Here is a 55,778-nt window from a genome sequence, read left to right on the forward strand (position 1 = left end):
CCACCGACCCGCCCGCCGCCTCCAGGCTGGCCCACAGCGACAGGCACAGCAGCGCTGTCCCCCCAAGCTGCAGCCATCGGCGCCAGGCGCCCGGCGTGCTGCCGCGGCCGAAGACGTCTTCGCTGTGACGGTCCATCGCGAGGCTCAGCGCGCAGAAGCCGGCCAGCGAAGCGGCGAACACCAAACCGAGCAGCGGCATCACGACCCCTGGCCCGAGGCAGCAAGTTCCGTTGGCGGCGGCGGCTTGACGGCTTTCTTGGGCGCCGCCAAGGCCTTGCGGCGCTTGCGCTCCACCAGCCAGGTCGCACCCGCGAGTCCGAGGCCGAGCGCAATCGCCACGAGGTCGAAGCCCGCCACCGAACTCGGCCCGGTGCGCAGGCTCACGGTGAGCGGCGCGGGGCCGGTGAAGGCATTGAGCACCGGCAGCAATGCGAACAGCAGCGCGCCGAGCGCAAGCTGCGCCTGCCACATGCGCAGGGTCGGTCGCAGCAGGCCCAGCACGGCGGTGGCGCCCCAGACGATGAAGAACCAGCGGATCTCGGCCTCGTTGCGGCCGGCCACGTCGACCGGCAGCAGGCGGTTGGCCCAGAAGAAGGCAGCCATCGCCACGGGCAGGCCGGCGATCGCGCCGAGGTTCAGCCCGTCGACGAGCCGCAGGCCGACGCCGATGCGCCCGCCCTGCTTGAGGGTCTTGGCGTATTTCTGGCGCTCCTTCACGGCCCACAGCAAGAGGCCCGTCGCCACCATCAGGCAGCCCGCCAGGCCAGAGACGAAGAACAGCGCGCGCAGCAGCGGATCGGCAAAGCGGCCGATGTGCAGGCCGTAGAGCACGCCGCGCGTCTCGGCCGCGGCCTTGGGCACGTCGCCGAAGCTGCCGATGAGCGCGCCGGTCGTGCCGTTGAACTGCATGCTGGGCTGGTCGTACGACAGGTGACGGCCTTCGGCCCGCGTGAGCGAGACCACGGCGTTGGCGTCGTTGGGCTGGTGCACCACGATGCGGCCCACGGGCGCGCCGTCCCAGTGGGCCGTGGCCTGCGCCACCATGGGCGCGAGGGGCGCCAGCGCGGCCTTCGTGCCCGAGGCCTTGATCTGCGTGCGCACGCCGCCCGGGAAGGCCTCGGCGAAGAAGGTGTCGTTGCCGCCGTGCGCCTTGTAAGCCACCTGCGGGCCCCACGGCATGTACATGAACATCAGCGTGACCAGCCCGGTGTAGGTGATCATGGCGTGGTACGGCAGCGCGAGCACGGCGGTGACGTTGTGCGCGTCGAGCCACGAGCGCTGGCCCTTCTTCGGGCGGAAGGTGAAGAAGTCCTTGAAGATGCGCTTGTGCGTGACGATGCCGCTGACGATGGCCACCAGCATGAACATCGCGCAGAAGCCGACGATCCAGCGCGCCCAGAGCGCGGGCATGTAGTGCAGGTCGAAATGCAGGCGGTAGAAGAACTCGCCGCCGCGCGTCTCGCGCGGCGCGGTGATCGCCTGGCCCGTGGCCGGGTCGAGCATGGCGCGGTCGAAGCTGCGGCGCCGGTCCACGGGCGGCGAACCGGGCGGCGGCGGCGGCTTGGCCCACAGCAGGCTCACGCCGGGCTCGCGCTCGGTGGGCAGGGTGATGAACCAGCGCGTGGCATCGGGCGCGTGGCGCTGCATGAAACCCAGCGCGTTGTCGGCGGCCACCGGCTGCGGCACCGTGCCAGGCGTCACGGCATGCAGCTCCGGCTTCATCCAGAAGGTGATCTCGTCCTTGAAGTACGAGGCCGTGCCGGCCGCGAACACCATGAAGAGCACCCAGCCGACCAGCAGGCCCGACCAGGTGTGCAGCCAGGCCATCGACTGACGGAATCCTTCCTTCATGCGGCACCTCCGCCGCCCTGGGTCCACAGCAGCAACAGCAGGCCCTGCAGCGCCGCCGCGATGGCGAGGCCGGTCCAGGCGCGCCACGCCGAGCGCGCGGCGAAGACCCACATCACGGCCACGGCGTAGACGAGGAAGGAGGCCAGCGTGCCGGTCAGCGCGGCTTCGCTGCGCGCCATGCCGAAGAGGACGGGCAGGCCCAGCGCGAGCACGGCGGCCGACAGCGCGGCGACGCCGTAGCCGCCCGCGATGGCGGCGACGGCCCGCGACGCGACGCCCATCCGGTAGCGGAGGCCGGCGCTCACGACGGGCGCCGGACGACGTGCGAGGTCGTTCGGAAATTCATGGGACAGAGGGAGAGAGGAAACCTGGAGAATGAGAATCATACTCATCTTCTCGGTTTTTCTCGCCCCCGCCCATCCCGCGAGCGGGGCATTGAAAGGCGGGCGGCGCCTTACTTCGCCTGCAGCAACGCGCCGGCTTCGAGCAGCACCAGCTCGTTGTCGTCGGCCTTGTTCGGCTCGCGGCTGGTGGAGAAGGGCAGGTTGTTGTCGTTGCCGACCACGATGTGCGTGGCGTCGACCACGTCGACGTTCTCGATGGTGAAGAACGGGAACTTGAGCACGCCGTCGTTCAGCGGCTTGCGCGCGAGCTTGTTCGGGTCGGCGATGTTCAGCAGGTCGATGTAGCCGATCTTGCGCACCGCGCCGCCCACGTTCGCATCGCTCAGCTCGACCTTGTAGACGCGCTTGAACTTCGCGATGTCGTGGAAGCAGTCGGTGCGCTTCTGGCCTTCGGGGCAGGCCTTGTCGCTCGTGCCTTCGCCGTTGTCGCGCTCGATGATGAGGCCGGTGGTGCCGTCGATCATGTTGAAGTCGCCGATGGCGTGGCCGTTGGCTTCGAGCACGTATTTCCAATGGCGGCCCGTCCACTTCTCGGTCGCGACGTCGAACTCCAGCACGCGCAGCGCTTCCTTGCCGTCGACCTTCTCGTAGTCCTTGGCCTCGGCGTTCCACACCGGGCCTTCGAGCAGCGCATAGAGCTTGCTGCCGTCCTTCGACGAGGCCATGCCTTCGAAGCCCTTCGAGCGCTTGACCTGGAAATCGACCGCACCACCCGGTGCGCCCGGCGTGGTCACGGCCGGATGGTCGGGCGAGCGCACGGCCTTGCCGTCGACCTGCGTATCGAACACCGCGAGCACCTTGCCCTTCAGGTCGGCCTTGATCAGGAAGGGGCCGAACTCCTCGCCGATCCACAGCGCGCCGCCGGCGAACTGGAAGCTCTCGGGATCGAAGTCCGAGCCCGTCAGGTAGCGATGCTTCGTGCCTTCGTGAACGATGCGGAACGGCACCTTCTTGTCGGGGTCGTGCAGGAAGATGGTGTTGATGCGATTGAACTTGCCGCTCTTGAAGTCCACCTTGTAGTGGTTCAGGTAGAGCATGAAGTCGGGCGAGTTGGCCTTCGCGCCGGCGCCGTTGTCGGTGAGGATCCAGAACGAGCCGTCGTCCATCTTCTTGATGCCCGAGTGGCCCTGCAGCGGCTGGCCCTTGAAGGGCACCGACACGCCGGTGCCACGGCCGGCCGAGAGGCCTTCGACAGTGCCCAGCGCCTCGACGCGCTTGCCCGAGGTGAACTTGCCGCTCGCTTGCAGGTCGGCGGGCGCGTCTTTCGGCGCGGCGACGAAGCTCTGCGCGGGCAGCACGGCGTGGCCGGCGAGCGTGGCGGGAAAGGCGGTCTGGGCCACTGCGCCACTGCAGGCGAAGGCGGTGGCCAGGGCGACCAGAGAGAGGGAAGCGAAGCGCGTCATGAACGAAAAAGCTTTCAGTCGAAAACGCGTGACCTTGCCGGGCAGGCGTGACGCCGCCGTGACATCCGCTCAGCTCAAGGTGCGATGTCCACCGTCACTTCGCGCGACTCGGCGCGGCCCTGGTCATCGACCGCGCGCAGCACGTAGCGCCGGCCTGAATCGGCCATGTCCGGCATCCAGGTGATGCCTTCGCCGGGCGCCGCCTTGCCGACCAGTGCGTCATCGGCGAACCAGTAGATCGTCTGCGTGCCCGCCGCCGCTTCGGCGCGCAGCACGAGCGGCTCGGGCCTCTTCACGCGCAGCGTGTGCCGCACGCCGCGCAAGGGCGATGTGATGAGCGGCGCCGTCTCCGAAGCCTCGCCCTTTTCGCACCCATCGGTCGGCAGGCTCGCGCGCGGCAGGCCCGCCTGGCGGAACAGCCGCCGCATGTCGCTGCCCCATTGCTCGACCACCTGCTGGCGCGCGTTGGGCTGCGGCCCGCACACCACCTTGCCGGTCGTTTCGTCGACCCACACGGCACGGTGCAGGTTGCTCACCTGGATCGGCGACTTGCCGGCGATGAACCATGTCGTGGTGCGCACCGGGCACAGCGCATCGGGCAGCCCGCCCGTCGCGGTGCAGACCTCGACCTGGCGCAGGTCCGGCGGCTGGCGCGTCGCGATCTCGCCAGGGTCGAGCCGCTCCGCGCGCAGCGCATCGACCATGCGAAGGAACAGCGGCGCGGCCGCATCGACGCCCACCAGTGCGGGGTTGCTCGTGCCATCGAAGTTGCCGACCCACACCACGAGCACATGGCGGCCGAACACACCCGCGGTCCACGCATCGCGAAAGCCCCACGACGTGCCCGTCTTCCACGCGATGGCGGGGCGCGCGGGCAGCGTGGTGTCGGGGCGCGGCGTGTGGCGCAGCATGTCCAGCGTGATGAACGAGGCCTCTTCGCTCAGGAGGCGCAGCGGCTGCACCGGCCGCTCGTCGGGCGCGGGCTGCGTGTAGCGCAGCGGCTGCGAGATGCCTCCGTTGGCCAGCGTGGCGTAGAGGCCCGCAAGCTCCTCGGGCGTGACCTCTCCGCCGCCCAGCACCAGCGCGAGGCCGTAGTGCGATTCGCTCTGCAGCTTCTGCACGCCCGCGAGCCGCATGAAGTCGTAGAGCCCCGGCTTCGACAGCTTCGCAGCGACGGCCACCGCAGGGATGTTGCGGCTGCGGATCAACGCTTCCTGCGCGGGCAGCGGGCCGGCGAAGCGGTGGTCGAAGTTCTCGGGCGTGTAGGGGCCAAAGGAGGTCGGTGCGTCCTTCAGCATCGTCTTCGGATGCAGCAGACCCTGGTCGAGCGCGAGTGCGTAGATGAAGGGCTTGAGCGTGGACCCCGGCGAGCGCTTGGCCTGCGTGCCGTTGACCTGCCCCGCGATGGCGTCGTTGTGCCAGTCGGCCGAACCGATCAGCGCGCGCACCTGCATGGTCGAAGCGTCGAGCAGCAGCGCGCTCGCGTTGGTCATGCCGACGTCGGCGTGCGTGCGCAGGTACTGGCCCATCACGCGTTCGAGCGTGGCCTGCATGCGCAGGTCGATGGTGGTGCGCACTTCCTGCACACCACGCTCCTGAGCGAGCAGCATGTCGGTGGCGTGCGGCGCGAGAAAGGGGAGGCTGCCGCGCGACTGTGCCGAGAGCGCGAGTTGCGCATCGGGCGCGTGCTGCTTCGCGGTCGGATCGCGCTCGGCCCACAGCGCCCACAAGCGTTCGCGTGCCGACTGCAGCTCGGCATTGCGACCGCGCTCGGCGATGCGCTTGACCGGGTTCTGCGGAATCACCGCGAGCGTCAGCGCCTCGGGCAGGCTGAGCTTGGCGGCGTCCTTGCGAAAGTAGATGAGGCTCGCGGCCTGCACGCCTTCGATGTTGCCGCCGTAGGGCGCGGTGTTGAGGTACGCCTCGAGGATCTCGCGCTTGCTGAAGCGCGCCTCCAGCCAGAGCGCCGCGCCGATCTGCGCGATCTTGCCCATGGCCGTGCGGCTGTCGATGCCGTAGACGCGCCGCGCCAGCTGCATCGTGAGCGTCGAGCCGCCCTGCCTGCGCTCGCCGCTCGCGATGCGCCAGGCGCTGCGCGCGAGCGCGGCGGGGTTGACGCCGGGGTGCGCGTAGAAGCGGCGGTCTTCGTACAGCAGGACCGCATCGACCAGCGTCGGCGAAATGCGGTCGAGCGGCACCCAGAGGCGGTATTGCTCGTCGCTTGCGAGGGTCAGGCGCAAGAGTTCGCCGCCTTGCGCGTACACGGCACGCGAGCTGCCGACGGTTTCGCTCAGTGGGGCGTGCGGCCACAGGCGCAACAGCGTGAGCAGAAAGGCAACCGCCAGCGCCCACAGCGCTGGCTTGCGCAGCCTTCCCAACTTCACGCTGAAGCGCATGACGGCCTCCGCTGCCTGGCGTCAGTTCGCGACGACCTGGAAGCGCGCACCCGCCGAGCGCGAATACACGCGCCGGTCGTACATCGCCTCGCCGTACGCCGCCGGCACCACGAAGTCGCCGACGTTGGTCGCCCGCGCCTTGTAGGTCACCTCGAGCAGGTTCTTGTCGACGGCGCCGTAGAACACCACGCGGTCTTCGCGGATGTCGGCGTACTGCACCTTCCACGAACCGCCGCCACCGAGGCGCTTCTTCCAGATCGGCGCATCGGCATTGGCTTCCTGGTCGTCGCCCACGGCCTGCAGCACCGGCTCCAGGCCGCCTGGCAGCAGGTCGACCAGCGCCACGTCGTTGAGCTGTGCGCGCTCCAGGCTGCGCACGCGCACCCGCACGGTGACCTCTTCGCCAAGCTTGGCCTTGGTGATCGGGTTGCCCTTGGCATCGAGCACTTCATGGAAGATCTCCAGGCCCTGGTTCACCGGCGTGGTGGGCACGTTGCGCTCGAAGCCCTGTTCGGCCCAGCTGTAGTACAGGTTGAAGTCGCTGTCGTTCGACAGCTTGAGCTTGGCCGTGCCGGCGGGCACCGCAGCGCGCGTGATCGGGTTCACCGAACCCAGCGCGAGTGCCGCGGCCTGCCCTTGCGCGTTCACGCTCTGCGCCGTGAGCTTGCCCTCGGCGTTCTGCGCCACCGCTTCGAAGTACGCATCGACCGCGAGCAGCATCGAGGCAGACGACAGGCTGTTGTACCAGCCGTCGCGCACCATCGCGCCCATGCCTTCCCACACTTCGGGCTTCAGCGTCTTCAGGCGCGAAGGGAAGTGGCGGCCCACCAGGTGCAGCGTCATGCTGTCGTGCACCAGCGGGTCGTAGTACGCGCCCCACACGTTGCGGCGCTGCTTCTTCTCGGTGCGCGCGAGCAGGTCGGACCACACCGGGTTGAGCAGCTCGTTGGCCACTTGCTCCTGCTTCACGAGCTGGTAGCTCGCGGCGAGGTACACGGCGCCGAGGTCATCGCTCCAGCCTTGCGTCTGCTTGTTGCGCCATGCTTCGCGCAGGTTGGCCAAAGCGGCCGGCGCGATGATGCCCTGGCGCGTGAGCAGGTAGGCGGCCTGCGTGCGCTGGCGCCAGCCGTCGAGCGAGGTGTCGCCGCTGCCGAGCCAGCCCTGCAGGTAGGTGTTCGCTTTCTGCAGCAGGTCTTGCGGCACGGGCAGCTTGTGGTCCTTGGCTTCGATGAGCAGGTGCACCGCGTAGAGCGTGGCGAAGGCATCGGTGCCCGCGCCGGGCCACAGCGAGAAACCGCCGTCGGCCGTCTGACGTGCGCGCAGCTGCACGAGGTAGCGCTCGAAGGTCTTGCGCGCCTCGGGCATCGGGCCCTGCTCGGGCGTGCGGCCGCGCGCCATTTCCTTCACCAGCTCGGGTCGGCCCGACAGCAGCACGGCCGGGAAGGTCTGGCTCGTGATCTGCTCGGTGCAGCCGTGCGGGTACACCTCCAGGTACTGCATCAGGCCGGTCGCGAAGGCCCACGGCGCGGCGGACACCGCCACGTCGCTCTTGCGGAAGTTCGGGTACAGGTCGGCCTTGCTGCTCAACTCGCCCGCACGCTGGAAGCTGCCCGCCTGCACCAGCGTGACGAACGGCGACGCAGGCCGCACGCTCACCTCGGTCGACAGGCGCGCGCTGAAGGTCTTGTGCGTCGAGGTGAACACCAGCGCCGACGAACCCAGCACCGCCTGCTCGCCCGGCTTGGCGCGCACGTTGAACCTGGTGCTCGCTTCGCCGCGCTCGTTGACCTTGAGCGTCTGCGTCGCATCGCCCACCACTTCGAGCCCGCCCGAGGCGGTGAGCGTGAGCGCGATGGGCACGTCCTTGCCCGAGCCCACGATGTTGTTCGCAAGGCCCACGCCCACTTCGACGGTGTCGCCGGGCGCCATTGCGAGCGGTGCGTTCGGCAATATCACCATGTCGCCGCGCACCACGGTGCGGGTGCTCTTGGCGGCGGTGGTCTCGTCGTTCACCGCGACGGCCATCACACGCAGGCTGCCGTTGAAGCTCTCGGGCACGGTGTAGCTGAACTCGCGGCTGCCGTTCACATCGACGAGACCCGACCAGTACGCCACCGGCTTGTCGCGCTTGCGCTTGAACGGGTTCAGGTGCTTGCCGAGCTCGCCTTCGCCGTCGCCGCCGGGCGCGGCACCCTGCATGAGCTTCTTGAACTCCGGCAGGATCAGGTCGAGCGTCTGCAGGGTGCCCACTTCGAGCGCCCGCTTCTGGAAGAAGTGCTTGAGCGGATCGGGCGTCTTGTAGCGCGCCACCTGCAGGATGCCTTCGTCCACCGCGAACAGCACGGCGCGCGTGGGCTTGTCGCTGGTGAGCTTCATCTTCACCGTCTGCCCCGGCTTCACGAGTTCGCTGCTGGTGAGCTGCAGGTTCGCGGTGCGCTTGGCCAGGCTGGTGGCGAAGGGCACGACGCCGTACGACAGCGGGCTCATGTAGACCTCGTCCGAGGCCGGGTCGCGCACGAAGTGCACGTTGATGTAGCCGGTGCCCTCGAAGTCCTTGGGCAGCACGATCTTCTGCACCGAGGCGGTCTTGTCGGTCTTGAACCATGCGTGAGCGTAGACCTTGTCGCGCTCGATGGTGATGAGGCCTGCACCCACGTACGGCGCGCGGATGCTCACCTCGATCTCCTGGCCCGGCTCGTAGTCCTTGCGGTCGAGCGTGAGCTGCAGTTCGGCGTTGCGGTCCAGCGAGCGCGAGACGTTCGCGTTGCCCGCCACGCTGTACTCGACGCGGTTCAACTCCAGCCCGCCGGCATTGCGCACCACGTAGGCGAAGTTGCCGGGCGTGGAGGTGTTCAGCGCGATGGTGTTGCCGGCCGCGACGATGGCCAGCGGCTTCTCGTCGATCACGATCTCCTTCTTGCGCGACTCGTAGCGGTACAGGCCGTTGTCCTGCTTCACGAGCACCGACAGCACCTTGCGCTCCACGCGCTGGATCTTCAGGGCGTCCACGGCCGTCTTCTTGGCCTGCGGGTCGATCGCGATCACGGTCGCATTGCGCGTGGCGCCCTTGCTCACGTAGCTGGTGTCGCCATCGACCTTCACGCCCACGAGGTAGGGCATGTCGCTCACCAGCGTCTGCGCCTCGGCCGAGACGCTGCGCCCGCCTTCGGGCTCGAAGGCCTTGGCAAGCACGTGCACCTGGTACGTCGCCGCATCGAAGCGCGAGAGGCGCAGGTCGAACTCGGCCTTGCCTTCGGCGCTGGTCTGCACGCTGCCCAGGTCGTCGACCTGCTTCTCGGTGGCGCGCTGCGGATCGAAGAAGGCGTAGTCGGCGAACGCGCGGAACACCGGGAAAGCCGGGCTCAGCGTGAGCGTGCCTTCGACCTTGCGGTCGGGCGCGGGCGTGCCGAAGAGGTTCTGCACGTCGATGAGCGCCTTCAGGTCCTTGGGCCTGACCCAGCCCTCGGCGACCTCGCTGCTGAGCTTGGCGACGACCTTGGTGCGGTCGGGCAGGAACTCCTGCACCTTCACCGTGGTGCTGCCGATGAGCAGGCCCTGCACCTCGGGGTTGCCGGGCGAGGATTCACGCGGCAGGTAGAGGTTGACGGTGTAGTTGCCGGTGGGCGAGGTGTCCTGCGTGGCGTGGGCGATTTCCGCCGCGCCGCCGGGGCCGAGCTTGAGCTTCTCGCGGCGCACGCTGAGGCCGCGCGCGTCGATGACCTCGGCCTCCAGCGGCAGGTCGCGCAGCGACGTGGCCCAGTTGCCGGCCTTGACCATCATCGCGATGTGCATCGTGTCGCCCGGGCGGTAGATGCCGCGGTCGCTGAACACGTAGGCGGTCATCTGGTTCGGCACGCCGGCCGCGCGCAGGCCGCCGACGTCGAAGCGCGAGATGTCGAGCGTGCGGTCGCTGCGGTTGAAGGGCAGGAAGCTCAGGTCGCCGTCCTTGCGCACCACCAGCACCACGGGCGCTTTCTCGCGCTGGTAGCCGGCGAGGTTGGGCAGCTTGGCGGCGCCCGTGGCGTCGGTGGACTGCGACGCGACGATCATGCCGTTGCGGCCCCACACCTCGACCAGCGCACCGGCCACGGGCTGGCCGTTGGCAATGCTCTGCACGAACACGTCGCGCGTGCCGTCGAGCGACTTCTTGGCGACGATGCCCAGGTCGGTGACGAGCACGAGGCGCTGGTCCTTCTGGTCTTCGGGGTTGCCGCTTTCGGGGTCGCCTTCGCCTTCCGAGGGCTGTTCTTCCTGTTGCTCCTCTTCGGGCTGCGCCTGCGTGGCATCGCCTTCGGTCTTCTTCTTGGCCTTGGGGTCGTAGCCCTGCACCTTGAGCAGGAACACGCCGCGGCGGTCGGCCACGTCGCTGCGCAGGTACTGCGCGAAGTCGACGGTCTCGTAGTGCGCCTTGCCGGCGGGAATGCTGAGCGGGATCTCCTTCTGGAAGCGGTCGACGAGGTTGTCCGACTGCAGGCCGCCGTTGAACTGCGGATGCGCGAAGTCGCCGTTGGTCTGCGTGACCAGGTGCTGTAGCTGCTGCGGCAGCAGGCGTCCGATTTCCAGGCGGATGCCGGGCAGGTCACGCACCAGGATCGGCAGCTTGCGTTCACCGGAAAGTGCGAGCAGCGAACCCTGGCTCATGATGGTGAGCTCGGGCGCGAAGGTCTTGAGCAGGCGCACGTCCTGCCGCGCCGCGCCGAGCTGGTAGCCGCCCGGCGTCTTCAGGCCCTTGGCCACGCGCACCAGCAGGTAGCGGCCGCCTTCGGCTTGCGGGAGGCGGAAGCTGACCATCTCGGTCACTTCGCGTTCGCTGGCGATGGGCTGCAGATTGATCTTCTTCGCACGGCGCAGCACGGCGTCGGTGACCTTCGAGGGGTCGGCGGACCAGTCGAACTTCTCTTCCGGGTCGCCCTTGGCTTCTTCCGTGGCGGGCAGCAGCCAGGCCTGCACCACGCGCGCCATTTCGCGCTCGTGGACCGGCATCGAGGCGGTGACGTGCATCACATGCTCGGGCTCGCCGTTCTCGCCCGTGACGATGGTGGGGTCGATGCTCGAGATGTCGAGGCTGAAGAGGCCGGGGATGTCGACCGCGCGCGAGAGGTCGCTGCGCTGGCCGGGGCCGCCCTTCTGCGCAACCGCGCCGGAGGTGAGGCTGAGCACCACGGGGCGCGTCTTCTCGGGAATGGGCAGCGGCTCGGACTGGAGCGTGGCGGTGAGGCGCAGCTTGTCGTAGCTGACGGTGAACTTCTCGCTCACGCACTTGCCCACGCTGAAGATCGAGGTGCCGCAGGCCTGGTCATAGGTCAGCACCAGGCGTTTTTCGAATTCGGCCGTGTTGACCGGGTGCGAGAAGCGCACCTGGAAGAGCGCGCGCCGCACGTTGGCCTGCACCGGGTCTTGGTAGAACTCCGCGCCCGCGATGCGCGCGTTGAACTCGGGCGAGGTGAACTCGTACTTGCGCTGCTCGATCTCGATGTGCGGCGCGAGCGCGTCCTTCGCCAGCTGCACCTTGTAGGGCTGGCCGACCGGCCAGTCCTGCGCGGGCAGGAATTCGAGCTTCTTCTGGCTGCTCCACGACCAGCGCCCGGCGATGGCGGGCTCGATGCTGACGCCGGTCGCCTCCTGGCCGATGCGCGCGATCGGCGCGACCGAGGCGGAGAAGTTGATGACGACCGGGTTGGGCCCCTTGTCGTTTTCGATCTGCGTGCGCGGCGGCGGCACGATCTGCGCGGTGGAAACGACGGGCTCGACGCGATCGGGCGTGAGGCCGTGCCACCACTTCAGCACCTGCGGGCTCGCGAACCAGCCGGCCAGCACCAGCAGCGCCAGCACCACCACCCAGGCCAGCCGTTGCTGCAACCACTGCAGCCCGAAGAGAAGAAAGGCGCCCACGATGCGCAGCCACCCCGGAGGTCGCCAGGAACCGATGAGTCCGCGTGCCAGCGGACGCAGGAACCCGAGCACACGGCCCAGTCCGGTGAAGAGCACGTCGCTGAGCGACGCGAGTTTTCGATTGGCAACTTGAAGCATGGACGCTCCCCCGATGTTTTTGTTGGCGCCTGACAGTCTCTGCCCGGTCTGTGAAGCCATGGCGCTGTGTGTGAAGTCTGCGTGAAAACCGCACAGGGCCCGCGCACCGGCCCGTCTCGAACGTCAGAACGAAAGTGCGGGCTTGTTCACCATCAGCCAGAACACGATGGCCATGGCCACGAAGGCCGGGTAGCCGAGCAGCTCCCAGTAGCGCTGGTAGCGCAGATACAGCGACGGCAGCGCGGCGCCCTCGCGATGCGCCTGTGCCGCCAGGGCCGCCATGCGGATCTGCAGCCACACCACCGGCAGCCAGCACGCCCCCGCGAACGCGAACAGCCCCAGCGACAGCGCCAGCCACGGCGTCGACAGCGGCCAGCCCGCCAGGTGCGCCAGCGCGAAGCCGGTGACCGGCTGCAGGATGACCGTGGGCGTGGTGAACCACCAGTCGGCCCGCACCACCAGCCGGCTCACCACCGCCTGCGCCGGCACGCTGCCGCTGCGGTTGGCAAAGAACATGTAGAAGGCCGAGCCCAGCCCCGTGCCGACCATCAGCACGCTGGAGACGATGTGCAGCCACTTGAGGACGAGGTAGGTGTTCATGGCGTGGCGCGTCGGTACAAATGCCAGAGCAGCGCGGCGATGGGCAGGTTCTTGAGCAGCGGGCCGAGCGGGTGCAGCCACAGGTCCGGCTGCAGCACGGTCGCCACGAGCGTCATGGCGAGCATCAGGGCGAAGGCGGCGAGGTAGACGGTGCGGCCGGGTCGCAGCCACAGCGCCAGGCCGATCGCGAGGTCGGCCGCTGCGCCGCCGACGATCAGCGCCTGCACCAGCCACGGCGGCGAGGCGATGCCCGCGGCGGCCAGCACGCGGCGGCTCTGGCCGTCGAGTTCGAGGATGCTGGCGACGGCGGTGAAGAGCCAGACGGCGACGAGGCTCAGGCGCAGCAGGCGGTCGTCGTCGGCAGCAGCAGGGCGCGTCATGGCGTGAGCGCCCCTTCGTCGATCACATCCGTCACCATGCCCCAGCGCGCGAACTCGGGGTCGAACTCCGACAGCGCGAGCAGGCCGGCGCAAGCGTGCGCGCCCACCGGCAAGGCCTCGCCGCGCGCGAGCCGCCGGGCCAGCAGGATGGCGGCCATGCAGGGGATCTCGGGGCCGTGGTTGTCGTCGGCCGCGACGTGCCAGGCGCGGCGCGCGATGGCGCCGTGTGCATCGGTGCCTTCGACCCGCACCACCATGCCGCCCAGCGCGGTGCCGAACGCATCGAACACACCGCCCGTCGCGTGCAGCAGCGGCGCCAGCTTCTGCGGTGCGCGCAGCAGGCCTGTGCGACGCAGGAAAGCCAGGAAGGCGAAGGCGTGCTGGGTCAGGCCGACTTCGAGTGCGGCGCGGAACATGACCGACTGCACGCCGGCGTAGCGCGCGGGAAAGAGCTCGAGGTCGGGGATGTCGCACAAGGCGCCGCGGCGCGGCTTCATGCGCGCGAACTGCACCTTCGCGGGATGCGCCCAGCCCGGCTGCTCGGTCCAGCGGCCGCCCTGCCAGACGCGGATCGGCGCGCCGCAGTAGGCCAGCACGCCCGCGAGCGTGGCTTCGCCGCGCGGTGCACCCTGTGCCGGTGCAATGCAGATGTCGATGCTGCGGATGCCTTGCCAACCGGCGGCGAGGTGGTCGACCACCGCCGACGACAGCGCCGGCACGGTGCTGGCGCCGGCCACGGCGGTGCGACCCGCGCGGCGGAAGGCCGCGTCCATCGCGGCGGGAAAGTCGCAGACGAAGCGTCGGCCGTCGGCCAGGTCGATGTAGTGCGCGCCGGCGGCTGCCACGGCCTGCGGCACGCGGTAGTCCTGGCCCTGGAACGGGCCGGCGGTGTGGATGACGAGGTCGACGCCCAGAAAGCCCAGCCCCTGCGCGAGATCGGGCGACTGCGCATCGACACGCACACCGCGTGCACTGCCCCCCAGCGATTGCACAAAGGCCGTGGCCCGTTCGAGGTCGCGCCCGCCAACCCACAGTTCGATGCCCGCGTCCTGCGCGAGTGCGCGGCTGATGCGCGCGCCGAAGTTGCCGTAGCCGCCGAGCACCAGCGTCTTCATGCGAGGCGGGCTCCGGCGATGTGGCCGCGCGTGAAGGCTTCCTCGAAGATCGAATAGCCCGACCAGTCCGCGTGCGCGAACGACAGCCGGCCGGCGGCCACGCGGTCGCCGAGTGCGCCGATCTGCGCGAGCAGCCCGGGCCGCGGGATCGACATGGCGTGTCCATAGCGCGTGATCTCGACGCGCGTGGCGAGCGCGGGCAGGTCGGGGTGTGGCACCGACAGCTCGGCCAGCAACTCGTCGCGCCATGCGGTCCACGGGCGCTCGAGCAGCAGCTGGCGGCCGTCGCCGGTGTCGTAGCCGCTCGGGCCCAGCGGGCGGTACCAGCTGAGCACGGTGCCGCGCGGCGTGGGGTCGAGCGTCTGGTGACGTGCATCGACGTAGCCGAGGCCGCGCGTGCCGTAGATCACGTTGTCCCAGCTCGGCGCGGCGCCGACGCGGTCGGCCAGCGGACCGCGCAGGTGCACGTTGGCGACCAGCCAGGGGGCGTAGCGCACGTGCGCGGCGGCGCTGGTCAGCAGCGAGGGTGGGTTCTCGACCACGCGCGCGGCGATGAACACGGGCAGCGCGACGATGCAGCGCTCGGCCTGCCAGCGCACCATGGATTTCGAGGCCGCATCCCACGCATCGACCTCGACACCCGCGCGTCCGTCGGCGATGCGCGTGACGACCTGGCCGGTGTGCAGGCGCTGGCCCAGCGGCGCGGCCAGCTGCTTCGTGAGCCAGCCATTGCCTTCGGGCCAGGTGAGCACGCCGTCGCGATCGGGGTTGCTGTCATTGACGCTGCCGCTCGCGTCGCCGGGCGCATGAAAGCCGTGCCGGCTCGCGAAGTAGTGGATGCCGGCCCAGGCCGACACCTGCGCGATGCCGGCGCCGTAGTCGTCGCGGCAGCAGTAGTCGAGGTACCAGCGCAGGTGGGCGTCGTCGAAGCCTTCGCGGTCAAGCCAGCCTGCGAAGGGCAGGGCGTCGAGCGCGAGCAGCTCGGGCGTGACGGCGAAGCGCAGCGTGGGAATGGCGAAGTGGGCGGCGTGCTGCAACGCGTCGATGCGCTGCGCGAAGCGGCGGTACTGCGCCTGCGTGCCGGCGCCCACGTCGTGCACGGGCAGCAACCCGTCCTGCCATTCGTCGCGGAAGAAGAGGCGTTCCTGCGGGCTGTGGCAGAGGTGGCGCTCGTCGTAGGTCCAGCGGCCGGCCACGCGGCGGCGCAGGCCGAGTTCCTCGAGCAGGTCCTGCACCTCGTGCGCGTCGTCGCCGGGCGTGGGCAGGTAGTGCGCGCCGAGCGGGCAGGCGATGCCGCCGACCGAGCCGCCGCGCGCGTTGCCGCCGGCGGTGTCTTCGAGTTCGAGCAGCGCGAAGTCGTCGATGCCCGCGAGGCGCAGCGCGCGTGCGGCCGCCAGGCCGGCAACACCGCCGCCGGCGATGACGACGCGGGTGCGCTTGACGGTGGCCGGGGCCTGCGACTTGAGCGTGGCGTCGCGCATGGCGTGGCCGCGCGCGACATCGATGCCGGTGAAGCCACCTTCGATGGGCGGCGGCGGCGCCTCGCAGCCGGCCAGCGCCAGGGCGCCCACCGCACCTGCCACGCCGAGGAAGTCGCGCCGTTGCATGCCGCGGCTAGTGAGCCATGACCTTGCCCCACTCCTGTTCGTAGGTGGTGACGAGGGTCTGGTTCGACAGGCGGTTCACTTCGGTCGGCACGCGCGCCATGTCGAGCGGAAAGTCGAACATCAGGGGCAGCGTCGCCGGCGTGAGAAAGCGCATGCCGCCCGGCAGCGCGTCGGGCTGCCGGTAGGGTCGGTGGCTGGCGATGATGTAGCCCCATTCGCCGAAGCTGGGCACGTGCGCGTGGTACGGCGTGGCCTTCAGGCCGACCGACTCGATGGTGCTCGCCACGGTCCAGTAGCTCTTGCGCGCCACCAGCGGCGAGGTGGTCTGGATCACGGCGTAGCCGCTGGCCGACAGGCGCCGGTCGAGCAGCGCGTAGAAGCTGTTGGTGTAGAGCTTGCCGATGGCGAAGTTGGTCGGATCGGGAAAGTCGACCACGATCACATCGAAGGTGTCGCCCTCCTGCTGCAGCCACTGGAACGCGTCGGTGTTGACGACCTTCACCTTCGGCGACGAGAGCGCGTGGCCGTTGAGCGCGGCCAGTGTCTCGTGCGTGGTGAAGAGCTGCGTCATGTTCGGATCGAGCTCCACCAGCGTGACCGACTCGACCGAGGGGTACTTGAGGATCTCGCGCACCGCCATGCCGTCGCCGCCGCCGAGCACGGCGACTTTCTTGGGCGCGCCGTGCGCGGCCATGGCGGGGTGCACCAGCGCCTCGTGGTAGCGGTACTCGTCGCGCTCGGCGAACTGCAGGTTGCCGTTGAGGAACAGCCGGTGGCCGAGCGCGCCGCGCGTGACCACGATGCGCTGGTAGGGCGAGCTGGCGCTGAAGACGATGCGGTCCTGGTAGAACTTGTCTTCCGCCAGCGTGGTGATGTGGTCGGCGCCCCAGAAGGCGCCGATGAGCGCGGCCAGCGTCAGGAAGCAGGCCACCGCGTGTGCGCCGGCGCGGCGCAGTTCATGGCGGAACAGCCACAGCGCCCACACGGCCACCGCGGCGTTCATCACGCCGAACAGCAGGCCGGTGCGGATCATGCCCAGCTGCGGCACGAGGATCAGCGGGAACGCGACCGACACGGCGAGCGCGCCCAGGTAGTCGAAGGTCAGCACCTGCGACACGAGGTCCTTAAGCACGATGTTGCGCTTGAGGATGCGCATCACCAGCGGAATCTCGAGCCCCACCAGCGTGCCCACCACCACCACGAGGCCGTACAGCAGCAGCCGGAACGCGCCCGGCACGTAGGCGTTGGCCAGGAACAGGATCGCCGGCAGCGCGCCGCCGATCAGCGCCACGAGCAGTTCGATGCGAAGGAAGTGCGCCGGCAGCTGCCGGTCGAAGTAGCGCGAGAGCCACGAGCCGACGCCCATGGCGAACAGGTAGGTGCCGATGATGGTGCTGAACTGCAGCACCGAGTCGCCGAGCAGGTAGGAGCTCAGCGCGGCCGCGCTCAGTTCATAGACGAGGCCGCAGGCCGCGACGACGAACACGCTGGCGAGCAGCGCGATCTCCACGGGTTGCGGCCCCCGCGCATCCGGGGTGCGCGCGGGCAGGGCCGCGTCGCTCAATGGATTGCTGCGGCCACGATGACGCTGATGCCGAGGCACATGGCGGCCACGACGAGCGCCAGCGCCCTGTTCTGCTTCTCGACGATCTCGCCCCACAGGTCATAGGGGGTGATCTTGTCGATGATCAAAAAGCAGATCCAGAAGACCACCACGCCGATCAACGCATACACGAGCGATCCGAGGACCACGCCCGGTTTCAGCCATTCAATTCCCATGGGGACCTCCAGTCGTAGCAATAAAGAGAGAAACAAGAGAGCGCCTGCGCGCGATCTTCGTCATTTGTGGCCGCCGCCGCTCGAGTAGCCGCCGTACGAACCGCCCGAGCTGCGGTACCCGCTCGAGGAGCCGCCGCTGCAGTTGCTCATCATGATCAGCACGAAGAGGATGACCACGATGACGAGGATGATCGTGCCGCAGCCCATGCCCGACGCGGCGCTCACGGGCAGCGCGTCGCCGCGCGAGAACAGGTCCTTCTTGGCGTCGAGCTTGAAGGCCGTGGCCACGGCGCCGCTGTCGATCTTGCTGCCCGAGGACCAGGTCAGCTCGTTGGCCGAGCGCTCCATCGAGAGCAGTGCGCCACCGCTGGCGAAGTCGCGGTTGAAGGTCTTCTGCCCGCGCTCGACCTGCCAGTAGAACTCGCCGGCCACGTAGGTGGTCTCGGCGTTGTAGGCGTACTGTTGCTGGTAGCGCTTGTTGAGGTAGGTGGCGGTGGTGCCGTTCTCGGCCATCACGGGCGCGCCGGTGGTCGGCTTGACCATGCTCCAGCCGTCTTCGGCATCGACCAGGAAGCTGAAGCCGCGCTTCTTGTTGTAGAGCAGGTACTCGTCCCAGCCGAACTGCTCGTCGTCGCCAGGCTCCTGGCCCATGCGGTGCTGGAAACCCACCACCTGCCACTGCGCGCCCTGCAGCTGGCCCATGCTGCCCAGCGCGATGAGCGGGCGCACCGGCTCGTTCTGCTCGGCGTGCTTGAGCTCGCCGCCGATGCCTTGCGACAGGTCGATGATGCTGTTGCACGAGCCGCAGGTGATGCTCTTGCTGTCGGCCAGGTTGACCGTGACGGGCGAGCCGCAATTCGGGCAGTTGAAGCTGCGGCCCTTCTCGTCCTTCGCGGATTCGTCGCGCAGGCCGGTGAGCTGCAGGTCGTCCAGCTGCACCGAGCGCCCGAGGTACGCGGTAGGCGGGGCGGTGCCGTAGTCGATGCTGAGCACCAGCCCCTTGTCGTTGCGCAGTTCGACCATCGCGAACGGTTGGCCGAGCGCGGGCAGGTGCGGCAGTTCGCCCTGCGCGGAGGTCAGCGCCACCTGTTCGTTGGAGGCGACGGTGTAGCTCTGGCCGGCGAAGGCGGTGGTGGCGCCCACGCGCAGGTCGGCGGGCGGCGGTGCGGCGCGCTGCAGGTCGAAGGGCAGCGCGAAGACGTAGGCGCCGTTGTCCTCGCTGAGCACGCCGGTGCGGTCGCCGTCGAGCGCGGCGATCCACTCGGTCCAGCGCCCGCCGGGGTAGGTGTACTGCAGCCGGCCGATCAGCGTGAAGGGCTTGTCCTGGATGCGGCCGGCGGCGAACAGCTGCAGCGGGCTGAAGTCGTCGAACAGCTCGGCCATCTTGCCGGTGCGCGCGAGCGTGTCGCCCTGGCGCACGACGGTGCTCTGGCAGTACGGGCAGACCGCGTGCGTCGATTGCGCCGAGCGGAATTCGACCGGCGCGCCGCAGCCGGGGCAGGGCGCGCGGTAGTAGCGTTGGGAGCCGGTTTCCTCAGCCATGGCGCACCGGGTGCGATGGCGCGGCCGGCCACGAATGATTCAAGCCCAAAAGGCCTCTGACGCCCGCTGGGCGGGCGTCAGTCGCTATCGAAAACATTGCGACGAATCAGACGAGCTTTTTCAGCAGTTCGGCCTTCTTGGCGTCGAACTCTTCCTGCGTGAGGATGCCCTTGGTCTTGAGTTCGCCGAGCTTCTCGAGCGTGGTCATCACGTCGGCGGCGCTCACCACGGCCACGGCCGGCTGCTGCGTCGTGGCCGCAGCCTGGGCCGCCGCATTGGGGCTCAGGCCCTGCGCGAGGTTCTGCGCCAGCACCTGGCCGAGCGCCACGCCGGCACCCAGGCCCATCGCGTCGCCCGCGATGCCGCCGCCACCGGCTGCGCCTTCGGCGAACTTGGGAATGGCCTGCGCCGTCTGGTACTGCATGAACTTGCCCATGTCGTTGCCGACCATGCCCATGCCGATCTTCTGGTCGAGGATCTTCTGCAGCTCTTCGGGCAGCGAGACGTTCTGGACCGTGATGTTCTCGAGCTTGATGCCGATCTTCTCGAACTCGGGCACCAGCTGGGTCGCCAGCGCGGTCGCGAACTGGATCTGGTTGGCCGCCAGGTCGAGGAAGGGCAGGCCGCTGGAGGCGATGGCGTTGCTGATGTTCTGCAGCACCAGGCCGCGCAGCTGGCCGTCGAGGTCGGCCACGGAGTAGATGTCGCGCGTGCCGGAGATTTCGGTGTGGAACAGCTTCGGGTCGCCGATGCGGAAGCTGTAGTTGCCGAAGGCGCGCAGGCGCACGGCGCCGAAGTCCTTGTCGCGGATCGTGATCGGCTGGGGCGTGCCCCACTTCTGGTCGACCTGCTGGCGGGTGCTGAAGAAATAGACGTCGCTCTTGAAGGGAGATTCGAAGAGCTTGTCCCAGTTCTTCAGGTACGTGAGCACGGGCAGCGTCTGCGTCGTGAGCTTGTACATGCCGGGGCCGAACACGTCGGCCACCTGGCCTTCGTTGACGAACACCGCCATCTGCGACTCGCGCACGGTGAGCGAGGCGCCGTTCTGGATTTCCATCTCGGCCATCGGGAAACGCCAGGCCAGCGTGCCATCGCCGGACTCGGTCCACTGGATGATGTCGATGAACTGTTTCTTGATGAAATCCATCAGGGCCATGGTCGTTCCTCTCGAGATGTTGTCGGTTTGTGTCCCAGCCACACATATTGCCACAGGGCCTTGACGGTGCCCCGTGCTTTTGGTCATGCCTGCCACCGGCCATGCGGCGTAGGGCGGTATGGACCGAGGTCTACAATCGGCGCCCCCAGAAGAAGCGCCACCAGGAGCAACGGCACATGTCCGATTCGACCGCATCGTCCCCTTCGACCCCCACCCCGGAAGACAAGCGCGCCCTGTTGCGCCGTGCCGCTCTCGAGTACCACGAGTTTCCCGTCCCCGGCAAGATCGCCATCGCGGCGACCAAGCAGATGGTCAACCAGCGCGACCTGTCGCTGGCCTACTCGCCCGGCGTGGCCGCGCCCTGCGAGGAAATCGTCAAGGACCCGGCCAACGCCTTCAAGTACACCTCGCGCGGCAACCTCGTGGGTGTCATTTCCAACGGCACCGCCGTGCTGGGCCTGGGCGACATCGGCCCGCTGGCCTCCAAGCCGGTGATGGAAGGCAAGGGCGTTCTCTTCAAGAAATTCGCCGGCGTCGACGTGTTCGACATCGAGATCGACGAGAAGGACCCGGTCAAGCTGGTCGAGATCATCGCCTCGCTGGAGCCCACCTTCGGCGCCATCAACCTGGAAGACATCAAGGCCCCGGACTGCTTCTACGTCGAGCGCGAGCTGCGCAAGCGCATGAAGATCCCGGTGTTCCACGACGACCAGCACGGCACGGCCATCACCGTGGCGGCCGCCATGCTGAACGGCCTGAAGGTGGCCGGCAAGAACATCGCCGAAGTGAAGCTGGTCACCTCGGGCGCGGGCGCCGCGGCGCTGGCCTGCCTGAACCTGCTGCTCAAGGTGGGCCTGAAGCGCGAAAACGTGTTCGTCACCGACCTGGCCGGCGTGGTCTACGAAGGCCGCGAAGAGCTGATGGACGACGACAAACGCCAGTACATGCAAAAGACCGACATGCGCAAGCTGTCGGAAGTGATCGCCGGCGCCGACGTGTTCCTCGGCCTGTCGGCCGGCGGCGTGCTCAAGCCCGAAATGGTCGCCAAGATGGCGCCCAAGCCGGTGATCTTCGCGCTGGCCAACCCGAACCCCGAGATCGCCCCCGAAGACGCCCATGCGGTGCGCCCCGACGTGATCATGGCCACGGGCCGCACCGATTACCCGAACCAGGTCAACAACGTCCTGTGCTTCCCGTACATCTTCCGCGGCGCGCTCGACTCGGGCGCCACCACCATCACCGACGAGATGGAGATTGCCGCAGTGCACGCCATCGCCGAGCTGGCCCAGGCCGAGCAGAGCGAGCGCGTGGCCGCCGCCTACGCCGGTGAAAAGCTGAGCTTCGGCCCCGAATACCTGATTCCGAAGCCCTTCGACCCGCGCCTGATGATGAAGATCGCGCCGGCCGTGGCCAAGGCGGCCGAGGAAAGCGGCGTGGCGCTGCGCCCGATCAAGGACCTGGACGCCTACCGCGACAAGCTGCAGAGCTTCGTCTACGCCTCGGGCACCACCATGAAGCCGATCTTCGACGCCGCCAAGCGCGCGCCGAAGAAGCGCGTGGCCTACTGCGAAGGCGAGGAAGAGCGCGTGCTGCGCGCCGCGCAGATCGTGGTGGACGAAGGCCTGGCGCGCCCGACGCTCATCGGCCGTCCGGCCATCATCGCCCAGCGCATCGAGAAGTTCGGCCTGCGCCTGAAGGAAGAGCTCGACTACGACGTCGTCAACGTCGAGCAGGACCACCGCTACCGCGACTTCTGGCAGACCTACCACCGCATGACCGAGCGCAAGGGCCAGACGGTACAGACCGCCAAGATCGAGATGCGCCGCCGCCTCACGCTGATCGGCGCCATGCTGCTGCACAAGGGCGAGGTCGACGGCATGATCTGCGGCACCTGGGGCACCACGCTGATCCACCTGCACTACATCGACCAGGTGATCGGCAAGCGCCCCGGCGGCTGCGCCAGCACCCCGCAGGACGTGCCGGTGTACGCCTGCATGAACGGCCTGCTGCTGCCCGACCGCCAGGTGTTCCTGGTCGACACGCACGTCAACTACGACCCGACGCCCGAGGAACTGGCCGAGATCACGACCATGGCGGCCGAGGAAATGATGCGTTTCGGCCTCAAGCCGAAGGCCGCGCTGCTGTCGCACTCCAACTTCGGCACCAGCAACGAGCCCAGCGCCGTCAAGATGCGCAAGACGCTCGACCTGCTGCGCGTGCAGGCGCCCTGGCTCGAGGTGGACGGCGAAATGCACGGCGACGTGGCCCTGGACAGCAAGCAGCGCGCGGTCGTCATGCCGCACAGCGCGCTCGCGGGCGACGCCAACCTGCTGGTGTTCCCCAACATCGACGCTGCCAACATTTCTTACAACCTGCTCAAGACCGCAGCCGGCGGCAACATCGCCATCGGCCCGGTTCTGCTCGGCGCGGCCAAACCTGTGCACATTCTCACGGCGAGCGCGACTGTTCGCCGCATCGTGAACATGACGGCCTTGACAGTGGCCGACGCAAACGCCGAGAGATAGGCCATTTGGCGAGAGTGGACGCCAACTTAAGGCGTCGCTTTCTGCCCCCGCGACTGCTCAAACTTTGGGCAGTCGCTTGCTATTTTCGCCCGCGTGGTGCACACTCGCGGGCTTGAATTTGCGGGTTAACCCCGAGGTTGAGCGCAATTCAAACCCCCCGCTCTTTTCTTGTGGTGCCCCATGGCGGCTTACGCCTCGATCACGTCCTCTGTTACTAAGTTTGCGCTCACCAGCTTGATGCTGGTGGCTCTGACGACGGGGGCCGAGGCCCGCGGATGGTTCGGCGCCGACAAAACGTCCTCCGAGGCATCGATTGCCCTGACCGATCTGCCGGTCCAGGGCCAGCGAACCTACCAGGCCATCCTTGACGGTGGCCCCTTCCGGTACGACAAAGACGGCACGGTATTCGGCAATCGCGAACGCATCCTGCCAGCGGCACGCCGCGGGCATTACCGCGAGTACACGGTGCCAACGCCCGGCGCGCGCAACCGCGGTGCCCGGCGGATCGTTTGCGGTGGCGAGCAGCGCACGGCGCCCGAAGCCTGCTGGTACACGGCGGACCACTATGCGAGTTTCAGACGGATTGCGCCATGAGCGATGACAACGACCTGAGCGGCGCCCCGAAGCGCCCCGACGAGATGATGATGACTATGGAAAGACCAGCGGATATGACCTTATCCCTTCGAGCCGTACGCCCGAACATCGTGCAATCGATCCGCGCGTTCCGCGTGAACGACCTGCAGGATGCCGCCAACGCGGCCGGCCAGCACTTCCTGTACGCCAACCTGGGCAACGCCCAGACCAAGCAGGACGTGCTCGACCTGATTGCCCAGCAGTTCACCTTCCCGGCGCACTTCGGCAAGAACTTCGACGCGCTGTACGACTGCATGACCGACCCGTTGCATAAATCGGGCCCGCAGCCTGGTTTCGTCATCGTGCTCGAACAGATTCCGGCCAACGCCAAGTTCGACAAGGAAGCGCGCGAGCAACTGCTCGACATCTTCCGCGACGCTTCGGACTACTGGGGCGATCGCAAGGTCCCGTTCCGCTGCTTCTATTCTTTTCTGTAGCCCGTTCTGCATCTACCAGCCAAGCAGAACGGGCGAACGAGGCTCAGCCGACCGCTGAAACCCTCGATGGCATCGAAGTCAACACCACCGCCACGGCAGCCGCCGCGGCCACGCCCGCCGCCAGCACCGAGCCGGCCGGCGAGAAAATGCCGACCGACAAGCTCGTCGACGTGTCGCCCCTGGCGCTGCGCATGAGCAGCCCCTTCAATGCGGGGTACTGGCTGGCAGCTGCGTAACTGCAACCGCTCGCCGCCACAAAAAAAGCCCGTCGTCGACGGGCTTTTTTCATGGGGGAACGGCCTGGGCCAGTGCAACGTATTCGGCCACCGGCACCTCCTCGGCCCGGCGCTGGATGTCGAACTCGCCGGTGAAGCCGTGCTCCCCCAGCCACTTGCCCAGCGTGTGCCGCAGGATCTTTCGGCGCTGACTGAAGGCGACCTGCACGATCTCGCCGAGCCGCGCCGCATCGACCGCCGGCGGCTGCGCGAGCGGCACCATGCGTACCACGGCGCTGTCCACGCGCGGTGGCGGATCGAAGCTCTCGGGCGGCACGAACAGCACGTTCTCCATGTCGTAGCGCCACTGCAGCATCACGCTCAGGCGGCTGTAGTCCGAGGTGGCGGGCCGGGCCACCATGCGGTCGATCACTTCCTTTTGCAGCATGAAGTGCTGGTCGGCGATCAGGTGGGCATAGCCCAGCAGGTGGAACAGGATCGGCGTGGAGATGTTGTAGGGCAGGTTGCCCACCACGCGCAGCGGTTTCGGTTCGGCCTTGGCCGCGAGTTCGGCGAAGTCGACCTTGAGCACGTCCGACTCGATGACATCCAGCTGCGGATGTTCGCGCAGCCGCTTGGCCAGGTCGCGGTCGAGCTCGATGACCGTCAGGCGGCCGAGCCGCTCGACCAGCGGCTGCGTGAGCGCCGCCAGCCCCGGCCCGATCTCGACCATCGCGTCGCCGGGCTGCGGCGCGATCGCCTGCACGATCCCGTCGATGATCCCGCCGTCGGACAAAAAGTGCTGTCCGAACCGCTTTCTTGCAATGTGCTGTGCCATCGCGGCCTAAGACGCTGTCGCGGCCATCAGGACTGCGGCGTCTCGCGGTATTCGACGTAGGCGCGCGCGCGCACTTCCTGCACCCAGGTGGCGAAGGCTTCTTCGACGCGCTGTTCGCGCAGCGCGGCACGTGCGGCTTCGCGCTGCTCCGACTGGCTCAGCTTGGCTTCGCGGCGGCCGACCACCTGGATCAGGTGGACGCCGAAGCGCGACACCACGGGGTCGCTGATCTGGCCCGGCGTGAGCCGGTCCATGGCTTCCTCGAACTCGGGCACGAACTGGCCGGGGCGCGACCAGCCGAGGTCGCCGCCTTCCTTGGCGCTCGCGTCCTGCGAGTTGTCGCGCGCCAGGCCGGCGAAGTCGGCGGTGCCGGCCTGCACGCGGCGCTTGAATTCCTGCAGCTGCGCCACCGCCTGCGCGGTCGTGCGCTTGGGGTCGTTCAGCAGCAGGATGTGGCGCACCTGGGTCTGGGTGATGGACGCATCCGACGAGCCCACCCGCGCCTTGGTCAGCACCTTGAGCACGTGGAAGCCGGCGCCCGAACGCACGGGTCCGGTGATGCCGTTCACCGCGGTCGATTGCGTGGCCTCGACGAACACCGGCGGATAGCGGTCGGCGCTGCGCAGGCCGAGCGCGCCGCCATTGGCACGGTCGGGCGAGTCGGAGTTCTCGCGCACCAGCTTGGCGAAGTCTTCGCCGCTGCGCGCGCGCTGTGCAAGGTCGGTGGCCTTCTTCTGCGCGGTCGCGACCTGCGCCTCGGTGGCGTTCTCGGGCACGGCCACCAGCAGCTGGGCGATGTTGAGATTGAGCAGGGCGTTGTTCTTGACGGCGCTTTCGCGCTGTTCGCGCAGGTACTCGTCGGCCTCGATGTCGCTGATCTTGACCTTGGACTCGACCTCGCGGTCGCGCAGGCGCGTGAGCAGCAGCTGGTCGCGCAGGTCGTTGCGGAATTCGCGCGGCGAGATGCCCTCGGCCACCACGCGGCTGCGCAGCTCGGTGAGGCTGATCTCGTTCTGGCGGGCCACGGTCTGCTCGGCCTGGTCGATCGCCACGTCATCGACCTTGATGCCGTTTTCCTTCGCCAGCTGCAGCTGCGCACGCTCGGTGATCAGACGCTCCAGCACGAGGCGCGTGAGTTCGGCGCGCGGCACGCGCTCGGCGTCCGGGTTCTCGCGGATCAGGCGCGTAACACGCGACTGCACCTCGGTGTTGGTGATGGGCTCGGAATTGACCAGCGCCACGATGTACTCGGCCGCGCGCTGCACCGGCGCCGCCGCGGGAGCTGCAGGGCGCGCCGCCGGCGGCACGATCCGGGGACCGGCACGCATGATGTCCGTGATGCCGCTGCCGGAACGAAAGCCCTGTGCGCCGGCCGTTGCGGCGATGGCCGCAAGGCAACCCAGGGTGATGAGGGAACGGATGTGTTTCATGGCGTGAACGGTCGTCGTTTCAGTCGTAATTGGTGAAGCGGCTCGGCGCTTCGGTCGGTTGACGCAGCGGCTGGTAGCGCTGGATGTTCTGTCGCAGCGCCTGCATCGGACTCGATCCGATGCTGGAGAAACCGACGAATTCGAGCTGGAACATGATGCGGGTGTTGGCCGTCACCTGGCCGGTGGTGATGCGCTGCAGCACCACGCGGCTGATCCAGCAGCAGCCGTCGTACTCGACCCCGAGCACGCCGTCCGTGAGCTTCTTGTCCTGCAGGCTGTAGTTGAGGCGGCCCACGGCGTACCAGCGCCCGCCGCCTTCGCCCTTGCCCGGCCCGAGGTCCTTGCCCTTGTCGCCCCACAGGTCGTTGAGCGGCCATTGCCAGCCGAAGTCGATCGACTTGTTGCCGTCGGTGGCCGTGGGCGTGCTCGGCGCCTGGTAGCGGAAGGCGGCGCTGAGGTTGCGGTACGGGCCCGGGTTGTAGCGCGCGCTGATCGCGCTGCGCGTGGAACGGCGCGAATCGGGGTTGTACTGAAGCAGCGTGTCCAGGCTCCACTTGGGCGTCCAATTGATCTGGGCGCCCAGCAGCAGGTCGCTGGTGCGGTCGGTGACCGGCGCGACGCCCGGCAGCGTGACCTTCTGATCGGCAAAACGGAAGCGCTGCGCGATGCCGAAGCGCACGGCTTCCACGCCGGTGCCCGGGTCGATCAGGCGGGACGTGACGCCCAGCGTGAGCGCGTTGGTGTCCGAGATGCGGTCCGCGCCCGAGAACGTGTTCTCGGTGTAGATGGTCGCGAAGCTGAAGTCGTTGGCGGCCGAGTCGTAGTTCGGCAGCATGCTCTGGTTGCGGTACGGCGTGTACACGTAGTACGCGCGCGGCTCCAGCGTCTGGCGGAAGGCACGGCCGAAGTAGCTGGCATCGCGCTCGAAGACCAGGCCGCTGTCCAGGCTGAAGGTCGGCACGACGCGGTTCGACGAGGTCGGGAAGAAGTACAGCTGGCTCGGGTTGTACGGCATCCCGTTCACGTAGTCGATGCCGTTGACCGACACCTTCGGAATGGACGACTGCGGCAGGTAGTAGTTGTACGAGGTCGCGTGCAACTGCAGCTTGGGGATGACGAAGGAGCTCGGCGTGAGGAACGGCCGGCTGATCGCCGCCTGCGCGAACACGCGGTCACCGTCGGGCTGCGACTGCTGGAGCAGATCGAAGCCAGGCTGGCCGGCCAGGATTGTGTTGACGCGAAAGCGCGAGTAGTCGGTGTTCAGCGAAACGTCGAAGCCGTGCCAGTCGTACTTGGCGTAGTTGGCCGTGATCTGCGGCATGCGGTCGTACGACGGCACGACCGGCGACAGGTTGTACTGCAGCGTCTGGTAGCGCAGGGCACGTACGGCGCCGCTCCAGTCGCCCTTGGTCCAACTCACCGCACCCTCATTCGGCAGCTGGCGCTGCGCAAGCGTCGGCGTGCGCGTGAAGTCGCGCCAGTAGTCGTTGTCGCTGACACGGTTGATCGTGAGGCTGGCCGACAGCGAGTCCAGGCCCAGCGCCTTGGCGTCGAAGTCGTGGCGATGGTTGAGCCACAGGCCCCAACGCTTGCTGCTGTGGGGCGGCTTGCCGAAGTTCAGGTCCTTGAGCGCGATCTCGCCGTTGTTCAGCTTCTGCAGCTGCTCGGCGCGCGCCTCGTTGTAGCGCTGGCCCACGAGGCGGTCGCTGCCCATCAGGTCCAGGCGGATGCTGCCGCTGTAGTCCTTCTCAAGGTAGCGGAATTCGCTGGCCAGGTTGAGCCCGCGCTTGCTCATCAGCGTGGGCGTGAAGGTGGCGTCGCGGTTGGGTGCGATGTTCCAGTAATAGGGCTGCGCGACCTCGAAGCCGTTGGTGTTGTCCAGCCCGATGGTGGGCGGCAGCAGGCCGCTCTTGCGCTCGTTGGACAGCGGGAAGGTCACGCGCGGGATCGGCGGCGTCGTGATGCCCATGAAGCTCATGCGCGCATCGATGGCAACGCCCTCGTTTTCCTCGGTGTCGGTGGTCAGCGTGGCGGCGGTCAGCAGCCAGGCCGGCATCCAGCCGGGAAAGTCCTCGCGGCGGCAGGTGGTGTAGCTGGCGCGCCGCGCGATCGAGACGTTGGAGTCGACGAAGTCGATGCGCTCGGCCTCGCCGTGGCCGCCGGTCGCGAGGAAGCGGTAGCGCACGTTGTTGAAGAAGCCCTCGAAGGTCTCGAGCTTGAGTTCCAGCTCGGGGCCCTCGTACACGTTGCCGGCCTGGTTGACCCGCACGTTGCCGGTGGCCTTGGCGCGGTCGTCGGGCTGGTAGTACTCGAGGCGGTCGGCCGTGATGGCGACCGGGCCACGGCGCAGCGTGGCGTTGCCCTCGACCACGGTCTCGAGGTCGGGGCGGCCGGAAATGCGGTCGCCGGTGACAAGGCTGGGCAGCTGGCTGCGTTGCACGGGCGTCAGCGTCTCGGTGAGCAGCGGCGTGCGCTTCAGCGTGAGCGGTCCCTCAAGCACACCGGCTTGCTGGGCGAAGGCGCCATGCGCGTGCAGCAGCGCCAGCGACAGCACGGCCAGTGGCAGCGGCGGGCTCGAACGTCGCAAGGCAGCGCGTGGGGTCGTAGGCATCGATTCGGAACGAAAAATCGTCGGGACGGCGCGGCAAGCCGGCGGGTTGCGGGGTCCGGCAGCCACCCCGCCCGGTCGGATCGACCTCGAGCAGGGGTGCCGCGCCAGGCGGATTTGTAGAATTGATTATCCATGACAGCACCTTCGACCCCGGCGTCCACGACCCCACTCCCCGCCCAGGCCATTCTCTGGACAGATCCGCAGCGGGCCGAAGCGTTCCGGGGCTGGCTGGCCGGCATTGCCGACACCCGGCAACTGCGCCCGGACACCGTCCGACTGGCGTCGGCCGACGCGAGCTTTCGCCGCTACTTCCGCCTCGACACCACTGACGGCGGCACGCGCATCGTGATGGATGCGCCTCCCGACAAGGAAAACAGCGCCCCCTTCGTGCAGGTGGCGCAACTGATGACCGAGGCCGGCGTGACGGCGCCACAGGTGCTCGAATGGGACCGCGACCACGGCTTCCTGCTGCTCGACGACCTGGGCCGCCAGACCATGCTCGACGTGATCGACCCGGCCCGCCCGGACGCCAACCGGCCGCTCTACGACCTGGCCATCGACGCGCTGATCCGTTGGCAGCTGGCCTCGAAACCCGGCGTGCTGCCGCCTTACGACCGTGCGCTGCTCGAGCGCGAACTGGCGCTCTTTCCCGAGTGGTACATCGGCAAGCACCGCGGCGTGGCCGTCGAGGGCCAGCTGAAGGAGCGCCTGGACCGCGCCTTCGCGCTGATCGTCGAGAACAACCTCGCGTCGCCGAGCGTCTACGTGCACCGCGACTTCATGCCGCGCAACCTGATGGTGGGCGACGACGCCGGCCAGCCGCTGGGCGTGCTCGACTTCCAGGACGCGGTCTACGGCCCCATCACCTACGACATCGCCAGCCTGATGCGCGACGCCTTCCTCAGCTGGGACGAGGAGTTCGTGCTCGACATCACCATCCGCTACTGGACCGCCGCGCGCAAGGCCGGGCTGCCGGTCGACGAGGACTTCGGCGCCTTCTACCGCGCGGTCGAATGGATGGGCCTGCAGCGCCACCTCAAGGTGGCCGGCATCTTCGCGCGCCTCACGCTGCGCGACGGCAAGCCGCGCTACCTGGCCGACACACCTCGCTTCATCGCTTACATCCGTGCCACCGCCAGCCGCTACATCGAACTGAAGCCGCTGCTGCGCGTGATCGACGAGGTCGAGGGCACCACGGCCGTCACCGGCTTCGCCTACGGCCGAGTCTGAAGAGAAACTGAAAAAAGCCAAAAAAGAAAATCGCTGTAGCGCCCGTACCACGGGCGCCATCAGCTCCTGATCTCATCGCATGCCCCGTTTTCACTGCTCCGTGCCGCTGACCGCCGGCGCCAGCCTGGCGCTGCCGCCGGGCGCCGCGCGCCATGTGCAGGTGCTGCGCATGCAGCCCGGCGACACGCTCACCCTGTTTGACGGCGCGGGCGGCGAGTACGCCGCGACGGTCGAGCGCATGGGCCGCAGCGAGGTCGCCGTGGCGGTCGGTACCCACACGCCGGTGGAGCGCGAAGCGGCCCGCGCCGTGCATCTCGCGGTCGGCATGCCGGCCAACGAGCGCATGGACTGGCTGGTCGAGAAGGCCACCGAGCTCGGCGTGGCCAGCATCCAGCCGCTGGCCACGGCGCACGGCGTGCTGCGCCTGTCGGGCGAGCGCGCCGAGAAGAAACGGACGCACTGGGAAGCCATCGCCGTTGCGGCCTGCGAGCAGTGCGGTCGCAACCGCGTGCCGGTGATCCATCCGGTGCAGTCCTTCTCAGGCTGGCTCGGCGGCGCTGCTGCCGCGGATACGGCAGCGACGCGCTTGGTACTGAGTCTGGCCGACGGCACGCGCGCCGTCACCGCCGTGGCCGCAGAGACACCCACCGCACAACCGGCGCTCGTGCTCAGCGGCCCCGAAGGCGGCCTCAGCGCCACCGAGGAGCAGGACGCCATCGCGCGCGGCTTCGCACCGGCCACGCTCGGCGCGCGGGTGCTGCGCGCCGAAACCGCGGCGCTCGCGGCGCTGGTGTCGCTCGTCGGCGCCTGAGCGGTTCGGGGAGTGTTTTCCGCGAGGCGCACACCGGGCGCCTGCGGAACAATGGCCGCTTCGTTTTTCTTGTTCAATCCGCCTCCCGGAAGGACCGCTCCCCCCATGCCTCGTTCATCCCGCGCGTTTCGTCTCGCCCCCCTTGTCCTGGCCGCGCTGTGCGCCATGCCCGCCGTTCACGCCCAAAGTCAGGCCGTTGCGCCCACACCGGCGCAGGTCAGCCCCGCGGTCGACCAGGCCTACACCCAGCTCATGGCCTCGCCCGCGATCCGCAAGCTGCTGGAATCGGTCAAGGCCGACCACGAACGCACGGTCGAAGAACTGAAGACGCTGACCGAGATCGAGGCGCCGCCCTTCAAGGAACAGAAGCGCGCCGAAGCCTTCCTGGCGCGCCTGAAAGCCCTCGGCCTGCCCGACGCGAAGATCGACGCCGAGGGCAACGTGATCGGCCTGCGCAAGGGCACGGGCAACGGCCCCAAGCTGCTCATTTCGGCGCACCTGGACACCGTCTTTCCGGCCGGCACCGACGTCAAGGTGAAGGAGCGCGACGGCAAGCTCTTCGCGCCCGGCATCGGTGACGACACGCGCGGCCTGTCGGTGCTACTGTCATGGCTCAAGGTGCTCAACGACAACAAGATCCAGACCGTGGGCGACCTGGTGATCGTCGCCAACGTCGGCGAGGAAGAGCTGGGCAACCTGCGCGGCATGAAGGCCATCTTCCGCGACCACCTGGACATCGACGGCATGGTCGGCCTGGAGCCCTCGCCCGACGGCCACGTGCTGGTGCTCGGCACCGCGAGCCATCGCTACGAAGTCACCTTCAAGGGCCCGGGCGGCCACAGCTTCGGCGCCTTCGGGCAGGTGCCCAGCGCGATCCACGGCATGGGCCGCGCCATCGCCAAGATCGCCGAGGTACGCACGCCCAGCTTCCCCAAGACCACCTTCACCGTCGGCACCGTCGGCGGCGGCACCTCGGTGAACACCATCGCGCCGGATGCGCGCATGGCCATCGACATCCGCTCGGACGACATGGCCTCGCTGCTCGAGACCGAGAAGAAGATCCTCGCCACGCTCGACGAAGCCGTGGCGGAAGAGAACAAGCGCTGGAACGTGAGCAGCCTGAGCGTGAGCACCAAGCTGATCGGCGACCGCCCGGGCGGCCGCACGCCGCCCGACTCGGTGATCGTCGAGGCCGCCACGCGCGCCAACAGTGCTTTCGGCCACAAGACGCTGCTGCGCGGCGGCAGCACGGATGCGAACGTTCCCATTTCGCTGGGCATCCCGGCCATCATCATCGGCGGCGGCGGCAAGTCGGGCGGATTCCACTCGCTGGGCGAGTCGATTGACGTGACAGATGCATGGAAAGGCGCGCAGAATTCGCTCGTCACCGTGCTCGGCCTGGTCGGTGTGCAGGGCGTCAGCCCCGCGCTCCTGCCGAAACGCGCAGCACGCAGCAAGTAATTTGTCACGTTGCCAGTTCGAAAGTGGCCCCGCCACTTTCGGCAAGCGGGTCGCCACATTGGAAAATGTGAGCGTTTCTGTCACACACCAAGGAATGGTCATGGGGTTGCTCGATTCGGTACTCGGTCAGGTGCTAGGAGGCGCTGCACAGCAGCAGCAACCGCAAGGCGGTGGCCTCGGGGGATTGGGAGATCTCGGAAGCCTCGCCGGCGCCCTGGGCGGCCTGCTTGCCAACAACGGCGGGCAGGGCGGCCTCGGCGGCATGGTCTCGAAATTCGAGCAGGCGGGCATGGGCGACGTGATCGGCTCCTGGATCGGCAACGGTGAAAACAAGCCGGTGTCGGGCGATCAGTTGCAGAACGCGCTGGGCGGCGACACGATCGCCGCCATCGCTTCCAAACTCGGCATCAACGCACAAATGCTGCTGCCGATGCTGGCCACCATGCTGCCGGCCCTCATCAACCAGCTCACGCCGCAGGGCAAGGTGCCCGAGCAGGGCCTCGGCAACCAGGACGACCTGCTGGGCTCGCTCAGCGGACTGCTTCAAGGCAACAAGCCGACCTGACCTGCCACCCGGCGAATTTCATTCTCAGAATTCCGGCGCCCGCGAGGGCGCTTTTTTTGGCCGGCGCCTTGCCTTCGTCGCCCAATCGCGTAGAACCGCGCCCCATGAATCGCAATCTGTGGCTCCTGGCCATCTGCCAGGGCCTGCTCCTGACCAACAACGTCACCTTCATCGCCATCAACGGCCTTGTCGGCCTGGGCATCGCTCCGCAGGGCTGGATGGCCACGCTGCCGGTGATGGGCTACGTGGTGGGCGGCGCGCTGAGCACGGGGCTGGTGGCACGCACGCAGCAGCGCTTCGGCCGCCGCGGTTCGTTCCAGATCGGGCTGGCGGTGGCGGTCGGCTCGGCGCTGCTGTGCGCCTACGCGGCGTCCTCGAAGAACTTCTGGCTGCTGTGCTTCGCGACCGTGGTCGCGGGCTACTACAACGCCAACGCCGGGCTCTACCGTTTCGCGGCGGCCGAACTGGCACTGCCGGCCTGGCGCGAGAAGGCCGTGTCGATGGTGATGGCCGGCGGCCTGATCGGCGCGGTGGCGGGGCCGAACCTGGCGACCTTCACGCGCGAAGCGCTCTCCGTGCCCTTCGCCGGCGCCTACATCGCGCTGGCGGCGGTGGCATTGCTCTCGATGGCAGTGATGCATTTCATCGAGTTCCCACCGTCACCGACACGCAAGGAAGCCGCCGGCGGCAGGCCGCTGGGCGAGATCATGCGCCAGCCCGTGTTCATCGTGTCGGCCGCTGCGGGCGCGCTGAGCTACGGCGTGATGAACCTGCTGATGGCCGCCACGCCCATCGCAATGCAGATCTGCAGCCTGCCGTTTTCCGACGCGGCGCTGGTGCTCGAATGGCACGTGATCGGCATGTTCGCGCCGGGCTTCTTCACCGGCCACCTGATCCGCCGCTTCGGCACGCTGCCGGTGATGGGGGTGGGGCTGGCGCTCAACCTCGGCTGCATCGTGGTGGCGCTGTCGGGCGTGGACCTGCACCACTTCCTGGTGGCGCTGTTCCTGCTGGGCGTGGGCTGGAATTTCCTGTTCACCGGCAGCACGACGCTGTCGCTCACGGCCTACACGGCCGAGGAGCGCGACCGGGCCCAGGGCGCGCTCAACTTCTGCGTGTTCGCGACGCTGGCGCTGACCTCGTTCGCCTCTGGCGTGCTGGTGACCACGCAGGGCTGGCAGCTGTTGAACTACGGCTCACTGGTGCCGGTGGCCCTGACCGGCGCCGCGCTGCTCTGGCTCGCTCAGACGCAACGCCGGCGCGCGCCGGTGGCCAAGGCCTGAGCCTCAGGCCACGCGCGCGGGAACAGCCGCCGCCGGAAACCGCCGGTCGAGCCAGCGCTGCAGCGTGTCGAACACGGGCTCCGCATCGAGTTCGTTGAAGAGCTCGTGGTACAGCGCGTCGAAGCACTTCGCCTCGACGTTGCCGCTGGGCGCGGCAGCGGCCGCGAAGGCGCGGCTGGCCGCCGGCCGCACGAGCCGGTCGTCGCCCGCGTAGACCAGCAGCGTGGGCACCGGCCAGCGCGCCGCGTGCTGCTGCACCGTGGCACCTTCGTAGGCGAGAAAACGCGCCAGCCGGCTGCCGATACGGTCATGCGTGAGCGGATCGTCGCGGTAGGCCTGCACCACCACCGGGTCGTGCGAGAGGTAGTTGTCGTCGAGCCCGTTGCCCACGCGCAGGTTGGGCGCGATGCGCGGCAGCACCGCCAGCAGCATCTTCTGGAAACCGTTCAGCCCCGGGTCGAGCCCCGGCGACGAGAGCACCAACGCATCGACCGACCGCACGCCGCGCGCCACCAGGCTCGCGGCGACCAGGCCGCCCAGGCTGTGGCCCAGCAGCACCAGCGGCACACCGGGGTTCTCGCGGCGCGCATCGTCGATCACCAGGGCCAGGTCGTCGACCAGCCGCAGCTCGCTGGGCAGGCCGCCGCGCGCACCGGTGGATTCGCCGTGACCGTGGTGGTCGTGCGCCCAGACCGCGAAGCCCCAGCCGTGCAACTGCTTGGCCAGGCCGTGGTAGCGCCCCGCGTGCTCGCCCAGCCCGTGCACCACGACCACCACGGCGCGGGGCCTGCCAGCGGCGGGCAGCCGCCGCAGCGCCAGCGTCTCGCCGTCCGGCGTGGACAGCGCCACGCGATGTGGCAAGGGCAGCGCGTCGCTCATGGGTGCACCCTTGGCGCTGCGCGCCGTCCCGCCAGGCGGGAGCGAGCTTGCTTGGGGCGGCCCGGCGCGGCGCTCAAGCCGCCACCGGCTCCGCAGCCGCAGCGCGGTGCGCCACCGGCAGGGCGGCGATGACCTCGGCCACGGCGGCCGTCAGCTTCTTGGCATAGGGCACATGCAGGAACTCGTTGGGGCCGTGCGCGTTGCTCTTCGGGCCCAGCACGCCGCAGACCATCATCTGCGCCGTCGGGAAGCCGGCGCTCAGCATGTTCATCAGCGGGATCGTGCCGCCCTGGCCGATGTAGCCGCACGAAGCGCCGAAGTGCGCGCGCGAGGCCTTGTTGAGCGCGTCCTCGAACCACGGCGTGATGGTGGGGGCGTTCCAGCCGGTGGCACCGCCGCCGCTTTCGAAGGTGACGCGCGCCTGGTAGGGCGCATTGTCTTCGAGCAGGGCCTTGAGCTTTTGCACCGTCTCGGCCGCATCGACCAGCGGGGGCAGGCGCAGCGAGAGCTTGAAGGCGGTGTAGGGACGCAGCACGTTGCCCGCGTCCTTCAGGGCCGGGAAGCCTTCGGCGCCGGTGACCGACAGCGTGGGCTTCCAGGTGCGGTTGAGCAGCGCCTCGACCGGGTCGGTGGTGGTCGGCAGCGCGAACATGGTCGAGCCGCCGCAGTCGTAGTGCGCCCACGGGAAGCGCTTGTAGACCTCGTCGCCGAGGATGGCCGCGGTGGCCTTGGCCTGCGCCAGGCGGTCGGCCGGCACTTCGCAATGGAAGCTGGCGGGCAGCAGGCGCCCCGTGGCGCTGTCTTCGAGGCGGTCGAGCACCTGCCGCATGATGCGAAAGCTCGAGGGCACCAGGCCCGAGGCGTCGCCCGAGTGGATGCCTTCGGTCAGCACCTCGACCTTGAGCGTGCCACTGGCCATGCCGCGCAGCGAGGTCGTGAGCCACAGCTGGTCGTAGTTGCCGGCGCCCGAATCCAGGCAGATCACCAGCTCGACCTCGCCCAGGCGCGGACGCAGCGCGTCGACGTAGGGCAGCAGGTCGTAGGAGCCGCTTTCCTCGCAGGTCTCGATGAGGCCGACGATGCGGGGGTGCGCCACGCCCTGGGCCTTGAGCGCCTGCAGCGCGGCCACGCTGGCGTACACGGCGTAGCCGTCGTCGGCGCCGCCGCGGCCGTAGAGCAGGCCGTTCTCGTACTTGGGCGTCCACGGGCCGAGGTCGTTGCGCCAGCCGGTGAATTCGGGTTGCTTGTCGAGGTGGCCGTACATGAGCACGGTCTCGGTCATGTTCGTACCGGTGGCCGGCACTTCGAAGAACAGCACCGGCGTGCGGCCTTCCAGGCGCACGATCTCCAGCTTCAGGCCCTCGACCTTCTGCGCCTCGACCCAGGCCGCGGCGTTGCGCAGCACGGTCTCCAGGTAGCCGTTGGCCGACCAGTCCTTGTCGAAGCCGGGCGACTTGGCGGGAATGGCGATGTAGTCGGTGAGTTGCTTGACGATGTCGCCGTCCCATCGGGCGGTGACATCAGAGAGGGCGCGCGTCGCGTCGAGCGTGCCGGCGGGCATTTCACGGTGCAGGGGGGCGTTCATCGGGGGATTCTCCGCGGGGACGAAAAAACGCATTTTGCGCCTCGCCGCGAGCGCGCGTAGAGTGCGGGCGATCTCAAAACCCGGAGCGCAATGTGAGCAAGGCAACATCGACGCGGATCAAGGTGGGGATCGGCGGCTGGACCTACGAGCCCTGGCGCGACAACTTCTACCCCAAGGGCCTGGCCCACGCGAAGGAGCTGAACCACGCCAGCCGGCAGGTCAGCGCCATCGAGATCAACGGCACCTACTACAGCACCTTCAAGCCCGAGACCTTCCGCAAGTGGCGCGACGACACGCCCGACGACTTCGTGTTCTCGATGAAGGCCTCGCGCTTCACCACCAACCGCAAGGTGCTGGCGACCGCGGGCGAGTCGATCCAGCGTTTCATCGACAGCGGTGTTGCCGAGCTGGGCGACAAGCTCGGGCCGATCGTCTGGCAGTTCATGCCGACCAAGCAGTTCGATGCGGAAGACTTCGAAGCCTTCCTGGAGCTGCTGCCCAAGAAGGAAGGCAGCCGCGCGCTGCGCCACGTGATGGACGTGCGCCACGAGAGCTTCATCGTGCCCGCCTACAAGGCGCTCGCGAAGAAGCACAAGGTGTCGACCGTGTTCACCGACGCCGACAAGTTTCCATCGTTCGAGGAGCCCGAAGGCGACGTCGCCTATGCGCGGCTCATGATGGCCGACGCGTCGCTCGCGACCGGCTACGCGCCCAAGGCGCTGGACACCTGGGCCGCGCGCGCGCAAGGCTGGACCACGACGCCGAAGGCGCGCGACGTGTTCGTGTATTTCATCAACGGCGCCAAGGAAAAGGCACCGGCCGCGGCCGGTGCCTTGCTGCAGCGCCTGGGGTGGGCGCCGCCGGCTGCAGACGCAGCAATGGCCGCCGCCGCGGACAAGCCGAAGCCGGCGGCCAAGAAGGCCCCACCGAAAAAGAAAGCGCCCTGATCGACGATCGTCAGACCGGGCGCGTCAGGTGCCTCAGGCGGCGGCCTGCAGCGACGGCTTGGCGCCGAAGCTGATTTCGCCCGACAGCTGGCCGCCTTCTTCGATCACGATCTTGCCGTAGCGGATCTTGCCGGTGACCTTGCCGGTCGAGTGGATGACGAGCTTCTCGCGCACGGTGAGGTTGCCGTCGAACACGCCGCGGATCTCGGCGATGTCGATCTCGGCCGAGCCCTTGAACTCGCCCTGTTCGGCGATCTGCATCAGGCGCGAATCCATCGTCGCCTCGACCAGGCCTTCGACCACGAGCGTGTCGCAATCGGTGATCTCGACGCCCTTGAGCTTGATGTTCGGGCCGACAGTGAGCTTGCTGCCGCCTTCCTTGGCAGCAGGAGCGGCCGCCGGGGCCAGGCCGGCCTGTGCAGTCAACGAGGAGGGATTGACGGGAGTGCCCGAGAGATTGGTGCCCGAACCAACCAGCGGTGCGGGACGGGACGTCAGCGAGTCGGTGTCACGATCACGCTTGCCGAAAAAGGGGGACTGTGTGGCCAATGGGGAGCTCCTCAAGAAAGGGGACTATCGTAAGAACGCACTCACGGCATGCGGCACTTCATTGCGCAATAAGCGTAACTGAATAAGTCGCCCGGGGCCCCTGACAATGCCCCGCATGACCCGCCTGATCCGACCGAACATCGAAGCCCTGTCCACGCCCGCCGCCACCGACTCGCGGTTCGACAAGCCTGCGCGCGGCTGGCGGCGCACGCTGTTCACCGTGATCTTCGAGGCCGACACCCCCGCCGGCCTGTGGTTCGACCTGACGCTCATCGCGGTGATCGTGACCAGCGTGCTGGTCGTCATCCTGGACAGCGTGCAGTCGATCCGCGACCAGTGGCGGCCTCTGTTCAATGCCCTCGAATGGGTGTTCACGATTCTCTTCACGCTGGAGTACATCGCGCGGCTGTGCTGCGTGAACAAGCCGCTGCGCTACGCGCTGAGCTTCTACGGCGTGATCGACCTGCTGGCGCTGCTGCCGACCTTTCTCGTGGCCTTCGCGCCCGAGCTGGCGTACCTGATCGACGTGCGCATCCTGCGGCTGCTGCGCGTGTTCCGCATCTTCAAGCTGTCGCGCTATTCGGTGGAGTACCGCGCGCTGGTGTCGGCGGTGGCATCGAGCCGCCGGAAGATCACGGTGTTCGTGGGCTTCGTGATGTTGGTGGTGCTGGTGATGGGCACGCTGATGTATGTGGTCGAAGGCCCGACGCACGGCTTCACCAGCATTCCGGTGGCGATCTACTGGGCCATCTCCACCATGGCCACGGTCGGCTTCGGCGACCTCGTGCCCAAGACCGACCTGGGCCGCGCGATCGCCTCCGTGATGATGCTGCTGGGCTGGGGCGTGCTGGCCGTGCCCACCGGCATCGTCACGGCCGAGATGACGCGGCGCGGCGTCGACGACGACCTGGCGGAGCCGATCGCGCTCGCCTCGCGTGGCGTGCTCGCGCTGGCGGCGGAGCCGGCTTCAGGCAAGGCGCCGGCGAAGCGGCTCACGCCGTCGGCCAGACGACGCGCCCTTGCGCAGCATCGTCGAGGCGCGCGATGAAGGCATCGGCCTCGGGTGCGGGGAGCGCGAAGGCAAAGCGCACGTCGTCGCCGTGCTGCACGTCTTCGAGCACCGCGCCGATGGCGGCCAACTCGCGCCGCACCAGCCCCTCGAGCGCGTAGGGCACGGCGCACTGCAGGTGGCGCTGGCGCACGAGCGGCACCAGCGTGGCGCCGAGCAGGGCCTGGGCCACGGCGTCGGTGTAGGCCCGCACGAGGCCGCCGGCACCGAGCTTCACGCCGCCGAAGTAGCGCACCACGGTGGCGAGCGCGCCTTCCACCTGCTGGTGGCGCAGCACCTCGAGCATGGGGCGCCCGGCCGTGCCGCCGGGCTCGCCGTCGTCGTTCGCGGCCGACTGGCCGCCGGCCATCAGGGCCCAGCACACGTGCGCAGCGCCCGGGTGTTCGGCGCGCAGCGAGGCGACCACGGCCAGCGCGGCCGCGCGGTCGGGCACCGGTTGCACGCAGCCGATGAAGCGGCTTTTCTTGATGAGCAGGTCGCTGTGAACCGGCTGCGCGAGCGTGAAGCTCATTCCGACCCGATGTCCGTGCGGTGCAGGGGCGGCGTGCTCAGCCGCCCCGCTCGAACTTGAACACCGCCGTGCTGGCGCGCGCGTTGGGCAGCCAGCGCACGTCGCGGCCGTTCTGCAGGCCGAAAGCGTCGAGCACGCGCAGGTTGTTCTTGCCGGCCAGCACCTCGAAGTCCTTGTAGGTGCCGACGCGGATGTTGGGCGTGTCGTACCACTGGTAGGGCAGGCGGCGCGTCACGGGCATGCGCCCGCGCGCCACGCTCAGGCGGTTGGGCCAATGCGCGAAATTGGGAAAGGCGACGATGCCGAAGCGGCCCACGCGCGCGGTCTCGCGCAGCATGACCTCGGCATTGCGCAGGTGCTGCAGCGTGTCGATCTGCAGCACCACGTCGAAGGTGGCGTCGTCGAACATCGCCAGACCTTCGTCGAGGTTGAGCTGGATCACGTCGACGCCGCGGCGGATGCACTGCAGCACGTTGCCGTCGGCGATCTCCACGCCGTAGCCGGTGCAGCCGCGTTCGCGCTGCAGCAGGTCGAGCAGGGCGCCGTCGCCGCAGCCCAGGTCGAGCACGCGCGAGCCTTGGGGCACAAGCTGTGCAATCAGTCGTTGGTGTGCAAGGTCGCTCATTGGAATTCCTTGGCGACGCGTTCGAAGTACGAGCGCACCACGCCCATGTAGCGCACGTCGTCGAGCAGGAAGGCGTCGTGGCCGTGCGGCGCGTCGATCTCGGCGTAGCTCACGTTGCGGCGGTTGTCGAGCAGCGCCTTCACGATCTCGCGGCTGCGCGCGGGCGAGAAGCGCCAGTCGGTCTTGAAGCTCACGAGCAGGAACTTGGCCGTGGCCTGCGCGAGCGCGGTGCTGAGCTGGCCGCCGTGGTGGCGCGCAGGGTCGAAGTAGTCGAGCGCGCGGGTGATCAGCAGGTAGGTGTTGGCGTCGAAGTACTCGCTGAACTTGTCGCCCTGGTAGCGCAGGTAGCTTTCGATCTGGAACTCGATGTCCTGCGTGGAATAGCGGTAGTCGAGCCCCGCCACCTCGCCCTCGACGGCGCTGCGCAGGATGCGCCCGAACTTGGCGTTCATCACGTCGTCGCTCAGGTAGGTGATGTGGCCGATCATGCGGGCGATGCGCAGGCCGCGCTTGGGCACCACGCCGTATTCGTAGAAATGGCCACCGTGGAAGTCGGGGTCGGTCACGATGGCGCGGCGCGCCACCTCGTTGAAGGCGATGTTCTCGGCCGTGAGGTTGGGCGCGCTGGCCACCACCACGGCGTGCCGCACGCGGTCGGGGTACTGCAGCGTCCACGACAGCGCCTGCATGCCCCCGAGGCTGCCGCCCATCACGGCCGCGAGCGTCTGGATGCCGAGCGCATCGAGCAGCGCGGCCTGGGCGTCGACCCAGTCTTCGACCGTGACCACCGGGAAGTCGGCGCCGTAGACGCGGCCGGTGGCGGGGTTCACGTGCATCGGGCCGGTCGAGCCGAAGCAGGAGCCGAGGTTGTTGACGCCGATCACGAAGAAGCGGTCGGTGTCCAGCGGCTTGCCCGGGCCCACCATGTTGTCCCACCAGCCCTCGGAGCGGGCCTGGCCCTCGTACACGCCCGCGACGTGGTGCGAGGCGTTGAGCGCATGGCACACCAGCACCGCATTGCTGCGCTCGGCGTTGAGGGTGCCGTAGGTTTCGTAGGCGAGCGTGTAGCCGCTGATCGAGGCGCCGCTGCGCAGGGCCAGCGGGCCTGCGAACTGCATCGACTGCGGGGTGACGACCAAAGGTGACGACGACATGAATGAAAAAACCCGGCCTCGCCAAAAACGAGCCGGGTTCGGCAGCCGTCTTTAGCAGAATTTATAAAGCGCCCGCAAGCTGAAGCAAATCGGCGCAGGGCAAGTATAGCCCCGTGACTTTTTCCTGCTACCAGCCAATGATCATCACGACGCCCAGCACCAGGAAGATCGCCGCCGAGATGCCGTGCACCAGCTTGATCGGCACGCGCCGCACGATCTTGTCGCCCAGCCACACGACCGGCGCATTGGCCAGCATCATGCCCAGCGTGGTGCCGACGACGACCCAGGCGTAGTCCTGCGTGAAGCGGGCGGCCAGCATGACGGTGGCGATCTGGGTCTTGTCGCCCATCTCGGCCAGGAAGAAGGCGATCACCGTGGTGCCGAAGACGCCGAACTTCGAGACGCCGGGGGCGTCGTCTTCATCGAGCTTGTCGGGAATCAGCATCCAGACGGCCATGGCGATGAACGAGCCGCCCAGGATCCAGCGCAGCACCTCGGGACCGAGCCAGCGCGTGATGTAGTTGCCGACCGCGCCGGCCAGCGCGTGGTTGATGACCGTGGCGACAAAGATGCCGAGCACGATCGGCCAGGGTTTCCTGAAGCGCGCGGCCAGCAAAAGGGCCAGGAGTTGGGTCTTGTCGCCCATTTCGGCGAGCGCGACCACGCCCGTTGCAACGAGAAAAGCTTCCATGATGGATGTGGGGTTCCTTGGGCCGAAGGACGCAATTGACCGCACAACACCTTCGGCCATATTCCCGAAGTTGTGCGGTCAAAGGTCTCGCCAGGTGTGTTCACTGCACGCGCCATGTCCTCGTGGGGCAAGGACAAGTCTGTTGACGCGGGCCCTTCTCGTATGCGGAAGGCGGCTACTCCCCAATGACCGGCGAATTGTAGCCGCATCGTCAATTCCCTCGGCTCAAACAGGTAGGCGTGCGCTAACTTCTACTAGTTTCGAAAGGTGCTACCTCAAGACGCAAATTCCTGCTTGCTTTTTTGATATTTCACCCATAATGCACGAGCATCCCTCTTGATTTTGGGCGGGAGCAATTCGGTGATCGGTCAGTTTCGCGCGGCTCGGCGGCTCTCGTTTGAGTGATGCTTTCGGGACTCCATCGCTTTTCTTGATGTGTTTATAGGAGTCCCTTGATGGGCAACAAACTCTACGTCGGCAACCTGCCTTACTCGGTGCGCGACGGTGATCTCGAGCAGGCCTTCGGCCAGTTCGGCGCAGTGACCAGCGCCAAGGTCATGATGGAGCGCGACACGGGTCGCTCGAAGGGCTTCGGCTTCGTCGAGATGGGCAGTGACGCGGAAGCACAGGCCGCCATCAACGGCATGAACGGCCAACCCCTGGGCGGCCGCAGCGTGGTCGTCAACGAAGCACGTCCCATGGAAGCACGTCCCCCCCGCAGCGGTGGCGGCGGCTACGGCGGCGGCGGTGGTGGCCGCTCCGGCGGCGGCGGTGGCCGTTCGTTCGGTCGCTGACAAGACACCGCGGGTGGCACGCCACCCGGAAATTGGAAAAGGGCACCTCGGTGCCCTTTTCTTTTGAGCTCCCGCAGGAGCAGCCGTCAGCGCGGCGGCGCCGCCTGCATCCGGGCCACGGGAGCCGGCGCGCCTGCGCAGGCCACGGCCAGACCAAGGCTGTGCAGCAGCGTGCGCCGATGCGCCGCGGCTGCGTTCACTGTTCGACTGCAGTGATCTTCTTGATGCCTTCTGAAGGCGGCTTGGCTGCGGCCTCCCGAAGCTGCAGGGCGTAGCCGTAGTCAGTCAGATAGACGTAGGTGTCGGTCCGTTCGAGCGAATCGGGCTGCATGCGGCACTCCAGGCGCCTGGCGTCGCCACTCAGGACAGGATGAAGCTCGGCAGCCGCGCTCACGCCGACGACCTTGCAGACCGTCGTGTAGTCGTAGGTCACTCCGCCGATCATGCTGAACAAGCTCAGTTTCTTCGTCTCGTAGCGCAACTCCGAGCCCACGGCCATACGTTGCCAGTCGCCCGTCAACGTGAGATCGGTCATGGCCTGGCTGATCGTGTCAGAGCCAGGAAGAAAGTTGACGAAGCTGCTCAAGTCGACCAGGCCCAGGAATGAAGCGGTCTGCGACCGCGTGCCGTCCGCGGGGCCTGTGCCGGTCTTCGTCCGGGTTCGGAACATGGAAGCTGTCGCGTCCGGCGCAATCTGGAGCTCGTTGCGGGTCGGCGTCGTCTTCCCGTCGCGGGTCCATGTGCCTTCGAGCACGACGCGCTTCAGGCGCTTGGGCGCCGGTGGAAGCCCCAGCTGGGAAACAGCCTTCATCACCGCCGGGCTCGGCGGCGTCAGGCCTGCGGGATCAGGCAGCGCCTTGGCGCGAGAAGTGAAGGCAGGCAACACCTGCCCTGCCGAAGCACCGCTGCAGGCCGCCTTGAAGAGCGCCTTGTAGTCCGCATTCGTGTCGCCGCCGACCGTGTACGACTTCGCCCTGTCACCTTCAACCCGGCCGTCCGTAACGCGGCCGCGCTCGTCGATGTCGAAGCCACTCACCTGGGCATAGGATTGCGATTGGCACGCGAGCCTGAAGCGCTCGCGCTTCTGGCCAAAGGGTGCCCGGTAAGGCAGGTCGAAGTCCATGCGCGGATAGTCGAACGCGCCCCAGAAGAGCAAGGCGCCCTCGGAGGTCTCGACGCTCGCGATGTCGATGAGTGTGAATGTGCCGTCTGCGCCGCGTTGCACCTCGCGCCAATCGGGCGGGGTCGCGCGGCATGCGCGTTCGACCGCCGGCTGCGCTTTCAGGGCCAATGCCTGGCGCTCGTCCAGTTCCTTGCGCACGCCATACCGCCGGCCGGTCACCGGATAGCTGCGGCCGGTGCGCAGATCGGAGTAGAGCAACCACGCCTGGGGCGCATTGCACGCGACAGTGAAGTTGCGCGTCTCGGGCCCATCTTCCAGGGCAAAGGACACATGGTCCTCGACGCGCAGCAGGCTGTGTTCGACAAGGCTGCCGCCGAAGGACATCGACGGATGGCTCCTGGACGCGCAGCCCGCAACGAGCAGCGCCGCCACGGCGCAGATGGTGAGATGGATGAGCTTCATGCATTCCGCGCTGGGCGGCTCCCCGGTTTCGTTGTTGTTTCTTGCGGCCGGCCTCGCCATCGAGTGACATGGACGACATGGCGGGCGCACCTCAGCTTGAAATCCTAACCCGGGACACAATCGCGTTTCCATGCCATACATCCCGCCCAACTACGCCACGCTCTTCGTCGCGACCTGCAACCTGCTCAACCTCGCGAACCCGAACCGCCTGTACTACGAGAACCAGGACGCCTACAACGAGCGTGAATACGAACGCAAGATCGACTGGATCGGCGAGCGCATCCACGCGCTCAATGCCGACGTGCTCGCGGTGCAGGAGGTGTGGGACGAGGCCGCGCTGAAGGCCGCCATCGGCCGCAGCGGGCTGCGCTACGACTTCGTCTCGGTGCCGGGCGCCGAGAACTCGCCGCCGCCCGCGAGCCCGCCGGGCACGCCCGGGCGGCCGGGCGCACAGGGCACGCCGCGCGTCGGCATCGTCACGCGGCTGCAGGTGGACAGCGTGCAGTCCTTCGTCGACTTCCCCGCGGGCTTCGGCGTCGAGGTGCCGGGCATCGGCCCGCACACGCGCTTCGAGCGCCCGCCCCTGCTGGCCACCGTGCGCATGAAGCACGGCCAGCAGGTGCATGTGCTGACGGTGCACCTGAAGTCCAAGCGCCCCAAGTTCCTGCAGGACGCGCAGGGCAACCACCTGGAAGACCGCGACGACCGCAAGATCGGTGCGATGGCCTCGCTGCGCTCCTTGCTGATGCGCGGCGCCGAGGCCGCGGCCCTGCGCTGCATCGTCATCGACCTGCTGCAGGGCACCAACGTGCCGCTGGTGGTGATGGGCGACTTCAACGACAACCCGCACAGCGTGACCACGCAGCTGGTGGCCGCTACCTCCGAGGTGGCCTACGACAAGGCCGCGCGCGACGTGGCGCTGTTCAACGCCTACGAGATGCAGGGCGAGTCGGCACTCAAGAAGGACGTGGCCTATTCGCACATCCACCAGGGCTTTCCGGACGTGCTCGACCAGATCCTGGTGAGCGAAGAGTTCGTTGCCAGCAGCCGCCACAGCCTGGGCGACGTGCGCCGCGTCGACTACTTCAACGACCACCTGCACGAAGGCCGCGACCGCTCGCGCTCGGACCACGGCTTCGTGCGCGCCCTGCTGCGGCTGCGCACCGACGACAACCGCTGACGAACGGCCCTACGCCGCCTTCGACACCCGCACGATCGCGTCGGCGCGCTTGTGCAGGTCGGGCAGCAGCTCCAGACCGAGGCCGGGCTTGTCATTGAGGCTGATCATCCCGCTCTCGACCTTCGGCAGCTCGGTGACGAGTTCCTTGTACCAGCCGGTGAAGAAGGCGCGCACGCTCTCCTGGATGAGCGCATTGGGCGCATGCAGGCTCAGGTGCGTGGACGCGGCCCAGACCACCGGCCCGGTGCAGTCGTGCGGTGCCACGGGCAGTTGCCAGGCATCAGCCATGGCGGCGATCTTGCGCGCCTCGGTGAGGCCGCCGCACCAGCTCAGGTCGAGCATCGCGACCCCGGCCACGCCGGTCTGCAGGTAGTCCTTGAAGCCCCACTTGTAGCTCAGCGTCTCGCTGGCGCAGACGAGCGCCTGGCAATCCTTCGCGTACTGCTTGAGCAGGTCGAGGCTGTCCATGCGGATGGCGTCCTCGTGCCAGAAGGTGTCGAACTCCTGCAGCGCGCGCGCGATCTTCTGCGCCATCGGCAAGCGCCACAGGCTGTGGAACTCGACCATGATGTCCATCTTGCCGCCCACCGCCTGGCGGATCTTGCGGAAGGGCTCGAGCGCGGTGTCGAGATCGGCGTTGCTGATGTACTGCCCGTGGCTCTTCTCCGCCGCCGGGTCGAAGGGCCAGATCTTCATGGCCGTGATGCCTTCGGACAGCAGCGACTCGGCCAGTTCGTCGGCGTGGTGCAGGAAGCCCTGCAGGTCTTCGTAGAGCCCGTTGTTGTTGTTGTTGGCCAGGCCCCAGTTCGAGCTGGTCTGGTTGGTGGCGCTGCGGATGTACTGGTAGCCCGCGCAGGTGTTGTAGATGCGGATCGCATCGCGGCTCTTGCCGCCCAGCGCCGTGTGCACCGGCATGTTGGCGGCCTTGCCGAACAGGTCCCACAGGGCGATGTCGACGGCCGAGTTGCCGCGCGTTTCCACGCCCGATCCGCGCCAGCCGAGGTAGCCCGTGATGTCGCGGTTGCGCGCCTCGATCTGCAGCGGGTCGGTGCCCAGCAGTTTCAGCGCCGCCCACTCGTGCAGGTAGGCCTCGACCGCTTCGGCGCCCATGAAGGTCTCGCCGAGGCCGACCAGGCCCTCGTCGGTGTGCAGGCGCACCCACAGGATGTTGGGGAACTCGCCCAGGCGGATGGTTTCGACTTGCGTAATTTTCATGAAAGGGGTTCCGCAAAAAGAAAAAGCCGCGGCGGCGGATGCCGCGCGGCTCTTGCACACATTCAGCGCATGGCCGAACGCCTCTATCAGCCCCCGCGCGCCTTCTTCAGCGCGTCGGTGACCACGCCCACGGCTTCCGTGCCGATGTTGGGCACGTTCTTGTCGTACACGGGCTTGACCTTCTCCAACATGCGCTTCTGTTCGGCCGCCGAGACTTCGTTCACCGTCATGGTCTTGCGCAGGCTGGCGAGCGACTTCTCGTTGAGCGCGCGGTTGGCTTCGCGCTGGACCTTCTGGCCTTCCTTCGCGGCCTCGCGCAGCACCGCCTGCTCCTGCGGGTTGAGCTGGTCCCACAGCTTCTTGCTGTAGAGGATGAGGAAGGGCGTGTAGGCGTGGCGCGTCACGCTCAGGTACTTCTGGACCTCGCTGAACTTGGAGGTCTCGATGGTCACGAAGGGGTTCTCCTGGCCGTCGATGGTGCGGGTCTCGAGTGCGGTGAACACCTCGCCGAAGGCCATGGGCACGGCGTTGGCGCCCAGGGTCTTGAACGAGTCCAGGAAGATGTTGTTCTGCATCACGCGCAGCTTCACGCCTTCGAAGTCCTCCGCCTTGGCCACGGGCTTCTTGCTGTTGGTGAGGTTGCGGAAACCGTTCTCCCAGTAGGCCAGGTTCACGAGGCCGGCGGCTTCGAGTTTCTTGTTGAAGTACTCGCCCGCGGGGCCGTCGAGCACCGCGTCGGCCTCCTTCTCGTTGGCGAACAGGAACGGCAGGTCGAAGGCGCCGAGTTCCTTCACGATGCCCACCAGCGGCGAACTCGACGTGCACACCATTTCCTGCGTGCCGGCGCGCAGCGCCTGCGTGGCCGGCAGGTCGCCGCCCGCGGCGCCGCCCCAGAAGGCCGTGATCTTCATCTTGCCGCCGGTCTTGGCCGCCAGCACTTCCTGCATCTTCTTCACGCCCACGCCCACGGGGTGGTCTTCGTTCACGCCGTTGGTGAACTTGATCGTGCGTTCGGCAAATTGCGCGAGGGCGCCAGTCGACGCCAGCAGGCCGCCGGCCACGAGGGCGGCGGTCATCAGGGTTCTGCGAAACAACATGCTTGTCTCCTTCGATTCGAGGGGTTGGTTGAACGAACTGACTGACAGGAAAAAGGAAGAACTAGCGCCCCATCCACCACTGCAGCGGCACGGTCACGAGCTGCGGGAAGAACACCAGCGTGAACAGCACCACCAGATGGGCGATGAAGAAGGGCATCACGCCCTTGAAGGCATCGTCCATCGAGATGCGCGCCACGCCGCTCACCACGTTGAGCACCGTGCCCACCGGCGGCGTGATCAGGCCGATGGCGTTGTTCATGATGAACAGCACGCCGAAATACACCGGGTCGATGCCGGCCTTGAGCACCACGGGCATCAGCACCGGCGTGAGGATGAGCACGGTGGGCGTGAAGTCGAGCGCGGTGCCCACGATGACGATCAGCACCATCATCACGAACATCAGCAGCGTCTTGTTGTCCAGGAAGGGCTCCAGCAGCGACACCACCTCGGTCGGGATGTTGGCCACCGTGATGAGCCAGGCGCTCACCATCGCGGCGGCCACGAGGAACATCACCACCGCGGTGGTCTTGCCGGCCGCCAGCGTGAGGCGGTACAGGTCTTTGACCTTGAGTTCGCCGTAGATGAAGAGGCCCACCACGAGCGAATAGACGGCCGCGACCACGGCCGCTTCGGTCGGCGTGAAGACGCCGAACTTCATGCCGCCGATGATGATGATCGGCAGCGCCAGCGCCAGGCTGCCCTGCGCCGTGACCTTCAGCCGCTCGCCCCAGGGCACGCGCGGCGAGGACTTCACGTTGTCCTTCCGGGCCACGATCCACCAGGCCACGCCCACCGCGAGCCCCATCAGGATGCCGGGCACGATGCCTGCGAGGAACAGCTTGGTGATCGACACGTTGCCCGCCACGCCGAACACGATGAGCCCGATCGACGGCGGGATCACCGGCGCGATGATGCCGCCCGCGGCAATGAGGCCGGCCGAGCGGTTCATCTGGTAGCCGGCGGCCTTCATCATCGGGATGAGGAGCGCGGCGAGCGCGGCCGTGTCGGCCACGGCCGAGCCCGACAGCGAGGCCATGATGATCGCGGCCAGCACCGCCACATAGCCCATGCCGCCGCGGTAGTGGCCGACCCAGGCCATCGCCAGGTTCACGATGCGCCGGCTGAGCCCGCCCGCGTTCATGAACTCGCCGGCCAGCAGGAAGAACGGCACGGCCAGCAGCGGGAAGTTGTCGGCACCGTCGACAAAGCGCTGCGCAATGATCTGGCTGTCGAAGGCCGGCAGGCCGCCGGTGTAGGCCAGCCAGCCCATCAGCGAGACGCCGCACACCAGCAACGAATACGAGATCGGAATGCCCAGTGCCATGGCGCCGAGCAGGGAGACGATGAAGATCGTGACAGTCATTGCGCCACCTTCCCGTGTGCGGCGGCGTCGAGCACCTGTTCTTCGGATTCCATGATCTGGATCAGCTCCTGGTCGGGCACCCTGCCCCTGAACAATCGCCAGAGCTTGTCGATGTTGAAGAGGGCCATCACCACCGACACCACGTAGCCGATGCCGTAGACCCAGATCATCGAGATGCCGACCACGGGCGAGATGTTGGTCACCTGCAGCTCGTGCATCTCGTAGGTGCCCATGAAGAAGAGCACGTTGCAGAACAGCATGAGCGACTGGCTCAGGAAGAAGCAGACCTTCTTGCCCATGAGCGGCAGGTGCTTGATGAGCGTGTCCACGCCCAGGTGCGCGCCGTCGCGCATGGCCACCATGGCGCCGATGTAGGTGAGCCAGATGAAGCAGTAGCGCGACATCTCGTCCGACACCGAAATGCCCGAATTGAAACCGTAGCGCAGCACCACGTTGCCGAACACCATGACGACCATCGCCACCATGCACACGACGACGAGGAACTCCAGCAGGCGAAAAAATCCGTCGATAGCCCTTTGCATCAGCATCTGCGTCTCCTGACTTTCCAGTGTTGTTATCGGATGTCTGCGCGGCCGCCGCGTCTAGAGCGGGAAGGCCTTCAGCTGCGTCGCCGGGCGGCTGATGCGCGGAATCTTCTTGCGCGAGGCCAGCACCGTCTCGATGTCGTGGCGCGCACCGTCGATGAGCACCAGCACGGCTTTTTCGGCGGCGGCCGGATCGCGTGCGATGACGGCGTCGAGCACCGCGCGGTGCAGCGGCAGCGAACTCGCGGGCCCGTTCTTGCGGGTGGTCGAAATCTCGAAGCTGGTGCGCAGCAGCGCGCCCAGCGCACGGCTCATCTGCACCAGCATGCGGTTGTGGCTGGAGCGGATGAGGCCCTGGTGAAAGCGCAGGTCGGGCGTGATGTAGTCGCCGCCGAACTCGATGGCGCGCTTCATGCCCGCGTAGGCGTCTTCCATGTCGGCGATGTCTTCGGCGGTGGCGCGCTGGGCGGCCAGCGCCACCGCGGCGGGCTCCACCACGCGGCGCAGGTCCTGCAGGTCGCGCAGGAACTCGGCCGACAGGCCCGCCTGCGTCTGCCACACGATGACGTCGGCGTCGAACCAGTTCCACTGGTCGGGCGGCTGCACGCGCGTGCCCACCTTCGGGCCACTGGTCACGAGGCCCTTGGCGATCAGCGACTTGATCGATTCGCGCACCACGGTCCGGCTCACGCCGAGCTCTTCGCACAGGAGCGGCTCCGGCGGAATCGACGCGCCGGGCGCATAGCGGCCCGCGACGATGTCGCTGCCGATGCGGTCGACCGTGTTGCCGTGAACGTTCTTGATCATGCCTGCCTGTGGGTGTGTGGTTCTGGTGGTGTCCGGTGCCTGTTTGCCTGCCCGTATCGGGGCCGGATGCAGGCAGCTCTTGCCTGTGCCGGCCACTCGAAAACCCTGAATGCGCGACAGCTCGTCACGCTTATCATATGATGATTGAAACGGTCGTCCCGCAGGAAAAACCCTGAGGATTTCCGCAAAGCATCAACGACGAAGAGACACACCCCATGAGCAACGCCCCGAAGAAAAAGCCCGCCAGCGAACTGCGCAGCCAGCAGTGGTTCGGACGCCATGACCGCGACGGTTTCATCTACCGCAGCTGGATGAAGGGCAAGGGCGTGCCGCACGACCAGTTCGACGGCCGCCCGGTCATCGGCATCTGCAACACCTTCAGCGAACTCACGCCCTGCAACTCGCACTTCCGCACGCTCGCCGAGCAGGTGAAGATCGGCGTGTACGAGGCGGGCGGCTTCCCGCTCGAATTCCCGGTGATGTCGCTGGGCGAGACGCTCCTGCGCCCCACCGCCATGCTGTATCGCAACCTCGCGAGCATGGACGTCGAAGAGAGCATTCGCGGCAACCCGCTCGACGGCGTGGTGCTGCTCATGGGCTGCGACAAGACCACGCCCGCGCTGATGATGGGCGCGGCCAGCGTCGACCTGCCGACCATCGGCGTGTCGGGCGGGCCCATGCTCTCGGGCAAGTGGCGCGGCCAGGAACTGGGCTCGGGCACCGGCGTGTGGCAGATGAGCGAACAGGTGCGCGCCGGCACGCTCAAGCTGCAGGACTTCTTCGAGGCCGAGAGCTGCATGCACCGCAGCCACGGCCACTGCATGACGATGGGCACGGCCAGCACCATGGCCAGCATGGTCGAGTCGCTGGGCATCGGCCTGCCGGGCAATGCGGCCTACCCCGCCGTCGACGGCCGGCGCAACGTACTGGCGCGCCAGGCGGGCCGGCGCATCGTCGACATGGTGCATGAAGACATGAACATGTCGAAGATCCTCACGCGCCAGGCGATCGAGAACGCGATCAAGGTCAACGCGGCCATCGGCGGCTCGACCAACTTCGTGATCCACCTGCTGGCCATTGCGGGCCGCATGGGCGTCGAGCTCACGCTCGACGACTTCGACCGTCTCGCCGCCGACCTGCCCTGCCTCGTGAACCTGCAGCCCTCGGGCCAGTTCCTGATGGAAGACTTCTGCTACGCGGGCGGCCTGCCGGTGGTCATCAAGGAAATCGCCGACCACCTGCACAAGGACATCCTCACCGTCACCGGCCAGAGCGTGTGGGAGAACGTGAAGGACGCCGAGAACTACAACCCGCAGGTCATCCGCACCCAGGCCGAGCCCTTCAAGGACAAGGCCGGCATCTGCGTGCTGCGCGGCAACCTCGCACCCAACGGCGCCATCATCAAGCCCAGCGCGGCCACGCCCGAGCTGCTGGTGCACAAGGGCCGCGCGGTGGTGTTCGAAAGCGCCGACGACCTGCACAAGCGCATCGACGACGAGAACCTGGACATCGACGAGCACTGCATCATGGTGCTCAAGAACTGCGGCCCCAAGGGCTACCCCGGCATGGCCGAGGCGGGCAACATGCCACTGCCGCCAAAGGTGCTGCGCAAGGGCATCACGGACATGGTCCGCATCAGCGACGCACGCATGAGCGGCACGGCCTACGGCACCGTCGTTCTGCATACCGCGCCCGAAGCGGCTGCGGGCGGCCCGCTGGCGCTGGTGCAGGACGGCGACATCGTCGAGCTCGACGTGCCGAACCGCAAGCTGCACCTGCATGTGAGCGACGAGGAACTGGCGAAGCGCCGCGCGAAGTGGGTGGCGCCCAAGGCTCCGCTCGACTCGGGGTACTGGAAGCTGTACGTCGACACGGTGCTGCAGGCCGACCAGGGAGCGGACCTGGCCTTTCTGCGTGGTCGTCGTGGGGCTTTTGTGCCGCGAGACAATCACTGATTTGGAGAGATCCAGGGCGCGCTCCCGCCGACGGGGTACCTTGCTCCGCGAATGTCCCCCGCCCTTCGGGCTCCTCCTTGATTTCGCTGCGCAAGGCACCCCATCGACGTGAGCGTTGTTCGCTGCAGTCGTTGATCGGCACGCACAACAACCGCGCCTCCAGTGCCCAGGGCACTGGGTGCTTCCCGCAGCGAAATCAAGGAGGAGCCCGAAGGGCGGGGGACATTCGCGGAGGGAAGTACCCGGTGCCCTGGGCACGCGCCCCGAACAAACTCTCGAAACGCAACAGACGACAGACATGACAAGACTCATCGCCATCGACTGGGGCACAAGCTCGCTACGCGGTGCATTGCTCGACCCGAGCGGGCAGGTCATCGAAGAGCGCAGCGACGCCCGCGGCATCCTCACCGTGCCCGAGGGCGGCTTTCCTGCCGTGTTCGAGTCGCTGTTCGGCGACTGGATGCGCCTGGCAGACACGCGCTGCCTGATCTCCGGCATGGCCGGCAGCAAGCAGGGCTGGGTCGAAGCGCCCTACTGCCCCTGCCCCGCAGGCCGCGTCGAAGTAGGCCGCAGCATCATCGCCACAGACGCCATCCCCGGCGCGCGCATCGCCATCGTGCCCGGCCTCAGCGACGAGCACGCCGGCGTGCCCGACGTGATGCGCGGCGAAGAGGTGCAGATCCTCGGCGCCATGACGATCACCGGCCTGGACGACGGCGTCTTCGTGCTGCCCGGCACCCACAACAAATGGGCGACGGTCAAGAAAGGCCGCGTCGCGGGCTTTCGCACCTACATGACGGGCGAGTTCTACGCGCTGCTGAGCCAGCACTCGATCCTGGGGCGCACGCTCGATGCGGCCGCGCCGCTCGACGAAGCCGCGTTCCTCGAAGGCGTGACGCGCTCCGAGAACGGCCACGGCCTGCTGCACAACGCCTTCGGCACCCGCACGCTCGCGCTGTTCGAGCGCATGCCCAAGGAAGAACTGTCGAGCTACCTGTCGGGCCTGCTCATCGGCGAAGAGCTGCGCACGCAATCGGTACAGGCTGTCGGCGAGGTCGTGCTGATCGGCTCTTCCACCCTCACCCAACGCTACACCCTGGCCCTGCGCGCCACCGGCGTCGCCACGCGCACGCTCGGCGCCGAAGCCACCTGGGCCGGACTGCACACGCTGTCCGGCTTCCTCGACACCGACAGGACACCCGCCCCATGACCACGCCCCTCGATAGATTCAACGCCGCGATGCAGGCCCTGCCACTCGTGGCCATCCTGCGCGGCCTCTCGCCCGCTGAAGCCGCCGACGTGGGCGACGCCATCGTCGAGCCCGGCTTCCGGCTGCTCGAAGTGCCGCTCAATTCGCCGCAGCCGCTGGAGAGCATCGCGCTGATGCGCCAGCGCTTTCCGAACGCGCTGGTCGGCGCGGGCACCGTGCTCGACGCGAAGCAGGTGCGCGAGGTGCATGCGGCTGGCGGCGAGCTGATCGTGTCGCCCAACTTCAACGCCGACGTCATCGCCGAGGCCGCGCGCCTGGGCATGGCCTGCCTGCCCGGCGTGATGACGCCGACCGAGGCCTTCGGCGCGCTCGCGGCCGGCGCCACGGGCCTCAAGTTGTTCCCGGCCGAGCTGGCCTCGCCCGCCGTGGTCAAGGCCCTGCTCGCGGTGCTCCCCGCCGGCACGCCCGTGATGCCCGTGGGCGGCATCGCGCCCGACAACATGGGCGCATGGCGCGCGGCCGGCGCCGCCGGCTTCGGCATCGGCTCGTCGCTCTACAAGCCCGGCAAGACCGCCGCCGCCGTGCGCGAGGACGCGCAGCGCTTCGTGGCGGCCTGGGCCGGTCTGGTCCGCGCCTGATCCGGCACGAACGATTCACCCACCACAAGAAAGAAGGAGACCCCCGCGATGTCCGCCGATTCCGAATACGCCAGCCCCGCCGTGCGCCAGTTGCGCGAAGACCTCGCGCTCGCCTTGCGCGCTGCGGCCCACCACGGGCTGTCCGAAGGTGTGTGCAACCATTTCAGCGTGTTGCTGCCGGGCGCGCAGGACCGCTACCTCATCAACCCGCGCGGGCTGCACTGGAGCGAGATCGGTCCTGACGACATCGTGCTGATCGACGTGCACGGCGAAGTGCTTGCGGGCCGCCACCGCGTGGAGCCCACGGCCCTCTTCATCCACGGCGCGGTGCACCGGCTCACGGGCCACGCCGTGGTGCTGCATTGCCACATGCCCTATGCGACGGCGCTGACGCTCACGGTCGACCGCGCGCTCGACCCCACCGCCAGCCAGAACGCCATGCGCTACATGAACCGCATCGCCATCGACGCCGAGTACAACGGCCTGGCACTGGACGATGCCGAGGGCGAGCGCATCGCGCGCGCCATGGCCGGCAAGGACGTGGCCTTTCTCGCGAACCACGGCGTGATCGTGGCGGGCGGCACGATCGCCCATGCCTACGACGACCTGTACTACCTGGAGCGCGCCTGCCTGCATCAGGTGATCGCGCAATCGACCGGGCGCCCGCTGGTGCCGGTCAACGCCAAGCTGGCCGCGCATGTGGCGGCGCAGATCCAGGGCGAGAGGGAACAGTCCGACCTGTTCTTCGAAGCCCTGCGGCGCATGCTGCCGGCCCCGCAACGCTGAAAAAGCGTGCGCGCAGCGGCTTACAGCTCTTCATGCGATTTCGCTTCCGGCTTACAAGAACTTCACATAATGGCGCGACGATGAGGCATCGCAATCACTCCCCAGGAGTCGCCATGAAAAAGCTGACATTCGCCTTCGGTGCTGCCGCCCTGCTGTCGCTGGCCGCCCTCACCGCGCCGGCCCATGCCCAGGCCGGCGGCCCGTTCATCCAGGCCCAGGTGTACGTGACGCCCGCGCCGCCGCCGCGCCATCACTACTACGCCCCGCCGCCGCCCCCGCGCCACTACCACC

Annotated in this window: 45 protein-coding genes, 2 pseudogenes and 1 riboswitch; of the genes and pseudogenes, 16 read left to right on the forward strand and 31 right to left on the reverse strand. The window is 67.9% G+C overall.

Going from position 1 to position 55,778, the window contains the following annotated elements; genetic code table 11:
• The 14 genes from AC07XP_RS21890 to AC07XP_RS21955 all read right to left on the reverse strand — a co-directional run.
• Window positions 1-199: DUF3325 domain-containing protein (locus AC07XP_RS21890; protein WP_495265859.1), on the reverse strand; the 199-nt coding region annotated here is incomplete at its 3' end.
• Window positions 199-1,851: a PepSY-associated TM helix domain-containing protein gene (locus AC07XP_RS21895; RefSeq protein ID WP_495265860.1), complete on the reverse strand. Its 1,653-nt coding sequence runs from the start codon at window positions 1,849-1,851 to the stop codon at window positions 199-201. The genes AC07XP_RS21895 and AC07XP_RS21890, both read right to left, overlap by 1 nt.
• On the reverse strand, window positions 1,848-2,156 hold the full coding sequence (locus AC07XP_RS21900) for a DUF3649 domain-containing protein (protein ID WP_420906996.1): 309 nt from the start codon (window positions 2,154-2,156) through the stop codon (window positions 1,848-1,850). Before AC07XP_RS21900 ends, AC07XP_RS21895 begins: the two co-directional genes overlap by 4 nt.
• A gap of 149 nt (window positions 2,157-2,305) precedes the next feature.
• Window positions 2,306-3,658 (reverse strand): esterase-like activity of phytase family protein, encoded by a 1,353-nt coding sequence (locus tag AC07XP_RS21905; protein WP_495265861.1) that lies wholly within the window; start codon window positions 3,656-3,658, stop codon window positions 2,306-2,308.
• 74 nt (window positions 3,659-3,732) lie between these two features.
• Window positions 3,733-6,054 (reverse strand): penicillin-binding protein 1C, encoded by a 2,322-nt coding sequence (pbpC, locus tag AC07XP_RS21910; protein WP_495265862.1) that lies wholly within the window; start codon window positions 6,052-6,054, stop codon window positions 3,733-3,735.
• 21 nt (window positions 6,055-6,075) lie between these two features.
• Window positions 6,076-12,084 (reverse strand): alpha-2-macroglobulin, encoded by a 6,009-nt coding sequence (locus tag AC07XP_RS21915; RefSeq protein WP_495265863.1) that lies wholly within the window; start codon window positions 12,082-12,084, stop codon window positions 6,076-6,078.
• A 123-nt stretch (window positions 12,085-12,207) separates the two neighbouring features.
• A complete protein-coding gene (locus tag AC07XP_RS21920; protein WP_139702937.1) occupies window positions 12,208-12,684 on the reverse strand; it encodes a DUF2269 family protein in 477 nt (158 codons plus the stop codon).
• Window positions 12,681-13,064, reverse strand: a complete 384-nt coding sequence (locus AC07XP_RS21925) for a DoxX-like family protein (RefSeq protein WP_495265864.1) — start codon at window positions 13,062-13,064, stop codon at window positions 12,681-12,683. The genes AC07XP_RS21920 and AC07XP_RS21925 overlap by 4 nt, the downstream gene beginning before the upstream one ends.
• On the reverse strand, window positions 13,061-14,179 hold the full coding sequence (locus AC07XP_RS21930) for a saccharopine dehydrogenase family protein (RefSeq protein WP_495265865.1): 1,119 nt from the start codon (window positions 14,177-14,179) through the stop codon (window positions 13,061-13,063). Before AC07XP_RS21930 ends, AC07XP_RS21925 begins: the two co-directional genes overlap by 4 nt.
• Window positions 14,176-15,786, reverse strand: a complete 1,611-nt coding sequence (locus tag AC07XP_RS21935; RefSeq protein WP_495265866.1) for an FAD-dependent oxidoreductase — start codon at window positions 15,784-15,786, stop codon at window positions 14,176-14,178. Before AC07XP_RS21935 ends, AC07XP_RS21930 begins: the two co-directional genes overlap by 4 nt.
• Before the next feature lie 7 nt (window positions 15,787-15,793).
• Window positions 15,794-17,350: a polyamine aminopropyltransferase gene (locus tag AC07XP_RS21940; RefSeq protein WP_370680733.1), complete on the reverse strand. Its 1,557-nt coding sequence runs from the start codon at window positions 17,348-17,350 to the stop codon at window positions 15,794-15,796.
• Window positions 17,347-17,565, reverse strand: a complete 219-nt coding sequence (locus AC07XP_RS21945) for a DUF350 domain-containing protein (RefSeq protein WP_062473571.1) — start codon at window positions 17,563-17,565, stop codon at window positions 17,347-17,349. The genes AC07XP_RS21940 and AC07XP_RS21945 overlap by 4 nt, the downstream gene beginning before the upstream one ends.
• Before the next feature lie 60 nt (window positions 17,566-17,625).
• Complete coding sequence (locus tag AC07XP_RS21950; protein ID WP_495265867.1) at window positions 17,626-19,107, reverse strand: DUF4178 domain-containing protein; 1,482 nt, start codon at window positions 19,105-19,107, stop codon at window positions 17,626-17,628.
• Window positions 19,108-19,213: 106 nt separating this feature from the next.
• Complete coding sequence (locus AC07XP_RS21955) at window positions 19,214-20,263, reverse strand: SPFH domain-containing protein (RefSeq protein ID WP_101490731.1); 1,050 nt, start codon at window positions 20,261-20,263, stop codon at window positions 19,214-19,216.
• Between the two features lie 176 nt (window positions 20,264-20,439).
• Here AC07XP_RS21955 and AC07XP_RS21960 point away from each other — a divergent pair, with 176 nt between their 5' ends.
• The 3 genes from AC07XP_RS21960 to AC07XP_RS21970 all read left to right on the forward strand — a co-directional run bounded on the left by AC07XP_RS21960 (window position 20,440) and on the right by AC07XP_RS21970 (window position 23,858).
• On the forward strand, window positions 20,440-22,788 hold the full coding sequence (locus AC07XP_RS21960; protein WP_495265868.1) for an NADP-dependent malic enzyme: 2,349 nt from the start codon (window positions 20,440-20,442) through the stop codon (window positions 22,786-22,788).
• A 180-nt stretch (window positions 22,789-22,968) separates the two neighbouring features.
• On the forward strand, window positions 22,969-23,382 hold the full coding sequence (locus AC07XP_RS21965; protein WP_056574987.1) for a guanyl-specific ribonuclease: 414 nt from the start codon (window positions 22,969-22,971) through the stop codon (window positions 23,380-23,382).
• A 50-nt stretch (window positions 23,383-23,432) separates the two neighbouring features.
• Window positions 23,433-23,858 (forward strand): barstar family protein, encoded by a 426-nt coding sequence (locus AC07XP_RS21970; protein WP_095747788.1) that lies wholly within the window; start codon window positions 23,433-23,435, stop codon window positions 23,856-23,858.
• A 43-nt stretch (window positions 23,859-23,901) separates the two neighbouring features.
• Here AC07XP_RS21970 and AC07XP_RS21975 read toward each other — a convergent pair whose 3' ends face one another.
• Genes AC07XP_RS21975 through AC07XP_RS21990 form a run of 4 tightly spaced genes read right to left on the reverse strand, consistent with a single transcriptional unit; the run spans window position 23,902 to window position 28,952 of the window.
• Window positions 23,902-24,147 (reverse strand): hypothetical protein, encoded by a 246-nt coding sequence (locus AC07XP_RS21975; protein WP_174250289.1) that lies wholly within the window; start codon window positions 24,145-24,147, stop codon window positions 23,902-23,904.
• A complete protein-coding gene (gene rsmA, locus AC07XP_RS21980; RefSeq protein WP_139702942.1) occupies window positions 24,144-24,911 on the reverse strand; it encodes a 16S rRNA (adenine(1518)-N(6)/adenine(1519)-N(6))-dimethyltransferase RsmA in 768 nt (255 codons plus the stop codon). The genes AC07XP_RS21975 and rsmA overlap by 4 nt, the downstream gene beginning before the upstream one ends.
• Before the next feature lie 26 nt (window positions 24,912-24,937).
• Window positions 24,938-26,341, reverse strand: a complete 1,404-nt coding sequence (locus tag AC07XP_RS21985; protein ID WP_495265869.1) for a peptidylprolyl isomerase — start codon at window positions 26,339-26,341, stop codon at window positions 24,938-24,940.
• A gap of 19 nt (window positions 26,342-26,360) precedes the next feature.
• Window positions 26,361-28,952 (reverse strand): LPS-assembly protein LptD, encoded by a 2,592-nt coding sequence (locus AC07XP_RS21990; RefSeq protein WP_495265870.1) that lies wholly within the window; start codon window positions 28,950-28,952, stop codon window positions 26,361-26,363.
• A gap of 132 nt (window positions 28,953-29,084) precedes the next feature.
• Between AC07XP_RS21990 and AC07XP_RS21995 the strand changes: the two genes are divergently transcribed.
• The 5 genes from AC07XP_RS21995 (at window position 29,085) to AC07XP_RS22015 (ending at window position 34,302) form a co-directional block, all read left to right on the forward strand.
• Window positions 29,085-30,182 carry an aminoglycoside phosphotransferase family protein gene (locus AC07XP_RS21995; RefSeq protein WP_495265871.1) on the forward strand — a complete coding sequence of 366 codons (1,098 nt, stop codon included), beginning with the start codon at window positions 29,085-29,087 and terminating at the stop codon, window positions 30,180-30,182.
• A gap of 79 nt (window positions 30,183-30,261) precedes the next feature.
• Complete coding sequence (locus tag AC07XP_RS22000; protein ID WP_495265872.1) at window positions 30,262-30,993, forward strand: 16S rRNA (uracil(1498)-N(3))-methyltransferase; 732 nt, start codon at window positions 30,262-30,264, stop codon at window positions 30,991-30,993.
• A gap of 105 nt (window positions 30,994-31,098) precedes the next feature.
• On the forward strand, window positions 31,099-32,454 hold the full coding sequence (locus AC07XP_RS22005) for a M20/M25/M40 family metallo-hydrolase (protein ID WP_495265873.1): 1,356 nt from the start codon (window positions 31,099-31,101) through the stop codon (window positions 32,452-32,454).
• A gap of 100 nt (window positions 32,455-32,554) precedes the next feature.
• The gene (locus AC07XP_RS22010) at window positions 32,555-33,019 is read left to right on the forward strand and encodes a YidB family protein (RefSeq protein ID WP_095948391.1); all 465 of its coding nucleotides are present in this window, start codon (window positions 32,555-32,557) and stop codon (window positions 33,017-33,019) included.
• A 104-nt stretch (window positions 33,020-33,123) separates the two neighbouring features.
• Window positions 33,124-34,302, forward strand: a complete 1,179-nt coding sequence (locus AC07XP_RS22015) for an MFS transporter (protein WP_495265874.1) — start codon at window positions 33,124-33,126, stop codon at window positions 34,300-34,302.
• A gap of 3 nt (window positions 34,303-34,305) precedes the next feature.
• Here AC07XP_RS22015 and AC07XP_RS22020 read toward each other — a convergent pair whose 3' ends face one another.
• Complete coding sequence (locus AC07XP_RS22020) at window positions 34,306-35,181, reverse strand: alpha/beta hydrolase (RefSeq protein WP_495265875.1); 876 nt, start codon at window positions 35,179-35,181, stop codon at window positions 34,306-34,308.
• A 73-nt stretch (window positions 35,182-35,254) separates the two neighbouring features.
• Window positions 35,255-36,766, reverse strand: coding sequence for a M20 family metallopeptidase (locus AC07XP_RS22025; RefSeq protein WP_062473598.1), 1,512 nt, complete (start codon window positions 36,764-36,766; stop codon window positions 35,255-35,257).
• A 92-nt stretch (window positions 36,767-36,858) separates the two neighbouring features.
• Here AC07XP_RS22025 and AC07XP_RS22030 point away from each other — a divergent pair, with 92 nt between their 5' ends.
• On the forward strand, window positions 36,859-37,713 hold the full coding sequence (locus tag AC07XP_RS22030; protein WP_495265876.1) for a DUF72 domain-containing protein: 855 nt from the start codon (window positions 36,859-36,861) through the stop codon (window positions 37,711-37,713).
• A 33-nt stretch (window positions 37,714-37,746) separates the two neighbouring features.
• Here the strand turns inward: AC07XP_RS22030 and AC07XP_RS22035 are convergent, their stop codons facing one another.
• The gene (locus AC07XP_RS22035; protein WP_062473600.1) at window positions 37,747-38,262 is read right to left on the reverse strand and encodes a bactofilin family protein; all 516 of its coding nucleotides are present in this window, start codon (window positions 38,260-38,262) and stop codon (window positions 37,747-37,749) included.
• Between the two features lie 115 nt (window positions 38,263-38,377).
• Here AC07XP_RS22035 and AC07XP_RS22040 point away from each other — a divergent pair, with 115 nt between their 5' ends.
• Entirely contained in the window at window positions 38,378-39,310 is a 933-nt protein-coding gene (locus tag AC07XP_RS22040) for an ion transporter (RefSeq protein WP_495265877.1), read from the forward strand.
• On the opposite strand, the gene AC07XP_RS22045 is transcribed toward AC07XP_RS22040, so the two are convergent.
• The 4 genes from AC07XP_RS22045 to AC07XP_RS22060 all read right to left on the reverse strand — a co-directional run bounded on the left by AC07XP_RS22045 (window position 39,255) and on the right by AC07XP_RS22060 (window position 42,312).
• Window positions 39,255-39,842, reverse strand: coding sequence for an IMPACT family protein (locus AC07XP_RS22045; protein ID WP_095747369.1), 588 nt, complete (start codon window positions 39,840-39,842; stop codon window positions 39,255-39,257). The genes AC07XP_RS22040 and AC07XP_RS22045 overlap by 56 nt on opposite strands.
• 37 nt (window positions 39,843-39,879) lie before the next feature.
• Window positions 39,880-40,467 carry a methionine biosynthesis protein MetW gene (metW, locus tag AC07XP_RS22050; protein ID WP_070063357.1) on the reverse strand — a complete coding sequence of 196 codons (588 nt, stop codon included), beginning with the start codon at window positions 40,465-40,467 and terminating at the stop codon, window positions 39,880-39,882.
• Window positions 40,464-41,621: a homoserine O-succinyltransferase MetX gene (gene metX, locus AC07XP_RS22055; protein WP_495265878.1), complete on the reverse strand. Its 1,158-nt coding sequence runs from the start codon at window positions 41,619-41,621 to the stop codon at window positions 40,464-40,466. Before metX ends, metW begins: the two co-directional genes overlap by 4 nt.
• 127 nt (window positions 41,622-41,748) lie before the next feature.
• On the reverse strand, window positions 41,749-42,312 hold the full coding sequence (locus AC07XP_RS22060) for a TMEM165/GDT1 family protein (RefSeq protein ID WP_070063359.1): 564 nt from the start codon (window positions 42,310-42,312) through the stop codon (window positions 41,749-41,751).
• Between the two features lie 9 nt (window positions 42,313-42,321).
• A riboswitch (yybP-ykoY riboswitch) is annotated at window positions 42,322-42,508 on the reverse strand.
• A gap of 259 nt (window positions 42,509-42,767) precedes the next feature.
• On the opposite strand from AC07XP_RS22060, the pseudogene rbp reads away from it, so the two are divergent.
• Window positions 42,768-43,088: pseudogene (gene rbp / locus AC07XP_RS22065) on the forward strand (RNA-binding regulator); the annotation flags it as partial.
• Window positions 43,089-43,302: 214 nt separating this feature from the next.
• Here rbp and AC07XP_RS22070 read toward each other — a convergent pair.
• Window positions 43,303-44,691, reverse strand: coding sequence for a hypothetical protein (locus AC07XP_RS22070; RefSeq protein ID WP_495265879.1), 1,389 nt, complete (start codon window positions 44,689-44,691; stop codon window positions 43,303-43,305).
• Window positions 44,692-44,821: 130 nt separating this feature from the next.
• Between AC07XP_RS22070 and AC07XP_RS22075 the strand changes: the two genes are divergently transcribed.
• Entirely contained in the window at window positions 44,822-45,871 is a 1,050-nt protein-coding gene (locus tag AC07XP_RS22075) for an endonuclease/exonuclease/phosphatase family protein (RefSeq protein ID WP_495265880.1), read from the forward strand.
• 9 nt (window positions 45,872-45,880) lie between these two features.
• Here the strand turns inward: AC07XP_RS22075 and AC07XP_RS22080 are convergent, their stop codons facing one another.
• The 5 genes from AC07XP_RS22080 to AC07XP_RS22100 form a co-directional block, all read right to left on the reverse strand.
• Window positions 45,881-47,086: a mandelate racemase/muconate lactonizing enzyme family protein gene (locus tag AC07XP_RS22080; protein WP_495265881.1), complete on the reverse strand. Its 1,206-nt coding sequence runs from the start codon at window positions 47,084-47,086 to the stop codon at window positions 45,881-45,883.
• 86 nt (window positions 47,087-47,172) lie between these two features.
• The gene (locus AC07XP_RS22085) at window positions 47,173-48,183 is read right to left on the reverse strand and encodes a TRAP transporter substrate-binding protein (protein ID WP_062476013.1); all 1,011 of its coding nucleotides are present in this window, start codon (window positions 48,181-48,183) and stop codon (window positions 47,173-47,175) included.
• Window positions 48,184-48,244: 61 nt separating this feature from the next.
• On the reverse strand, window positions 48,245-49,546 hold the full coding sequence (locus AC07XP_RS22090) for a TRAP transporter large permease (RefSeq protein WP_070062487.1): 1,302 nt from the start codon (window positions 49,544-49,546) through the stop codon (window positions 48,245-48,247).
• The gene (locus AC07XP_RS22095; protein ID WP_223301408.1) at window positions 49,543-50,094 is read right to left on the reverse strand and encodes a TRAP transporter small permease; all 552 of its coding nucleotides are present in this window, start codon (window positions 50,092-50,094) and stop codon (window positions 49,543-49,545) included. The genes AC07XP_RS22090 and AC07XP_RS22095 overlap by 4 nt, the downstream gene beginning before the upstream one ends.
• A 54-nt stretch (window positions 50,095-50,148) precedes the next feature.
• On the reverse strand, window positions 50,149-50,898 hold the full coding sequence (locus AC07XP_RS22100; RefSeq protein WP_062476018.1) for a FadR/GntR family transcriptional regulator: 750 nt from the start codon (window positions 50,896-50,898) through the stop codon (window positions 50,149-50,151).
• 215 nt (window positions 50,899-51,113) lie between these two features.
• On the opposite strand from AC07XP_RS22100, the gene AC07XP_RS22105 reads away from it, so the two are divergent.
• From AC07XP_RS22105 to AC07XP_RS22120, 4 genes and pseudogenes are all read left to right on the forward strand, one after another.
• Complete coding sequence (locus AC07XP_RS22105) at window positions 51,114-52,853, forward strand: IlvD/Edd family dehydratase (protein WP_056579196.1); 1,740 nt, start codon at window positions 51,114-51,116, stop codon at window positions 52,851-52,853.
• Between the two features lie 298 nt (window positions 52,854-53,151).
• Window positions 53,152-54,063 (forward strand): 2-dehydro-3-deoxygalactonokinase, encoded by a 912-nt coding sequence (locus tag AC07XP_RS22110; RefSeq protein ID WP_070062486.1) that lies wholly within the window; start codon window positions 53,152-53,154, stop codon window positions 54,061-54,063.
• Window positions 54,060-54,701 (forward strand): 2-dehydro-3-deoxy-6-phosphogalactonate aldolase, encoded by a 642-nt coding sequence (locus AC07XP_RS22115; protein WP_495265882.1) that lies wholly within the window; start codon window positions 54,060-54,062, stop codon window positions 54,699-54,701. Before AC07XP_RS22110 ends, AC07XP_RS22115 begins: the two co-directional genes overlap by 4 nt.
• 33 nt (window positions 54,702-54,734) lie before the next feature.
• Window positions 54,735-55,487: pseudogene (locus AC07XP_RS22120) on the forward strand (aldolase); the annotation flags it as partial.
• Between the last annotated feature and the right edge of the window lie 291 nt (window positions 55,488-55,778).

This window comes from Variovorax sp. GW531-E2 (assembly GCF_059423125.1).

What these genes read in the sequence shown, in the direction of transcription:
- AC07XP_RS21895 (WP_495265860.1), bottom strand. Translation starts at nt 1,851, where the DNA reads ATGAAGGAAGGATTCCGTCAGTCGATGGCCTGGCTGCACACCTGGTCG.
- AC07XP_RS21905 (WP_495265861.1), bottom strand. Translation starts at nt 3,658, where the DNA reads ATGACGCGCTTCGCTTCCCTCTCTCTGGTCGCCCTGGCCACCGCCTTC.
- pbpC (WP_495265862.1), bottom strand. Translation starts at nt 6,054, where the DNA reads ATGCGCTTCAGCGTGAAGTTGGGAAGGCTGCGCAAGCCAGCGCTGTGG.
- AC07XP_RS21915 (WP_495265863.1), bottom strand. Translation starts at nt 12,084, where the DNA reads ATGCTTCAAGTTGCCAATCGAAAACTCGCGTCGCTCAGCGACGTGCTC.
- AC07XP_RS21920 (WP_139702937.1), bottom strand. Translation starts at nt 12,684, where the DNA reads ATGAACACCTACCTCGTCCTCAAGTGGCTGCACATCGTCTCCAGCGTG.
- AC07XP_RS21925 (WP_495265864.1), bottom strand. Translation starts at nt 13,064, where the DNA reads ATGACGCGCCCTGCTGCTGCCGACGACGACCGCCTGCTGCGCCTGAGC.
- AC07XP_RS21930 (WP_495265865.1), bottom strand. Translation starts at nt 14,179, where the DNA reads ATGAAGACGCTGGTGCTCGGCGGCTACGGCAACTTCGGCGCGCGCATC.
- AC07XP_RS21935 (WP_495265866.1), bottom strand. Translation starts at nt 15,786, where the DNA reads ATGCAACGGCGCGACTTCCTCGGCGTGGCAGGTGCGGTGGGCGCCCTG.
- AC07XP_RS21945 (WP_062473571.1), bottom strand. Translation starts at nt 17,565, where the DNA reads ATGGGAATTGAATGGCTGAAACCGGGCGTGGTCCTCGGATCGCTCGTG.
- AC07XP_RS21950 (WP_495265867.1), bottom strand. Translation starts at nt 19,107, where the DNA reads ATGGCTGAGGAAACCGGCTCCCAACGCTACTACCGCGCGCCCTGCCCC.
- AC07XP_RS21955 (WP_101490731.1), bottom strand. Translation starts at nt 20,263, where the DNA reads ATGGCCCTGATGGATTTCATCAAGAAACAGTTCATCGACATCATCCAG.
- AC07XP_RS21960 (WP_495265868.1), top strand. Translation starts at nt 20,440, where the DNA reads ATGTCCGATTCGACCGCATCGTCCCCTTCGACCCCCACCCCGGAAGAC.
- AC07XP_RS21965 (WP_056574987.1), top strand. Translation starts at nt 22,969, where the DNA reads ATGGCGGCTTACGCCTCGATCACGTCCTCTGTTACTAAGTTTGCGCTC.
- AC07XP_RS21970 (WP_095747788.1), top strand. Translation starts at nt 23,433, where the DNA reads ATGACTATGGAAAGACCAGCGGATATGACCTTATCCCTTCGAGCCGTA.
- AC07XP_RS21975 (WP_174250289.1), bottom strand. Translation starts at nt 24,147, where the DNA reads ATGAAAAAAGCCCGTCGACGACGGGCTTTTTTTGTGGCGGCGAGCGGT.
- rsmA (WP_139702942.1), bottom strand. Translation starts at nt 24,911, where the DNA reads ATGGCACAGCACATTGCAAGAAAGCGGTTCGGACAGCACTTTTTGTCC.
- AC07XP_RS21985 (WP_495265869.1), bottom strand. Translation starts at nt 26,341, where the DNA reads ATGAAACACATCCGTTCCCTCATCACCCTGGGTTGCCTTGCGGCCATC.
- AC07XP_RS21990 (WP_495265870.1), bottom strand. Translation starts at nt 28,952, where the DNA reads ATGCCTACGACCCCACGCGCTGCCTTGCGACGTTCGAGCCCGCCGCTG.
- AC07XP_RS21995 (WP_495265871.1), top strand. Translation starts at nt 29,085, where the DNA reads ATGACAGCACCTTCGACCCCGGCGTCCACGACCCCACTCCCCGCCCAG.
- AC07XP_RS22000 (WP_495265872.1), top strand. Translation starts at nt 30,262, where the DNA reads ATGCCCCGTTTTCACTGCTCCGTGCCGCTGACCGCCGGCGCCAGCCTG.
- AC07XP_RS22005 (WP_495265873.1), top strand. Translation starts at nt 31,099, where the DNA reads ATGCCTCGTTCATCCCGCGCGTTTCGTCTCGCCCCCCTTGTCCTGGCC.
- AC07XP_RS22010 (WP_095948391.1), top strand. Translation starts at nt 32,555, where the DNA reads ATGGGGTTGCTCGATTCGGTACTCGGTCAGGTGCTAGGAGGCGCTGCA.
- AC07XP_RS22015 (WP_495265874.1), top strand. Translation starts at nt 33,124, where the DNA reads ATGAATCGCAATCTGTGGCTCCTGGCCATCTGCCAGGGCCTGCTCCTG.
- AC07XP_RS22020 (WP_495265875.1), bottom strand. Translation starts at nt 35,181, where the DNA reads ATGAGCGACGCGCTGCCCTTGCCACATCGCGTGGCGCTGTCCACGCCG.
- AC07XP_RS22025 (WP_062473598.1), bottom strand. Translation starts at nt 36,766, where the DNA reads ATGAACGCCCCCCTGCACCGTGAAATGCCCGCCGGCACGCTCGACGCG.
- AC07XP_RS22040 (WP_495265877.1), top strand. Translation starts at nt 38,378, where the DNA reads ATGACCCGCCTGATCCGACCGAACATCGAAGCCCTGTCCACGCCCGCC.
- AC07XP_RS22045 (WP_095747369.1), bottom strand. Translation starts at nt 39,842, where the DNA reads ATGAGCTTCACGCTCGCGCAGCCGGTTCACAGCGACCTGCTCATCAAG.
- metW (WP_070063357.1), bottom strand. Translation starts at nt 40,467, where the DNA reads ATGAGCGACCTTGCACACCAACGACTGATTGCACAGCTTGTGCCCCAA.
- metX (WP_495265878.1), bottom strand. Translation starts at nt 41,621, where the DNA reads ATGTCGTCGTCACCTTTGGTCGTCACCCCGCAGTCGATGCAGTTCGCA.
- AC07XP_RS22060 (WP_070063359.1), bottom strand. Translation starts at nt 42,312, where the DNA reads ATGGAAGCTTTTCTCGTTGCAACGGGCGTGGTCGCGCTCGCCGAAATG.
- AC07XP_RS22070 (WP_495265879.1), bottom strand. Translation starts at nt 44,691, where the DNA reads ATGAAGCTCATCCATCTCACCATCTGCGCCGTGGCGGCGCTGCTCGTT.
- AC07XP_RS22075 (WP_495265880.1), top strand. Translation starts at nt 44,822, where the DNA reads ATGCCATACATCCCGCCCAACTACGCCACGCTCTTCGTCGCGACCTGC.
- AC07XP_RS22080 (WP_495265881.1), bottom strand. Translation starts at nt 47,086, where the DNA reads ATGAAAATTACGCAAGTCGAAACCATCCGCCTGGGCGAGTTCCCCAAC.
- AC07XP_RS22085 (WP_062476013.1), bottom strand. Translation starts at nt 48,183, where the DNA reads ATGTTGTTTCGCAGAACCCTGATGACCGCCGCCCTCGTGGCCGGCGGC.
- AC07XP_RS22090 (WP_070062487.1), bottom strand. Translation starts at nt 49,546, where the DNA reads ATGACTGTCACGATCTTCATCGTCTCCCTGCTCGGCGCCATGGCACTG.
- AC07XP_RS22095 (WP_223301408.1), bottom strand. Translation starts at nt 50,094, where the DNA reads ATGCTGATGCAAAGGGCTATCGACGGATTTTTTCGCCTGCTGGAGTTC.
- AC07XP_RS22100 (WP_062476018.1), bottom strand. Translation starts at nt 50,898, where the DNA reads ATGATCAAGAACGTTCACGGCAACACGGTCGACCGCATCGGCAGCGAC.
- AC07XP_RS22105 (WP_056579196.1), top strand. Translation starts at nt 51,114, where the DNA reads ATGAGCAACGCCCCGAAGAAAAAGCCCGCCAGCGAACTGCGCAGCCAG.
- AC07XP_RS22110 (WP_070062486.1), top strand. Translation starts at nt 53,152, where the DNA reads ATGACAAGACTCATCGCCATCGACTGGGGCACAAGCTCGCTACGCGGT.
- AC07XP_RS22115 (WP_495265882.1), top strand. Translation starts at nt 54,060, where the DNA reads ATGACCACGCCCCTCGATAGATTCAACGCCGCGATGCAGGCCCTGCCA.